General features: G+C 47.7%; 55 protein-coding genes (1 of these 55 running past the window's edge). 31 read left to right on the plus strand and 24 right to left on the minus strand.

What is annotated here, in order from left to right; genetic code table 11:
• The first annotated feature begins 116 nt into the window (after positions 1-116).
• The 6 genes from BMW65_RS21435 to BMW65_RS21460 all read left to right on the plus strand — a co-directional run bounded on the left by BMW65_RS21435 (position 117) and on the right by BMW65_RS21460 (position 5,042).
• Positions 117-506 (plus strand): DoxX family membrane protein, encoded by a 390-nt coding sequence (locus BMW65_RS21435; protein WP_090608990.1) that lies wholly within the window; start codon positions 117-119, stop codon positions 504-506.
• Positions 506-1,672, plus strand: a complete 1,167-nt coding sequence (locus BMW65_RS21440; protein ID WP_090608788.1) for an MFS transporter — start codon at positions 506-508, stop codon at positions 1,670-1,672. Before BMW65_RS21435 ends, BMW65_RS21440 begins: the two co-directional genes overlap by 1 nt.
• A 17-nt stretch (positions 1,673-1,689) precedes the next feature.
• A complete protein-coding gene (locus BMW65_RS21445) occupies positions 1,690-2,706 on the plus strand; it encodes an alpha/beta fold hydrolase (protein ID WP_090608790.1) in 1,017 nt (338 codons plus the stop codon).
• 111 nt (positions 2,707-2,817) lie between these two features.
• On the plus strand, positions 2,818-3,450 hold the full coding sequence (locus BMW65_RS21450; RefSeq protein ID WP_090608792.1) for a nitroreductase family protein: 633 nt from the start codon (positions 2,818-2,820) through the stop codon (positions 3,448-3,450).
• A gap of 35 nt (positions 3,451-3,485) precedes the next feature.
• The gene (locus BMW65_RS21455; protein WP_090608991.1) at positions 3,486-4,196 is read left to right on the plus strand and encodes a DsbA family oxidoreductase; all 711 of its coding nucleotides are present in this window, start codon (positions 3,486-3,488) and stop codon (positions 4,194-4,196) included.
• A gap of 93 nt (positions 4,197-4,289) precedes the next feature.
• The gene (locus BMW65_RS21460) at positions 4,290-5,042 is read left to right on the plus strand and encodes a superoxide dismutase (protein WP_090608794.1); all 753 of its coding nucleotides are present in this window, start codon (positions 4,290-4,292) and stop codon (positions 5,040-5,042) included.
• A 66-nt stretch (positions 5,043-5,108) separates the two neighbouring features.
• On the opposite strand, the gene BMW65_RS21465 is transcribed toward BMW65_RS21460, so the two are convergent.
• On the minus strand, positions 5,109-5,510 hold the full coding sequence (locus BMW65_RS21465; protein WP_090608796.1) for an SRPBCC family protein: 402 nt from the start codon (positions 5,508-5,510) through the stop codon (positions 5,109-5,111).
• 21 nt (positions 5,511-5,531) lie between these two features.
• Positions 5,532-6,179, minus strand: coding sequence for an orotate phosphoribosyltransferase (gene pyrE, locus BMW65_RS21470; RefSeq protein ID WP_090608797.1), 648 nt, complete (start codon positions 6,177-6,179; stop codon positions 5,532-5,534).
• Between the two features lie 43 nt (positions 6,180-6,222).
• Between pyrE and BMW65_RS21475 the strand changes: the two genes are divergently transcribed.
• Positions 6,223-6,783, plus strand: coding sequence for an NUDIX hydrolase (locus BMW65_RS21475; RefSeq protein ID WP_245747713.1), 561 nt, complete (start codon positions 6,223-6,225; stop codon positions 6,781-6,783).
• Positions 6,784-6,785: 2 nt separating this feature from the next.
• On the opposite strand, the gene coaD is transcribed toward BMW65_RS21475, so the two are convergent.
• Genes coaD through BMW65_RS21490 form a run of 3 tightly spaced genes read right to left on the minus strand, consistent with a single transcriptional unit; the run spans position 6,786 to position 8,629 of the window.
• The gene (gene coaD / locus BMW65_RS21480) at positions 6,786-7,256 is read right to left on the minus strand and encodes a pantetheine-phosphate adenylyltransferase (RefSeq protein WP_090608801.1); all 471 of its coding nucleotides are present in this window, start codon (positions 7,254-7,256) and stop codon (positions 6,786-6,788) included.
• A 45-nt stretch (positions 7,257-7,301) separates the two neighbouring features.
• On the minus strand, positions 7,302-7,835 hold the full coding sequence (locus BMW65_RS21485; RefSeq protein WP_090608803.1) for an RsmD family RNA methyltransferase: 534 nt from the start codon (positions 7,833-7,835) through the stop codon (positions 7,302-7,304).
• Entirely contained in the window at positions 7,826-8,629 is an 804-nt protein-coding gene (locus tag BMW65_RS21490; RefSeq protein WP_090608804.1) for a DUF3822 family protein, read from the minus strand. Before BMW65_RS21490 ends, BMW65_RS21485 begins: the two co-directional genes overlap by 10 nt.
• A gap of 70 nt (positions 8,630-8,699) precedes the next feature.
• Here BMW65_RS21490 and BMW65_RS21495 point away from each other — a divergent pair, with 70 nt between their 5' ends.
• From BMW65_RS21495 to BMW65_RS21510, 4 genes are all read left to right on the plus strand, one after another.
• Complete coding sequence (locus tag BMW65_RS21495) at positions 8,700-10,127, plus strand: ATP-dependent DNA helicase (protein ID WP_090608993.1); 1,428 nt, start codon at positions 8,700-8,702, stop codon at positions 10,125-10,127.
• Positions 10,128-10,233: 106 nt separating this feature from the next.
• Positions 10,234-11,598 carry an APC family permease gene (locus BMW65_RS21500; RefSeq protein WP_090608995.1) on the plus strand — a complete coding sequence of 455 codons (1,365 nt, stop codon included), beginning with the start codon at positions 10,234-10,236 and terminating at the stop codon, positions 11,596-11,598.
• Between the two features lie 70 nt (positions 11,599-11,668).
• The gene (locus BMW65_RS21505) at positions 11,669-12,199 is read left to right on the plus strand and encodes an SAM-dependent methyltransferase (RefSeq protein ID WP_245747715.1); all 531 of its coding nucleotides are present in this window, start codon (positions 11,669-11,671) and stop codon (positions 12,197-12,199) included.
• 192 nt (positions 12,200-12,391) lie between these two features.
• Complete coding sequence (locus tag BMW65_RS21510) at positions 12,392-14,881, plus strand: S9 family peptidase (protein ID WP_090608806.1); 2,490 nt, start codon at positions 12,392-12,394, stop codon at positions 14,879-14,881.
• Between the two features lie 63 nt (positions 14,882-14,944).
• Here BMW65_RS21510 and BMW65_RS21515 read toward each other — a convergent pair whose 3' ends face one another.
• A complete protein-coding gene (locus BMW65_RS21515) occupies positions 14,945-16,372 on the minus strand; it encodes an APC family permease (RefSeq protein WP_090608998.1) in 1,428 nt (475 codons plus the stop codon).
• A gap of 164 nt (positions 16,373-16,536) precedes the next feature.
• Between BMW65_RS21515 and BMW65_RS21520 the strand changes: the two genes are divergently transcribed.
• The 3 genes from BMW65_RS21520 to BMW65_RS21530 all read left to right on the plus strand — a co-directional run bounded on the left by BMW65_RS21520 (position 16,537) and on the right by BMW65_RS21530 (position 23,367).
• Positions 16,537-18,777, plus strand: a complete 2,241-nt coding sequence (locus BMW65_RS21520) for a sodium-translocating pyrophosphatase (protein WP_090608807.1) — start codon at positions 16,537-16,539, stop codon at positions 18,775-18,777.
• Between the two features lie 203 nt (positions 18,778-18,980).
• Entirely contained in the window at positions 18,981-20,474 is a 1,494-nt protein-coding gene (locus tag BMW65_RS21525) for an amino acid permease (RefSeq protein ID WP_090608809.1), read from the plus strand.
• A 241-nt stretch (positions 20,475-20,715) separates the two neighbouring features.
• Positions 20,716-23,367, plus strand: coding sequence for a TonB-dependent receptor (locus BMW65_RS21530; protein ID WP_090608810.1), 2,652 nt, complete (start codon positions 20,716-20,718; stop codon positions 23,365-23,367).
• A 55-nt stretch (positions 23,368-23,422) separates the two neighbouring features.
• Here the strand turns inward: BMW65_RS21530 and BMW65_RS21535 are convergent, their stop codons facing one another.
• From BMW65_RS21535 to BMW65_RS21545, 3 genes are read right to left on the minus strand one after another with little or no spacing between them, the layout of a single operon-like run.
• Complete coding sequence (locus tag BMW65_RS21535) at positions 23,423-24,067, minus strand: MgtC/SapB family protein (protein WP_090608812.1); 645 nt, start codon at positions 24,065-24,067, stop codon at positions 23,423-23,425.
• Between the two features lie 14 nt (positions 24,068-24,081).
• On the minus strand, positions 24,082-26,457 hold the full coding sequence (locus BMW65_RS21540; RefSeq protein WP_090608813.1) for an endonuclease MutS2: 2,376 nt from the start codon (positions 26,455-26,457) through the stop codon (positions 24,082-24,084).
• A gap of 2 nt (positions 26,458-26,459) precedes the next feature.
• Positions 26,460-27,125: a DUF4296 domain-containing protein gene (locus BMW65_RS21545; RefSeq protein ID WP_090608815.1), complete on the minus strand. Its 666-nt coding sequence runs from the start codon at positions 27,123-27,125 to the stop codon at positions 26,460-26,462.
• A 100-nt stretch (positions 27,126-27,225) separates the two neighbouring features.
• On the opposite strand from BMW65_RS21545, the gene BMW65_RS21550 reads away from it, so the two are divergent.
• The 5 genes from BMW65_RS21550 to BMW65_RS21570 are packed head-to-tail and all read left to right on the plus strand — an operon-like array spanning position 27,226 to position 31,098.
• On the plus strand, positions 27,226-27,891 hold the full coding sequence (locus BMW65_RS21550; protein ID WP_090608816.1) for a YggS family pyridoxal phosphate-dependent enzyme: 666 nt from the start codon (positions 27,226-27,228) through the stop codon (positions 27,889-27,891).
• A 3-nt stretch (positions 27,892-27,894) separates the two neighbouring features.
• Positions 27,895-28,404, plus strand: a complete 510-nt coding sequence (locus BMW65_RS21555) for a GNAT family N-acetyltransferase (protein WP_090608818.1) — start codon at positions 27,895-27,897, stop codon at positions 28,402-28,404.
• On the plus strand, positions 28,391-29,200 hold the full coding sequence (locus BMW65_RS21560) for a DUF3298 and DUF4163 domain-containing protein (RefSeq protein WP_090608819.1): 810 nt from the start codon (positions 28,391-28,393) through the stop codon (positions 29,198-29,200). The genes BMW65_RS21555 and BMW65_RS21560 overlap by 14 nt, the downstream gene beginning before the upstream one ends.
• 6 nt (positions 29,201-29,206) lie before the next feature.
• The gene (locus tag BMW65_RS21565; protein ID WP_090608821.1) at positions 29,207-30,472 is read left to right on the plus strand and encodes an aspartate kinase; all 1,266 of its coding nucleotides are present in this window, start codon (positions 29,207-29,209) and stop codon (positions 30,470-30,472) included.
• A gap of 17 nt (positions 30,473-30,489) precedes the next feature.
• A complete protein-coding gene (locus BMW65_RS21570) occupies positions 30,490-31,098 on the plus strand; it encodes a peroxiredoxin family protein (protein WP_090608823.1) in 609 nt (202 codons plus the stop codon).
• Here the strand turns inward: BMW65_RS21570 and BMW65_RS21575 are convergent.
• Together BMW65_RS21575 and BMW65_RS21580 are read right to left on the minus strand one after the other, a co-directional pair.
• Positions 31,095-31,952 (minus strand): universal stress protein, encoded by an 858-nt coding sequence (locus BMW65_RS21575; protein WP_090608824.1) that lies wholly within the window; start codon positions 31,950-31,952, stop codon positions 31,095-31,097. The two genes, BMW65_RS21570 and BMW65_RS21575, sit on opposite strands and share 4 nt — an antisense overlap.
• Positions 31,953-32,038: 86 nt before the next feature.
• Positions 32,039-32,218, minus strand: coding sequence for a hypothetical protein (locus tag BMW65_RS21580; RefSeq protein WP_090608826.1), 180 nt, complete (start codon positions 32,216-32,218; stop codon positions 32,039-32,041).
• An 84-nt stretch (positions 32,219-32,302) separates the two neighbouring features.
• Between BMW65_RS21580 and gap the strand changes: the two genes are divergently transcribed.
• The gene (gene gap / locus BMW65_RS21585) at positions 32,303-33,307 is read left to right on the plus strand and encodes a type I glyceraldehyde-3-phosphate dehydrogenase (protein WP_090608827.1); all 1,005 of its coding nucleotides are present in this window, start codon (positions 32,303-32,305) and stop codon (positions 33,305-33,307) included.
• The gene (locus tag BMW65_RS21590; protein WP_090608829.1) at positions 33,300-33,737 is read left to right on the plus strand and encodes a GNAT family N-acetyltransferase; all 438 of its coding nucleotides are present in this window, start codon (positions 33,300-33,302) and stop codon (positions 33,735-33,737) included. The genes gap and BMW65_RS21590 overlap by 8 nt, the downstream gene beginning before the upstream one ends.
• A 78-nt stretch (positions 33,738-33,815) precedes the next feature.
• Here the strand turns inward: BMW65_RS21590 and rplT are convergent, their stop codons facing one another.
• The 5 genes from rplT to BMW65_RS21615 form a co-directional block, all read right to left on the minus strand.
• Positions 33,816-34,160 (minus strand): 50S ribosomal protein L20, encoded by a 345-nt coding sequence (rplT, locus tag BMW65_RS21595; protein WP_090608830.1) that lies wholly within the window; start codon positions 34,158-34,160, stop codon positions 33,816-33,818.
• A gap of 114 nt (positions 34,161-34,274) precedes the next feature.
• On the minus strand, positions 34,275-34,475 hold the full coding sequence (gene rpmI, locus BMW65_RS21600; protein WP_090608832.1) for a 50S ribosomal protein L35: 201 nt from the start codon (positions 34,473-34,475) through the stop codon (positions 34,275-34,277).
• A gap of 34 nt (positions 34,476-34,509) precedes the next feature.
• On the minus strand, positions 34,510-35,079 hold the full coding sequence (gene infC, locus BMW65_RS21605) for a translation initiation factor IF-3 (protein ID WP_090608834.1): 570 nt from the start codon (positions 35,077-35,079) through the stop codon (positions 34,510-34,512).
• Positions 35,080-35,092: 13 nt separating this feature from the next.
• The gene (gene thrS, locus BMW65_RS21610) at positions 35,093-37,018 is read right to left on the minus strand and encodes a threonine--tRNA ligase (RefSeq protein ID WP_090608835.1); all 1,926 of its coding nucleotides are present in this window, start codon (positions 37,016-37,018) and stop codon (positions 35,093-35,095) included.
• A 111-nt stretch (positions 37,019-37,129) separates the two neighbouring features.
• Positions 37,130-38,374, minus strand: a complete 1,245-nt coding sequence (locus tag BMW65_RS21615; protein WP_090608838.1) for an LVIVD repeat-containing protein — start codon at positions 38,372-38,374, stop codon at positions 37,130-37,132.
• A gap of 135 nt (positions 38,375-38,509) precedes the next feature.
• Between BMW65_RS21615 and BMW65_RS21620 the strand changes: the two genes are divergently transcribed.
• The 3 genes from BMW65_RS21620 (at position 38,510) to BMW65_RS21630 (ending at position 40,967) form a co-directional block, all read left to right on the plus strand.
• Positions 38,510-39,133 (plus strand): 7-carboxy-7-deazaguanine synthase QueE, encoded by a 624-nt coding sequence (locus BMW65_RS21620; RefSeq protein WP_090608840.1) that lies wholly within the window; start codon positions 38,510-38,512, stop codon positions 39,131-39,133.
• A 145-nt stretch (positions 39,134-39,278) separates the two neighbouring features.
• Entirely contained in the window at positions 39,279-39,662 is a 384-nt protein-coding gene (locus BMW65_RS21625; protein WP_090608842.1) for a DUF1573 domain-containing protein, read from the plus strand.
• A gap of 108 nt (positions 39,663-39,770) precedes the next feature.
• Positions 39,771-40,967: a pyridoxal phosphate-dependent aminotransferase gene (locus BMW65_RS21630; protein WP_090608845.1), complete on the plus strand. Its 1,197-nt coding sequence runs from the start codon at positions 39,771-39,773 to the stop codon at positions 40,965-40,967.
• A 29-nt stretch (positions 40,968-40,996) separates the two neighbouring features.
• Here BMW65_RS21630 and cmk read toward each other — a convergent pair whose 3' ends face one another.
• The 5 genes from cmk to yihA all read right to left on the minus strand — a co-directional run bounded on the left by cmk (position 40,997) and on the right by yihA (position 46,019).
• Positions 40,997-41,659: a (d)CMP kinase gene (cmk, locus tag BMW65_RS21635; protein WP_090608847.1), complete on the minus strand. Its 663-nt coding sequence runs from the start codon at positions 41,657-41,659 to the stop codon at positions 40,997-40,999.
• A gap of 4 nt (positions 41,660-41,663) precedes the next feature.
• On the minus strand, positions 41,664-42,077 hold the full coding sequence (locus BMW65_RS21640; RefSeq protein WP_090608848.1) for a hypothetical protein: 414 nt from the start codon (positions 42,075-42,077) through the stop codon (positions 41,664-41,666).
• Between the two features lie 12 nt (positions 42,078-42,089).
• Positions 42,090-44,414, minus strand: a complete 2,325-nt coding sequence (gene topA / locus BMW65_RS21645; protein ID WP_090608850.1) for a type I DNA topoisomerase — start codon at positions 44,412-44,414, stop codon at positions 42,090-42,092.
• Positions 44,415-44,543: 129 nt separating this feature from the next.
• Complete coding sequence (locus BMW65_RS21650; protein ID WP_090608852.1) at positions 44,544-45,392, minus strand: UbiA-like polyprenyltransferase; 849 nt, start codon at positions 45,390-45,392, stop codon at positions 44,544-44,546.
• Positions 45,393-45,401: 9 nt separating this feature from the next.
• A complete protein-coding gene (gene yihA / locus BMW65_RS21655) occupies positions 45,402-46,019 on the minus strand; it encodes a ribosome biogenesis GTP-binding protein YihA/YsxC (protein WP_090608854.1) in 618 nt (205 codons plus the stop codon).
• Positions 46,020-46,152: 133 nt separating this feature from the next.
• Here yihA and BMW65_RS21660 point away from each other — a divergent pair, with 133 nt between their 5' ends.
• The 5 genes from BMW65_RS21660 to BMW65_RS21680 are packed head-to-tail and all read left to right on the plus strand — an operon-like array spanning position 46,153 to position 50,086.
• Positions 46,153-47,163, plus strand: a complete 1,011-nt coding sequence (locus tag BMW65_RS21660; protein WP_090608856.1) for an isoaspartyl peptidase/L-asparaginase family protein — start codon at positions 46,153-46,155, stop codon at positions 47,161-47,163.
• Entirely contained in the window at positions 47,160-47,783 is a 624-nt protein-coding gene (locus tag BMW65_RS21665; protein ID WP_090608858.1) for a C40 family peptidase, read from the plus strand. The genes BMW65_RS21660 and BMW65_RS21665 overlap by 4 nt, the downstream gene beginning before the upstream one ends.
• Positions 47,784-47,840: 57 nt before the next feature.
• Complete coding sequence (locus BMW65_RS21670) at positions 47,841-48,335, plus strand: TlpA disulfide reductase family protein (protein WP_090608860.1); 495 nt, start codon at positions 47,841-47,843, stop codon at positions 48,333-48,335.
• 3 nt (positions 48,336-48,338) lie between these two features.
• Positions 48,339-48,953: a thioredoxin family protein gene (locus tag BMW65_RS21675; protein ID WP_090608862.1), complete on the plus strand. Its 615-nt coding sequence runs from the start codon at positions 48,339-48,341 to the stop codon at positions 48,951-48,953.
• Entirely contained in the window at positions 48,935-50,086 is a 1,152-nt protein-coding gene (locus tag BMW65_RS21680) for a P1 family peptidase (protein WP_090608863.1), read from the plus strand. Before BMW65_RS21675 ends, BMW65_RS21680 begins: the two co-directional genes overlap by 19 nt.
• A 9-nt stretch (positions 50,087-50,095) precedes the next feature.
• Here the strand turns inward: BMW65_RS21680 and BMW65_RS21685 are convergent, their stop codons facing one another.
• The 3 genes from BMW65_RS21685 to BMW65_RS21695 all read right to left on the minus strand — a co-directional run bounded on the left by BMW65_RS21685 (position 50,096) and on the right by BMW65_RS21695 (position 55,343).
• Positions 50,096-50,947: an aminotransferase class IV gene (locus tag BMW65_RS21685; RefSeq protein ID WP_177181252.1), complete on the minus strand. Its 852-nt coding sequence runs from the start codon at positions 50,945-50,947 to the stop codon at positions 50,096-50,098.
• A gap of 13 nt (positions 50,948-50,960) precedes the next feature.
• Positions 50,961-54,188, minus strand: a complete 3,228-nt coding sequence (locus BMW65_RS21690; protein ID WP_090608866.1) for a S41 family peptidase — start codon at positions 54,186-54,188, stop codon at positions 50,961-50,963.
• 96 nt (positions 54,189-54,284) lie between these two features.
• Positions 54,285-55,343, minus strand: a complete 1,059-nt coding sequence (locus tag BMW65_RS21695; protein ID WP_177181253.1) for a sensor histidine kinase — start codon at positions 55,341-55,343, stop codon at positions 54,285-54,287.
• 450 nt (positions 55,344-55,793) lie between these two features.
• Here BMW65_RS21695 and BMW65_RS21700 point away from each other — a divergent pair, with 450 nt between their 5' ends.
• Together BMW65_RS21700 and BMW65_RS21705 are read left to right on the plus strand one after the other, a co-directional pair.
• Positions 55,794-57,125 carry a cytochrome ubiquinol oxidase subunit I gene (locus BMW65_RS21700; RefSeq protein WP_090608870.1) on the plus strand — a complete coding sequence of 444 codons (1,332 nt, stop codon included), beginning with the start codon at positions 55,794-55,796 and terminating at the stop codon, positions 57,123-57,125.
• Positions 57,126-57,133: 8 nt separating this feature from the next.
• A protein-coding gene (locus BMW65_RS21705; RefSeq protein ID WP_090608872.1) for a cytochrome d ubiquinol oxidase subunit II crosses the window boundary here: on the plus strand, positions 57,134-57,671 show its 5' portion. 473 nt of this gene lie beyond the right edge of the window; only the first 538 of its 1,011 coding nucleotides appear in the window; the start codon lies at positions 57,134-57,136; its stop codon lies beyond the right edge, outside the window.

A 57,671-nucleotide genomic window follows, 5' to 3' on the forward strand; every position in this document is an offset into this window, starting at 1 on the left:
TATTCTTTAGTTCATTATAAAGATAATAAGGAGGGACGATGTGGCCGCCATTTTTATTGAACGCGATTATAATTCCCGATTTTTATGTAAGTTTGTTTGACTTAAAAAAACAAAACATGAACCCTACCTTGGTTGCCCTATTCATTCGGTTGCCCATCGCCATGTCATTCTTGGGCCATGGGCTCGTCCGTCTGCCAAAGTTGCAAGCGTTCGCTACAGGCACGGCCGAGCAATTTGCTGACACCCTGCTACCTCAGGGATTTGTGCTGGGCTTTGGCTACGTATTGGTCGTTGTGGAATTCCTTACCGGGATTTGGCTCATCAGCGGCCGGTGGTTCAACGAAGCGTTGATTGCAGGGCTTGCCATTATGACCATCTTGATTTTCGGAAGTGCACTGATTGAAAACTGGACTGCCGTATCGGTTCAGCTCATACACAGCAGCTACCTGGCCGGGCTGTTGATTTGGCAGCTTCATAAGGCATCGGAAAAGGGAGCGATCCGTTAATGGCGGGACTAAGCAAGCGTACGCTGTGGTTGATAACTGTCGGTGCGGGCCTGGTGATAGCCAACAACTACTACAATCAACCCCTGCTTGCGCTGATCGCACGTGATTTCCAGGTTTCAGAAGCACAGGCCGGGAGTGTCGCCATGGTTACCCAAGTGGGGTATGCGGCTGGCCTGTTTTTCTTGGTGCCGCTGGCGGATATGTTTCACCGGAGGCGGCTCATCTTGGCTATTTTTCCATTTATCGTAACCTCGCTGCTGCTGGCCACATTCAGCTATTCGCTATTGGGATTGGTCATAGCCAGCTTCTTTATTGGCCTTACGTGCGTTGTCCCCCAGCTTTTTGTGCCATTGGCCGCCACCTTATCCGCGCCGGCAGAAAAAAGCAAATCCATTGGGATGGTCATGAGTGGCCTGCTCATCGGGATCCTGGCCTCGCGCGTTATCAGTGGCTTCGTTGGCGCGCAATTGGGCTGGCGGTATATGTTTTTCATTGGCGCTATAATTATGTTCATCTTCTGGATATTGGTCATGAAGAATTTGCCCGACGTAAAGCCTTCGTTTACGGGTAGCTACGGCGCGTTGATGCGTTCATTGGTTCATTATTTCAAGGCGGATGCCGCATTAAGACTGGCTTCATGGCGCGGGGCCTGTAGCTTCGCCATATTTACAACCTTCTGGACCACGCTCGTCTTCCACCTCGAAGCACCGCCATTCCATGCGGGCAGTGATGTTGCAGGAGCTTTCGGCATATTGGGCATCGCGGGAGCACTTGCGCCTGCGATGCTTGGTAAAATAATTGATCGGATAGACCGCAATAAGTTGGTCGTTTGGCTATCGGCCATCGCGCTGTTTTCATGGTGGCTTATTGGGGTACCCGGGGCAACGGGGTATGCTGCGCTTATCATTGGTGTACTGCTCATTGATATGGCCATACAGGGCATTCACCTGACCAATCAATCGATCATCTTTGCCAAACATCCGGAGGCTACTAACCGGGTGAATACCGTATACATGACGAGCTATTTCGTAGGGGGGGCATTGGGCACGTTCGTTGCATCCATCGCGTGGGAACATTTCCAATGGCTGGGTGTTACCTTAGTAGGCGTCGGTTTCGCACTGCTCATGCTGGCAGGCCACCTGCTTTTTTTTCGCCACGCAACATGATGATAAAATCAATAGTTATGCATTACAATAAGATGTTGATAATCCTGCCTTGTGTGGTGGGACTGGCACTCCTGTTTGCCTGTCCGTCAAAAGCACAAGACAATTTGCCGATAGGCACGAACCTCGAAACCATCGAATACCCCTATACGGTGGAATATATAACCTTGCAAATCCAAGGTGAAACCTTGAAGATGGCCTACATGGATGCCGTCCCGGAAGCGCCAAACGGCGAAGCGGTGCTGCTGCTCCATGGCAAAAACTTCAACGGGGCATATTGGGAACGGACAGCAAACGATCTTACCCAACTGGGCTACCGGGTAGTAATGCCCGATCAAATCGGGTTTGGCAAATCTTCCAAGCCCAACCGTATCCAATATACGTTTCAACTGCTGGCGATGAACACCAAAAAACTGTTGGATAGCCTGGGCATAGGCAACGTGCACGTACTGGGACATTCCATGGGCGGAATGCTCGCTACGCGGTTTGCCTTGATGTATCCCGATCAAACACAATCATTGATACTGGAAAATCCCATCGGATTGGAAGACTGGAAAACCGTGGTGCCCTACCAGACCGTGGACGACTGGTACCAGAGCGAACTGGTACAGACATACGATAAGATTAAAAACTACCAGCTCACCTTTTATTACGATAATAAATGGAAAGCGGAATACGACCGCTGGGTACATATGCTGGCTGGGTGGACCAATGACATCGACTATCCACGTATCGCTTGGAATTCGGCATTGCTGTACGACATGATTTTTACGCAACCGGTAGTCTATGAATTCAGCAATATTAAAGCCCCTACCCTCCTGCTTATCGGGCAGCGCGACCGCACGGCGCTGGGCAAGGCCAATGCTCCCAAGGCGGTACAGGAAACGTTGGGCAATTACCCCCTTTTGGGTAAAAAAGCCGCCGCTGCCATCCCCGGTGCCCAACTCGTGGAAATCGAAGGCATCGGGCACCTACCGCATATCGAAGCCTACGAACGGTTTATCGAACCGTTGAGGCAGTTTCTAACAGCGCATTAACGTCATCCCAATGTATATTTTCAGGTGCGATCCCTTTTGATGTTTGAACATTCATTACCTTTGCATTACGAAATTTTGTTTTAATACTATTTTAATTTCAGCACATTAATCATGCAATTATTAGATGCGTTAAGCTGGCGTTATGCCACGAAAAAAATGAACGGTCAGCCTGTTGCACAGGAGAACGTAGATAAGATATTACAAGCCGCGTACCTCGCTCCTACGTCATCCGGGCTGCAACCCTTTAAAATCATCGAAATTACCAATAAAGCGTTGCGGGAAAAAATTCAACCCATAGCTTTTGGGCAAAGCCAAATCGTGGATGGATCCCACCTGCTGGTCTTCGCAGCGTGGGATAATTATACGGCAGAACGGATTGATAACATTTTCAGCCATACAGCCGCCGAGCGCGGACTGCCCGCCAGCACGTTTGATGACTATAAAGCCCGATTGAAGAATTTGTATTTAAGCAGGCCTGCTGACGTCAATTTTGAACATGCCGCACGGCAAGCTTACATTGCATTCGGCTTGGCTATTGCCGCTGCCGCTGAGCTCCATGTAGATGCCACGCCCATGGAAGGTTTTGACAATGCTGCGCTGGATGAGCTACTGCAATTGCCTGAGCAAGGGCTTAAAAGTGTAACTATCCTGCCATTGGGCTACCGGGATTCGGAAAACGATTGGCTGGTCAACCAAAAGAAGGTACGTACGCCCAAGGAAGAATTATTCTTACAAATTGCGTAATATTCCTGTACACGATTAGAAACAACATTATGCAGATGAAGATTGAAGTATGGTCAGATATTGTTTGCCCGTTTTGCTACATCGGCAAGCATCACTTTGAAACGGCGTTGCAGCAGTTTGGTGAGCCGCAAGCCGTGGAAGTAGAGTGGAAGAGCTTCCAACTTGACCCCGATTTGCCTAAGGGCACCGCTTATGCAGACACCTACCAATACCTTGCTGAGCGAAAGGGACTAAGCATTGCGCAGGCAAGGGAAATGACAGGCGGGGTAGCGGCTTCGGGAAAGCGGGCCGGCGTTGAATTGAATTTTGACAGCGCCATTGTGGCCAATACATGGGATGCGCACCGCTTGCTGCACCTGGCCCAAGCAGCAAACCTGGGTAATGCATTGAAGGAAACCTTATTCCATGCGCATTTTACCGAAGGTAAAAACATCGGTGACCGCGAAACATTGATCGCACTCGGTAAAACGGCTGGATTGGAAGAAGCCGCTATCATCGCGATGTTGGACAGTGATCAATACGGCTACGAAGTGGCGCAGGACATCCAAGAGGCACGTAATATCGGTATCCGGGGTGTGCCTTTCTTTGTGTTGAACCGTAAATATGCCGTATCCGGTGCCCAACCCCCCGAGGTATTTTTGCAGACCTTAGAAAAAGCGTATGCGGAATGGCGCAAGGAAAATCCTAAAATACCCTTTGATTTGACCGAAGGCCCCACCTGCAGTCCGGATGGAAATTGCGATTGATTTTATTGTTACATTTGAATAAATCCGTGGGATTTAAAAACAAATTTTTACCTTTGGTTGTATATAAGCTGTAAATCAAATCTCTTAACCGTTATGGCAATTACCAACAGAAGGAATTTTTTACGTACAACAATTGGCTTGACCGTTGCTTCCACCGCATTGGGTACGAGCCCGTTAAATGCTTTGGTGGGATGCAGTTCACCAAATTCATCCGGTGATTCATCTGCTGAATCGGGTGATGCACTGGAATTTACACAGGAACCTTTAGGCTATGAATACAACGCTTTGGAACCCTATATCGATGCGCGTACGATGGAAATCCATTATACGAAACATCATGCAACGTATATCACTAACGTGAATGAAGCGATCAAAGCGGAATCGGTAACCTACTCCACACCGGAAGACCTCTTTGCAAACATTGCATCGCTTTCCGCAAAGGTACGCAACAATGGCGGCGGTGCTTGGAACCATACTTTTTTCTGGAAATCACTGCGTGCGCCCGTAGATGGCAATGCACCAACGGGTGCCTTGCTGGATGCCATCAACGGTGCTTTCGGATCGTTTGATCAATTCAAGGAACAGTTTGCTACGGCGGGAACCGGGCGGTTTGGATCCGGATGGGCGTGGCTGGTGAGTGATAACGGTACGCTGAAAATAGGTTCTACACCGAATCAGGATAATCCGTTGATGGGTGATGCCGAGTTTAAAGGCAAACCCTTATTGGGGCTTGACGTATGGGAGCATGCCTATTACCTGCACTATCAGAACCGTAGGCCTGAATACATCACTAATTGGTGGAATGTGGTCAATTGGGATTTTGTAGCGGAGCAATTGGCCAGCTAATACTGCTCGTTTTTTTATGGTATAAAAGGAAGCCCCTGCGTTCAAATGCCGGGGCTTTTTATTTTGTCATGCACTCAACACGTTCTTGAGATTGCCTACCTGCTCGTCTACCAACTTCTGCAAGGGTTTGGTGGCTACCATCTTCATCATCATATTGAGGTCTGCCTCAATAACCAGCTTGGCCAGGGTACGGTTGTCGGCCATTGGCGTTACCAACCAGCGTAGCGTCACTGCAAATGGTGCCTTTTCAGCAGGCACAAAAACCACTTCATCATCCGCTTTACGGCTGTCTACCCTGATGGCCAGTCTGGTCATGTTTTGGATAGTAAACTGGGCCTCATCGCGTGTGGATGACCAATTGTACACCATTTCGGGCATCAATTGCTCATGGTTATTGCAGTCTGCCAGAAAAGCGTATACTTCGGCAACCGGTTTGTCAATGGTGATTTGATTCTGGATAGTGGTCATGGCCCTGTTGTGCAGCTTATTTCATTCGTTTGGTGACCATTCACCCGGATTCTTCCGCCATTGCGCAAGTATCTCGATGTCGTTATTCAAAATGTAATTGTGCTTAGCGGCAACTTCAATAAGGGTATCATAATTACATAAACTCACGGTTCTGCATCGCGCATTTGCGAAATTCTTTTCCGCTTCGTCAAACCCGTAAGTGAATATGGATACCAAGCCGACAACGTTGCATTCGGCTTCACGCAGGGCTTGCACCGCTTTTAGGCTGCTCTTGCCCGTGGAGATCAAATCTTCGATAACCACTACACGCTGACCGCCAACGACCTCGCCTTCAATCAGGTTTTGCCGGCCATGATCTTTGGAATCACTGCGTACGTAAGTAAAAGGCAACCCCAAATCCTGTGCAACCAGCACCCCTTGCGGGATACCCGCAGTAGCCACACCGGAAATCATTTCCACCGATCCAAACTCTTCCTGTATCAGCTCAGCGAGTTTCTGCCGTATGTAGGTACGGATAGGTGGGTGAGACAAAGCTACACGGTTATCGCAATAAATCGGCGACTTCCAACCCGACGCCCATGTAAAAGGTTTTTTGGGTTGTAATTTAATTGCTTTAATTTGCAACAATGATTCGGCAACTTTTTGTGCAACCTCATTCATATTATTCATGGCGCAAATCTATAAAATTTATATGAACCAATCGGCCCTCGTTTTGGCAGATTTTATACCCGGTGATATCCCCCATTTCCAATCAATTGATCATCAAGATTTTGACTTTGAAAAACTTTTCAAAGAGTCGAGGCAAAATAAGCTTTTTATTACATATTTCATACTAATAAAAAATACAAAAGAGTTTTTTAGTCTCATTAAAAAAAGAATCAAAGTAATTAAAGCTTCAGGCGGATTAGTGAAAAATGGCGAAGGCGATTATCTTTTTATCCATCGGCTTGGAAAATGGGATTTGCCAAAAGGAAAAGTCGATGAAGCAGAGTCCATGAAGCAGGCTGCCGTACGGGAAGTGGAAGAAGAATGCGGTATCAAAGTAGATTATCTTGGGCCAAAAATCCTGACCACTTACCATGCCTATCTGCTAAAAGGAGAGTTGGTGCTTAAAAAGACGAATTGGTACGAAATGGGTGTAAACAAAGTACCTCGGCTGAAACCGCAGATTGAGGAAGACATCACGGCAGCCATATGGCTGGAAAAAGATAAATTCAGTAAAATCAGGCAGAATACGTATCCGCTTATCGAGGATATTTTGAATACGATTTAAGTCTAAGGCACTATTGCCTTCACCACGGCCTCGGGCACCAAGGTGCTGACGTCGCCGCCATTGATAATAATCTCACGGATAATGGTGGAGGAAATGTGGGACAGCCCGCTGCTGCTCACTAAAAATACGGTTTCGATATCGGGGGCGAGCACGGCATTGTTTAGTGCGATGGCTTTTTCAAACTCAAAATCCCCGGCACTGCGCATACCGCGAAGAATATATTGTGCGCCTACTTCCCGGCAAAAATCTACCGTAAGCCCCTCAAACTGTGCGGCAACCACGGCACCTTGCTGTGTGGAAAATACTTCCTGAATAATGGCCAGCCGCTCGTCGTGATTGAAATAACCTTTCTTGGTGCTGTTCCTTCCAATTGCGACATAAATCTTGTCAAAAAGCCGCTGGCCTCTTGCCACGATATCCACATGTGCATTCGTTATGGGATCAAACGACCCGGGGAAAACCGCTATTTTCATGGCTTTTCTTTCAAAAGTATAACATTCGTATCACAACGGCAAGCGTTAAACCTGATAAAACGAAAACGAGGAATAACCGTATTTGCGGGTTTCCACCAAGTGCACTTGGGCTTCAATTTTCCGGGCGGTGGCATGCTCTAAAACGAGCCATCCACCCGGCTTCAGCATCCCCGCAGCAAATATCCGACTGGGAAGTTGCGGAAGTTGCGGAAGCTCGTATGGCGGATCGATGAACACCAAATCAAACTGATCCTTGCAGGTCGGTATAAACTTCAATACATCGGCCTTCAACGCTTTGATGGCGGTTAGATTTAGTTTCTGGGCAGTCGTATTGATATACTGGACACATTTGAAATGGATATCAACAGCCATTACAGAAGCTGCGCCGCGGGAAGCTAATTCAAATGCGATATTCCCGGTGCCCGAAAACAAATCCAGTGCAGCTATGCCATCGAAATCTATCCGGTTTTCCAGCACATTGAACAGGGCTTCTTTGGCCATGTCTGTGGTAGGCCGTACAGGCAAGATAGACGGTGGATTCAGCCGTAGTCCGCCGTGGCTCCCTCCGATTATCCGCATAGGTGAAGCCCTAAAAGCGTAAGGTACTGATGCTGTTCCAATTGCAACGTTTGAGGAATGGCAATTCCCGTAAGCTGCCCGCAATCCGCAAACACTACTTGATCGCTATATTTCGCTACCCGTCGATGAAACTCGCCGTCGGCTGCAATATTACCGGACAAGCAGCATAGGGGACGTTTGTCTATTAAACCACCATTTGTCAATATAGCCAGCAAATAATAATTAAAATCATCCGGGTTGAAAACCTCGAAATCATTACCATAAACAAACCTGCCGGAATCAAGGATAGCGATACTGACGGAAGAAGCTTGCTTGTTGATGATCACCAACGGACCTGGTGCTTGCATGGTATAGCCAGCCATGGCTACCAATAATGGCTGGACAAGTGGATAAATGCTTAGATTTGGGAAACGTGTGGTAAAACGTTCCAAACCCATTCGGCCGACTTGATGGAGAAGCGTTATACCAAGTGCAGGTAGGTCTGACACCGAAGTAGCCGTAAGTCCATCGTCAGGCAAGTAGCGGCGATAAGTCTGAAGCAGGCTTTCATCGAACACTTCGGCTGGGACAAATGAGTAAGCGCCGTCGGCGATAGCCAGCTTTACCGCTCCAAAATCGAGTTCCAGGATATCCAATACATCCTGCCTGGCATCGGCCGGATCGTAAGCAGTAATGAAGCTCAAATGCCGATCGTTGTCCAACACAGCAAGAGCGTGTTCATCGCGGCTTATCCTTGCCAATAAGGTATAATCGCCGGCACGGTGCCGGTCAAAATCTTCGGAAGTATATGTCATCGCCGTTCGTTTATCGTGACAAACATACTTAGATAAATCATTTTGAACAAACTTTTGGGTACCTTTGGCGGTGCAGATTGCTGAATTGATTTCCAGCCGTTTCCCCTTACAGCCTACCGGGCAGCAGTACGAAGCGTTCAAAAGGCTGGCCTCCTTTTTGGGACAAGCCAGCGATGACACCTGTTTTGTCCTTAGGGGCTATGCGGGTACGGGCAAGACCACCATCATCAGTACATTGGTGAATGTGCTCCCTGCACTGCATATGCGTGCCGTGCTGCTGGCCCCTACTGGCCGGGCCGCGAAGGTGATGAGCAGCTATTCCGGCAAAAAGGCGTCTACGATACACAAAAAGATTTACCGCAAAAAAGTGGCCTTGTCTCCCGACATGGCTTTCGGTTTGGCAAACAACCCACATACGGATACGCTCTTTATCGTGGATGAAGCGTCGATGATATCCAATGAGCGGTTTTCCTTCAATGGCAAAAGCCTATTGGAAGATCTGGTAGCATATGTCCATGCTGGTGAAAACTGCCGACTGATGTTCGTCGGGGACACGGCCCAGCTTCCACCCGTTGGCTTACTGCAAAGTCCGGCATTGGATGCGCAATGGCTCGCCGGAGCTTTCGGCATGCGGGTCTTGGCATACGAACTCACCGAAGTCGTACGGCAGGAAAAACATTCAGGTATCCTCTACAATGCAACGGCTATACGTCAGCAAATCCAATCTGCTGATGGCCAGGAGCCAACCATAGCATTTCCGCACATCCGGGTAAGCGGATACACCGATATCTACCGTATGACTGGTGAACGGCTCCTGGACGGGCTGCACTATGCTTATGATAAATATGGACTGGAAAACACCATGGTCATTTGCCGATCCAATAAAAGTGCTAACCTGTACAACCAACATATACGCAACCGCATACTGTTTAGGGACGAAGAGCTTACGGGCGGCGACTACATCATGGTGGTACGCAACAATTATTATTGGCTTTCGGCTGATTCCAACCGAACGGGCTTCATCGCCAACGGCGACATGGCGCAGGTACGCCGGGTAAGGAACGTCCATGAACAGCATGGTTTCCGTTTTGCAGACATAAGTTTGGCGTTTATCGACACCGACGAAATCGAACCCGTCGATTGCAGGGTCATGCTGGATACATTGCACACGGATTCACCCAGCCTGCCGCCGGAGGATCAACAGCGCCTATTCGATGCCGTCATGACTGACTATGCAGACATTCCCGATAAAAAGGAGCGAATGGCGGCCCTGAAGGCCGATCCTTATTACAATGCCCTGCAAATTAAATTCGCGATGGCGATCACGTGCCATAAGGCCCAGGGCGGGCAATGGCAAGCCGTATTTGTAGACCAGGGCTACCTGACTGATGAACGGCTTGACGTGGAATTCCTGCGGTGGCTATATACGGCGTGTACGCGTGCCACCAAGGAATTGTTTATGGTGAATTTTCACGAACGTTTTTTTAGTGGCCGATAACCACCCATTGCAGCCGAACCTTCACAAAAATATTACAAGCCATTGTAAACAAAGCCGGTATCCATTTGTAGTTAAACCGTACACCAATCGTAACAACCGTCGTCATATGAAAGAGGAAAGCATTGGCCATGAAACATCAACATTCCAATATTCAGAACCCTCCGAAAACAAAAATCCCCGGCCTTTAATCCGGATTGTTGATGCAATTGCTATTGTAGTCGGTATCGTGGTCGGTGCCGGGATTTTCCGCACACCGTCAATCGTTGCCGCCAATACAGGCAGCCCGGAATTGTTCCTCGCGGTTTGGTTACTGGGAGGATTGGTTTCGCTTATCGGCGCGCTGTGTTATGCGGAGTTGAGTACTACGTTTCCGAACACAGGGGGTGATTATCATTTCTTGATGCGGGCGTTCGGCAAACGTTTTGCTTTTTTGTTTGCCTGGGCCAGGCTAAGTATTATCCAAACAGGATCCATCGCGTTGCTTGCTTATATCATTGGTGATTATCTTTCTCAGCTCTACTCAATTGGTACTTACTCATCGGCATTTTTCGCGGCAGTGGTGGTGATAACCCTCACCGCCATCAATATGCTGGGGGTGCGTTTTGGTACGGGCACGCAGAAACTATTGTTCGCTTTTGAATTTATTGGTACGTTATGCGTGGTTGTCGTGGGTTTTTTCATCAACCCCGCCCCTAGTGCGCTGTCGACATTGCCACTTGCTTCATTGGACAATCCTTCGGCAATCGGTCTTGCCATGGTATTCGTGCTCCTTACATTCGGCGGATGGAATGAGGCGGGATACATTTCTGCCGAATTGAAAGCAGGAAGCCGGAAAATGGTTCCGGTGCTGGTCGTCAGTATTTTAATCACCACGGTGCTTTATTTGTTGGTCAATTGGGCTTTTCTACATGCGCTCGGCATTGAGCGGATAGCTGCATCTGAAGCTGTAGGCATCGATCTCATGCGCGTAACGCTGGGTGAACCGGGGGTATTCCTTATTGGTATATTGGTGGTGATGGCTACCCTTACCTCAATCAATGCCACCATTTTTACCGGTGCGCGCACCAATTATGCGCTTGGCCGGGATTTTACTGTGTTTGCCCGGTTGGGCAAGTGGAACCTTAAAACGTCATCGCCGATAAATGCCCTGCTACTACAGGGGATCATTGCCTTGGCACTGATCATACTGGGTGCGTTCACTCGAGATGGTTTTCAGTCAATGGTGGATTTCACCGCGCCGGTATTCTGGTTTTTTTTCCTTGCTACAGGTATTGCCTTATTCGTTTTGCGGACGAAAGAAGCTGGTATTGCCCGTCCATTTAGGGTACCGTTGTATCCGGTGACCCCACTGATATTCTGTGGATCGTGCGCTTATTTGTTGTATTCCAGCTTGGCATATACCGGTATCGGTGCCTTGGTCGGTGTAGCTGTACTATCGCTGGGCACACTATTTTTCTTCGTGGTTCGGTGATTGCCAATGGAAAGGAATATGTTTGATAGCCTGTTTATTAATTAATTTAAGTATAACACTAAAAATGAACATGATGAGCACATTAAAAAATTGGTTGGTTGTCTTGTTTGTTGCTGCATGCACAGGTGTGTATGCCCAACAACCGGATCTGGATGTACCGTATGTACCTACGAAACAAGAGACTGTGGAAGAGATGTTGAAACTAGCCGGTGTCAAACCTGGTGATGTGGTGTATGATTTGGGATGTGGTGACGGGCGGATAGTTATTACGGCGGCTCAGAAGTTTGGTGCCACAGGGGTTGGTGTCGATCTCAATCCGCAACGCATTAAAGAGGCGAATGCAAATGCACAGGCTGCAGGTGTTGCAGACAAAGTCAGGTTTGTAGAAGGGAACCTGTTTGAATTTGATTTCAGCCAAGCAAATGTCGTGACGATGTACCTGCTTCCGTCTGTCAATCTGAAGCTAAGGCCAAAACTGCAAAAAGAACTCAAGCCCGGAAGCCGTATTGTATCGCACGATTTTGACATGGGTGATTGGCAAGCGGAGAAAACGATAGAAGTGGGCAATGACACCATTTACCTATGGACAATAGGTAACTGAGCCTTAAAAATCATTACACGACGCGGATTGGACGATTCTTGTTTTGTCTGATCCGTGTCCTTTTTTTAATTTTTCAGTAATGTTGTTCGATGTTTCTGTATTAACGTGAATATTACAATCCTAAATCTAAAGATATCAATCAAAAACTGATAATTTGCACCCGCAAATAATATCATATTTTCCTTAAACGTTATGTATAAAAAATACAACTTGATTTTTTTCATGTTTCTGGTAGTAAACATGGGAATTGCACAGGACAACCTTGAACAAACAAAGGCAAACTACCAACTTGCCGCCCGGTTTTCTCCGGAAAAACTCAGACGCTTGATTTTTTCCACCTCAGTAAATCCCAATTGGTTGAAAAATACTAACCGGTTCTGGTATGTTTATGAGACACCAGCAGGCAAAAACTGGTACATCGTGGATCCGGCTGCCCGGAAGAAAGATTTTCTTTTTGACAACGCACAGCTCGCAGCGCAGCTGACGCGCATTGTCAAGGATCCTTTTGACGCGCAACACATGGACATCCGCGACCTGAAATTTACCAATGATGAACGCCGCATCCGTTTCGAGATAAACAGTACCAAAGATACCTTAAAAACCAAAGAAGAACGTGAGAAAAGCACCAACAAAACGGATTCTCTGAAAAAAAAGGTGTTTTATTTGGAATATGACCTTCAGACCCGTCAACTGGTAGAACTGGCTGATTCCCTGAAGCCCAAACCACATCTCGCCTGGGCATCCTTCTCTCCGGACACAGGTACCGTCATTTTCGCCAAAAATTACAACCTGTACTGGATGGATAGGGAAAATTATGAGAAAGCCCGGAAAGACGAGAAAGACAGCACCATTGTCGAACACCAATTTACTACGGATGGTATACAGTATTACGCATGGGGCGGGGATGATCGCAGTATCACTACCGGCGATGAAAAGAAAGATGAAGATGAGAAAAATCAACGCAAGCGCGCTGGCATCACTTGGTCGCCTGACGGACGCCATTTCATCGTGATGCGCAAGGACAGCCGGAACATCAACCCGCTTTGGGTGATCAACAACGTGGGTGGTAAAAGGCCTACATTGGAAACCTATAAATACCAGATGCCGGGCGAGACCGACAGTACGGAGCAGGAACTGCACATCTTTGACTTCGCTACCAAACAGCCACGCCGTATCAATGTCGCGGCATTCAAGAACCAAACACTTGACGTATACACGAAGCCACAGCCCCGCAATAGCCGGCCGGACGATATCCGCATCAATACCTGGGCGGGAACTAACGAACGGTTTTTCTTCTCGCGGAGCAGCCGCGATCTCAAACGTGTCGACTTAGGCACCGTAGCCGTTGACGGAGCCGTAAAAGTGCTGGTGGAAGAACGTTCAAACACTTACTTGGATGTGCTGCAACCCGAATTGATTAATGACGGCCAGGAATTTGTCTTTTGGTCGGAACGCGATGGCTGGGGGCATTTCTACCTGTATGATGGCGAAGGTAAGCTCAAAAACCAAATCACATCCGGAGAATTTTACTGTTCGGAAATTGTTGGATTGGATGAAAAGACACGCACGCTGTATTTTGCAGCCAATGGCCGTGAAGCGAATGAAGATCCATACTATCAGCATTTGTATAGCATCAGCCTAAGTGGCGCGGGAATGAAACTGCTCAACCCCGGCGATTTTGACCATCAATCCAATATGGATGAAAACAGCCAGTTTTTTGTAGACAATTATTCTCGGGTGAATACAGCTCCCGTGTCGGCTTTGTATAACAGCGCCGGACAGGAAATCCTCGCATTGGAAACGACTGATTTATCACAGTTGTTTGCTGCCGGATACAAATTTCCCGAACCCTTCAAGGTAAAGGCGGATGATGGCATCACCGATTTGTATGGGGTCATGTATAAACCATTTGACTTCGACTCCACCAAGACCTATCCCATTATTGAATACGTGTATCCCGGTCCACAGACCGAATCAGTAAACAAGGCTTTCGGCCGCAGCATGGACCGTATCGATCGCCTGGCTCAATTTGGCTTTGTGGTCATTACCGTGGGTAACCGTGGCGGGCATCCAGCTCGATCAAACTGGTACCATACCTATGGATATGGCAATTTGCGCGATTATGGGCTGGCCGACAAAAAAGCTGCTGCTGAGCAATTGGCCGACCGCCATCCATTCATCGACGTCAACCGGGTAGGCATCACCGGGCACTCCGGCGGCGGCTTTATGTCTACAGCGGCCATGCTGGTGTATCCGGACTTTTTCAAAGTGGCCGTGTCTGGTGCGGGCAACCACGAAAACAACATTTACAACCGGTGGTGGAGCGAACGGCACCACGGCGTAACTGAACGGGTATCGGCAAAGGGCGACACAACATTCTCCTATGCCATTGAGAAAAACCCCGAGCTGGCCAAGAACCTCAAGGGACGCTTGTTGCTGGCCACAGGAGATATTGACAATAACGTGCACCCCGCTAATACCATCCGCATGGCCGAGGCACTCATCAAAGCGAACAAACGTTTTGACTTCGTGCTAATGCCTGGCCAGCGCCACGGCTTTGGCGACATGACGGAATATTTTTTCTGGAAGATGGGGGATTATTTCAGCAGGTACCTGCTGGGTAACTACCAGGATGAGGTGGATATCACGGAAATGAATAAGGAAGCCGCTCGACGGCGATAAACGGCATGACAAAAGGACGGGGTGTTATGCGGTTACGCATAACACCCCGTCTTTTTTAGTGAATTAATCCAAAGCTTTCTCTCGGCGGTTCCACATAAAGAATACCGGAATGCCTAACAGCACGATAATTAATCCCGGCCAGGTGAAAGTAGGCTGGTAAATCAGCAATCCCACACATATCGTGAAGGCTGCCAGCACATATAGCGCTGGTAAAATAGGATAGCCAAAAGCTTTATAGGGCCGCTCCGCATCGGGCAGTTTCCGCCGCAAAATGAATATCCCGATAATGGTGAGTGCATAAAAAATCAACACCACGAAAATTACGTAGTTGAGCAGGTCGCCATACCGGCCAGTAAGGCAAAGAACCGAGGTCCAGATGCATTGTGCCCAAAGTCCCCAACCGGGCACTTCAAATTTATTCAGTTCACCGGCCTGTTTGAAAAACAACCCATCCTGTGCCATGGTATAATATACCCGTGCACCGGCCAAAATCAATCCGTTGTTGCAGCCGAAGGTGGAAATCATAATCATCACGGCAATGACAAGCGTGCCCACTTGGCCAAAAATGGCCTGTGCGGCCACCACAGCCACACGGTCTGCGGGGGCATAGGCAATCTCTTCCATGGAGAGGGTAGCCAAATACATGAGATTGGCCGATACATAAATGATGGTCACAATCAGTGTCCCCAGGAAAAGGCTCAGCCCGATATTGCGTTTTGGATTACGGATCTCGCCCGCAATGAAGGTCACATTATTCCAAGCATCACTGGAAAACAGGGAACCTACCATGGCCGATACAATACCCGCAAAAAGCGCTGCCCCGCCTATGGACATGGCTGTGCCGCTATTGATGTCCCAGCGAACCGTGTCCCATGCCGTAGACCAGTTGGCATTCCATACTTCGGTATTGAATGCGGCCAGCAACCCGGCGACGATCAACCCACCCAATGAAACAAGTTTTACAATGGTGAATACGGTCTGGATGATCTTCCCGTTTTTCACCCCGCGCGAGTTGACCCATGTGAGGATGACAATGGTCGCAATGGCAACCAACTGAGCCGCATTGATGCGTACGATACCCAGATCCCATAATATATTCTCATCACTGAGCGCGGGGAAAATATAGGCCGCAAATTTGGCAAACGCGACGCCTACAGCGGCAATGGTGCCCGCCTGGATGACCATAAACAACGACCATCCGTAGAGAAATGCGATAAGACGGTTATAGGCTTCCCGAAGGTATACATATTGCCCCCCCGCTTTTGGGAACATGGCCGACAGCTCGCCATAACTAACGGCAGCTATGACGGTAACAATTCCCGTGAGCACCCAGATAAAAATAAGCCAGCCTGCACTTCCTACATTCCGTACAATATCCGAGCTTACAATAAAAATTCCAGAGCCAATCATCGATCCGGCTACCAACATCGTCGCGTCGAGCAGTCCCAGCTCACGCTTCATGTCATCCTGTTGTTCAGGTGTTGTGTTCATTAGGTTATTATCCATAAAGATTAGTGGATTCGAAAGTAGGCAAATATTTATTAATTCATGCAAATAAATTTGATTATTACAATAAGCATCTTATTTTTGGCGACTCTTTGTTGAAACCTATTTAACAATGAAACGTTTTGTAAACAATTGAATCGGTTATAATAATGGAATTTTTACAAGCAAATCTGATTTATCTAATTCCTGTATTGGGGTTGATAGGCATCGTCGTGATGATCGTCAAATCTGCCTGGGTGACCAAGCAAGATGCCGGAGATGACAACATGCGTTCTTTAGCCGGCCATATCGCTGAAGGCGCAATGGCTTTTCTGAAAGCCGAATGGAAAGTGCTTTCCTATTTTGTGGTGATTGCTGCCATTTTGTTGGCTTGGTCAGGCACGTTGGTAGAAACTTCCAGCTGGGTCATTGCGGTATCCTTCGTCATTGGCGCTGTGACATCAGCGTTTGCCGGGTATATCGGCATGAACATCGCTACAAAGGCCAATGTGCGTACCACGCAAGCGGCCCGGGGAGGACTCGCCAAAGCGCTCAAGGTATCGTTCACTGGTGGTACGGTAATGGGCCTTGGCGTGGCAGGATTAGCGGTGTTGGGTATGGGTGTCCTGTTTATCGTCTTTTATCAGATTTATGTAGTAAGTACCGGTGCCAGCGTCAATGGGATTGAAATGGAAAAAGCCTTGGAGGTACTAGCCGGTTTCTCCCTGGGCGCCGAATCCATCGCATTGTTTGCGCGTGTAGGTGGTGGCATTTATACCAAAGCGGCTGACGTTGGCGCAGATTTAGTGGGCAAAGTCGAGGCGGGTATTCCCGAGGATGATGTGCGCAATCCAGCTACCATCGCAGACAATGTGGGCGATAATGTGGGCGACGTGGCTGGTATGGGTGCTGACCTGTTTGGCTCTTATGTAGCCACCATATTGGCAACAATGGTATTAGGGCGGGAAATTGTATCCGTTGACAATTTCAATGGCATTGCCCCAATATTATTACCCATCCTTATCGCAGGCTTGGGAGTGATTTTTTCTATCATTGGTGCCACGTTGGTCAAGGTGAATGACGACCAAGGCAATGTACAGCAGGCATTAAATCTTGGCAACTGGTCTTCCATCCTACTTACAGCCCTGGCATCTTATTTTGTGGTAGGTTGGTTACTGCCTGACAATTTGGAATTACGTGGGGTCTCTTTCACTTCATTGGATGTATTCTTTGCCATTGTTGTAGGCCTCATTGTAGGTGCTTTGATGAGCATTATTACCGAATACTACACAGCCATGGGCAAACGCCCGGTTAGTTCCATTGTCAAACAATCGTCTACCGGACATGCGACCAACATCATCGGTGGCATCTCCATAGGCATGGAATCCACTGCGATACCGACCATTATCCTTGCTGCGGGTATCATTACCTCCTATGGTTTTGCTGGCTTATACGGCGTAGCCATTGCGGCCGCTGGTATGATGGCCACCACAGCCATGCAACTGGCCATTGATGCTTTTGGTCCCATTGCAGACAATGCCGGTGGCATTGCCGAAATGAGTGGACTACCGAAAGAAGTACGCGCACGCACGGATAAATTGGATGCCGTGGGCAATACAACCGCCGCCACGGGAAAAGGGTTTGCCATCGCTTCGGCAGCGTTGACAGCGCTGGCCCTCTTTGCCGCCTTCGTCGGTATTGCAGGTATTGACTCCATAGACTTGTATAAAGCACCCGTATTGGGTGCGCTTTTCATTGGGGCCATGATTCCGTTTATCTTCTCCTCCCTGGCTATCGCTGCCGTAGGCCGTGCAGCCATGGCGATGGTGGAGGAAGTAAGGCGGCAATTCCGGGAGATACCCGGTATTATGGAACACAAAGCGAAACCTGAATATGACAAATGTGTTGCCATATCCACAAAAGCATCCATCCGCGAAATGATATTCCCCGGTGCAATTGCTTTGATTGTCCCGATACTGGTGGGCTTTGGCTTCAAGGGCGTATTCGAAAGCACTTCCTCTGCCGAAATCCTTGGTGGCCTATTGGCTGGAGTCACGGTATCCGGTGTATTGCTGGGGATGTTCCAGAATAATGCCGGTGGTGCCTGGGATAATGCCAAGAAATCATTTGAAGCGGGCGTGGAAATCAACGGCAAAACAGAATACAAGGGCTCCGATGCGCATAAGGCATCGGTAACCGGCGATACCGTGGGCGATCCATTTAAAGATACGTCCGGCCCATCCATGAATATCTTGATCAAGCTGATGTCTATCGTATCCTTGATTATTGCACCCCACATCAGTGTGAATAACGGGGGCAGCCATGCCGGAATCGACGTGAAAAAACAAACTGAGGTGCCCGCACAAATTGCACAAGCGGAAGACGGACTTTTATACACAAATACCTATTAATGATGTATACGATGTGACAAAAACTCAAATAAAAAGGGATTTGTAAAAAAACGAATCCCTTTTTCGCATAAAAGCACACCCATTATCAACAAAATCATTACATATGGACTGTAAATAAAAAAAACCATTCATTTGAAAATAAAAATTTGTAGGTTTGGCCCTTAACTAACTGGGATGACCTGAATTGTTAAAAGAAAAATTGTATGTTATTTAAAAAATCGATTCCTACGTTAATTGCCGAAGCAGCAGAAAGCGGTGAAGGCACACTCAAACGGACATTATCAAGTGGTGGTTTAATAGCATTGGGTGTTGGTGCCATCATCGGCGCTGGTCTTTTCTCCCTTACCGGGATAGCTGCTGCAGAAAATGCAGGGCCAGCCGTGACGCTATCATTCATGGTTGCTGCTATCGGCTGTGCATTTGCAGGGCTTTGCTATGCAGAATTTGCGGCCATGATCCCCGTAGCAGGAAGTGCTTATACGTATTCCTACGCCACTTTAGGCGAATTTGTTGCCTGGATAATCGGGTGGGATCTTGTGCTGGAGTACGCGTTAGGAGCCGCTACTGTAGCGTCCAGTTGGTCGCAATATTTCAATCAGCTCTTACTCGTATTTGAGATACATTTGCCAGAGAGTTTGCTCCACGGTCCTTGGGAAGGTGGTATCGTCAACATTCCGGCCATCGTCATCGTCTGTCTGCTATCGCTCCTATTGATCAGGGGCACCCAAGAGTCGTCACTGGTCAATAACATTCTCGTGGTAGTGAAAGTAGCGGTTGTGTTAGTTTTCATTGCATTGGGTTGGAGTTTCATCAACCCGCTCAACCACGATCCGTTCATCCCGGTAAATGAGGGTGAAGAACTGGTGAAATCCGGTCAGTTGGGATTCTTTGAATTTTTCAAGAGTGACTATTTTGGCCACTTCGGCATCAGTGGCATCATGCGTGGTGCTGGTGTGGTATTCTTTGCGTTCATCGGGTTCGATGCGGTAAGCACAGCGGCACAGGAAGCCAAAAACCCTCAAAAGGGTATGCCAATAGGCATTATCGGCTCATTGTTGATTTGCACGTTGTTGTACGTACTCTTCTCATACGTGATGACGGGATTGGAAAACTACACGAAATATGCAGGGGACGCAAAGCCCGTTGCCACTGCTTTTGCACAAACGGGATACACCTTTTTGAATACGGCTTTGATCATTGCCATTCTCACTGGTTATACTTCGGTGATCTTGGTGATGCTGCTCGGCCAAAGCCGCGTGTTCTACACGATGAGCAAAGACGGCTTACTGCCCGCTTTCTTTTCTGACTTGTCGAAAAATCAAACCCCTTGGAAAACCAATGTGGTTTTTATGATTTTCGTGAGTATTTTCGCGGGCTTCGTTCCGGTTTCAGACTTGGGGCACATGGTGAGCATCGGCACCTTATTTGCCTTCGTATTGGTATGTATCGGGATCATGGTCTTGCGGAAGACCGATCCGAATATCCCACGGCCATTCCGCACACCGTTGGTGCCGCTGGTACCCATACTTGGCATTGTGGTCTGTATCGCGATGATGGCTTCACTTCCTATCGAAAGCTGGGAACGCCTGGCCATCTGGATGGCAGTTGGTATCGTTATTTATTTTGCCTATGGCAAACAACACAGCAAAATCAGAGCTGAGGTAGAAAAAGGGAAATCATCGGGCCCCACCCTATAACACGCATATAATTTGCTAGGAAAAAGCGTCGCTCAAAGAGTGACGCTTTTTTTGATCATAAAAAAATGTTATATAATTATTTATTAACATTTATTTTACATCAAATCGGTTATCTTTGCTTTGTAATTAATCATTCAGGTTATGAATGTATTGTTTTTCGTCGCACACAAATCATTATTCATTCATTTTTCAGCGAAAAACATCACATTCTGCACACAAATTCCCACTAATTTTTTTAAGTATGACAAAAAAGACTACTAAATGGACAACTTTAGTTGCTATCCTGCTATTGTTTAGCAATTATTCTTGGGCACAGCGCGTACTTACAGGAAAAGTAACTGATGGTGCCGATCCCATTGTCGGGGCGACTGTATCGATAAGAGGAGTCGCCGGAGGCACCTCTACCAATGAAGCAGGTGATTTCAGCATTTCTACAGACCATGAATCCGGTGAATTGGTGATTCGTATTATTGGTTTCTCAACGCGAACAATTCCTTTTTCCACGCAATCTAATTTAGGGACGATAGTATTATCGCTTTCTGATTCCGAAACATTGGATGAGGTCGTAGTCATCGGGCGCGGGATTATCGACATTGCGGAAGGACGGAAAACACCCATTGCGGTTTCAACGGTGAACCGTGCTGAAATCCAGGACAGGGGCATAGGCAACGTCGAATTTCCGGAGATCATGAAAAATACGCCTTCGGTGTTTGTGACCAACCAAGCCGGTGGTTTCGGCGATGGCCAGAATTTCCTACGGGGATTCGACCAGTCCAACACGGCTTACCTGTTGAATGGCCAGCCGATAAACGGCATGGAAGACGGCAACATGTATTGGTCAAACTGGAGTTCGATTGCGGATGTGGCCAATGCTGTACAGGTGCAAAGGGGCTTGGGATCATCCAAGTTAGCCATTTCATCTGTGGGTGGCACAGTCAACATCGTAACCAAGGCTACAGATTTAAACAAAGGGGGATCTGTGCGTTTCCTAACTGCCAACAATGGCTTCTTCAAAGGAACGGTGAGCTACAATACCGGGCTCCAAAACAAGTGGGGCTTTTCTTTCATGCTTGACTATTGGAGAGCCGACGCGAAATATGCCGTAGGTACACAGGGCGAGGGACAGAGTTATTTCTTATCCGTGGGTTATAAGCCCAATGATCGGCATGTTTTCAATTTCATGATCTTTGGCGCGCCGCAACAGCATGGCCAGAATTACTCGAAGCGGATGGAAACAACTTATTGGGCGGAAGGCTCAAGCGGCGGCATCGGCGGACAAGTAAATACACCAGGATATGACCTGACCGGCATCCGAGGTAATCACAACTATGGCCATTACAATGGAGAAGGATTATCATTGATTACCAACTTTTATCACAAACCGGTAGCCAACCTGAACTGGGATTTTGATATCAATGAGCAATCCTCGCTTTCTACCGTTCTATATGCCTCCATTGGTCGCGGGGGCGGCACAGGCATACTCGGCAACGGTGTCAACCGTTTGAACAGTATTTATGGCGATGCTTATGGTGCCAATGGCCAGATTCTTTGGGACAACATTGCGGCCTACAATGAGAGTATTCCGAATGGTGTAGGGGGCGGTTTCAACGGTTCTATGCTTCGCGCATCCATGAACAACCATTTCTGGTATGGGCTGGTCAGTAACTTCAACCACGAAACCGACTTTGGTTTGACGCTGAATGTGGGGGCGGATTTGCGTTTTTATCATGGTGACCATTTTCGCCAGGTCATTAACAAATTGGGGCTAAACAGCTGGAACGAAACCAATACCGCTCGTGGCGAACATGCGATAACCGAAACCTATAAAATCAATCCTTGGGCCACATTATTTAATTTTGCCCCCGAAGATCAGCGCGTTGGTTATGACGATTCTGAAGATATCAATTACCAAGGTGCATTTGGTCAGGCCGAATACACCGTCGGTGGTTTCACGGTATTTGCACAGGGCTCAATATCCAACCAATCGTATATCAAATACAATCGTTGGAACTATACGGGTGGCGAAGCGCAGTCGGACACCGAAAACAAGTTGGGTTATAATATCAAAGGCGGCGCCTCTTACAATTTCGAAGGTGGGCACACTGTTTTCGCTAATACAGGCTTTTATTCACGTCAGCCGTTTTTGGACAATATCTTTATCCAAAACACGGTCGACTTCTACGAACCGTCAGTGGACAATGAGGAAATTTTTGGCCTGGAAGCAGGCTACCGCTTTGCTATTCCAAACTTTACCGTCAACCTGAACGGGTATTACACATCATGGGCCAACCGGTTCTTGGCGAATGATGGCGAATTTAGCGCAGACCAGATCCAGGGAACGTACCTGCTTACAAACATCACGCAGTTGCACAAAGGTTTGGAGCTCGATTTTCAGACCTACATTACACCGAAGTGGATGCTGCGCGGATACGGATCGATAGGCGATTGGCAATATGACGGCGACTCCCCTTTCCAGTTCCGTGAAGAAGAAAGCTCTCAGGTCATCGGCACCGGCGAAATCGCACTGTCCGGCGTAAAAGTGGGTAATGCCCCGCAAACTTCCTTCGGATTGGGAACCAAGTACAACATCTTGCCGGATTTGTATGTCGACGTTGATTTCAACTTCTACGATAACCTATATGGACAGGTAGATCCGGAAAATGTGGTTGATGCGGCACTCGAAGGCGAAGTATACGAACCTGAAAAACTGAATTCTTTTGGCGTCGTTGATGCAGGCCTTACCTATAACTTCAACATTGGCGTGCAACGGCTAAAATTCCGGGGCAATGTCTATAACGTATTTGACAAGGAGTATATTGGCCGACAGGATGGATTCGGTTACTTCTATGGCCTTGGTACCACCTGGAATGCCTCGCTTACCTATAGCTTCTAATCGGCTAATGCGGTAATTCATAAAAAAGCTGTTTCATTGGTGTGAAACAGCTTTTTTATGAATTGTAATAAAACTCCTCGATATAAGCGAGGTTCATCATCTCATTATTGAACTGTTGCAACGTCTTACGGTCGGTCGTCAACTCAAATACCACCGACAACCTGCGGGATCGCTTGCTAATCGTTTTGCGTGCATATTTGATATGATGCTTGTCCAACTGGCGTTTAAGTTCTTCCAGGTTGTTGATGTCCATGTCTTGGAAGACAACGAAGAGGGTGCGGGTCAGAAATAGCCGTTCCATGGCATTTTCCACCTTGTTAAATACGGACAAGATAATGACCGTAATGACGGCAAGCGAAAGGGCGAGCCCATAATATCCAATTCCTGCTGCCATGCCTATTCCCGCAACCATCCAAATCACTGCTGCCGTCGTAAGCCCCATCACAGAGAACTTGTCCTTAAAGATCACACCGGCACCGATGAAGCCAATGCCGGTAATGATGTTGGCCGCAATCCGATCGTCGCTGCCTATTCCATAGCTTGACGCGATGGTGAAAGCTGTCGCGCCCAAACAAATCAACACAATGGTACGGAAACCGGCGGACTTGTTTCTATATTCGCGCTCCAAGCCGACCAAGCTCCCGCAAAAGACGGAAACGCCGATGGAAACCAAATCGTTATTTTCGGGCAAAAAATCCATGCTCTCTCTAACCGTTAATCCAGATAGGCGTAAGTGATCCCTTCACCCCCTCTATCCGGATGTTCGTCTTCCATCCGGGTGACCTCGCCATATTTGCGCAGATAATCCCGGATAAATTTCCGCAAAATGCCGTCTCCCTTGCCATGTACTATTTTCAAGTTTGGAAAGCCCATCATTATTGCTTTATCCAGGTATTTTTCAATTTCATAAAGTGCTGCTTCTGTGCGCATACCCCGTACATCCACCTCGGGCCGAAAGCTCGCTACATCATCAGCAATTTTGGCGTGGTGGGCTTGGCGGGTTCGGGTCTGCAAGTGTTTTTTATCAATGCGGACGACATTCGCCCGCTTTTGTACGGTGCGCAACTCTCCCATCGCCAATACCACATTGTTTTTTGCCATGCTGATTACCTGCGCCTCATTTTCGGTACCCACTATTTTCACCCAATCTCCCACCTTGATAGCAACCGTCTCGACGGGATTTTGTTTAACTTTAGTCTCCGTTTTGGTTTCTTCGGCATGTTTATTCAACTCCTGATCCAATCGCTGGCGCAGCGCTTTTGTTTTCGCCTTCTCCGCCTGGCTTTCCCGAATGTCTGATATCGTATTTTCGACCAGCTTATTGGCATTGCGAATAATTTCCCGGGCATCCTCCCGGGCTTTGTTGATGATGGTCCGTTTGTTTTCCTCTAGGTAGGTCTGTAGCTGTTCGTTTTCTGCTTTTAGCCTTTCGAGCTGTTTTTCTTTTTGGGCAATAGCTACCTTAGCCTCGTATACATCCTTTTTGTCGCGTTCCAAATCCACCAATAAGGTATCCACACGCTTTTGCTGGACGCCTATTTTTTGTTTGGCAGCTTGCAGAATAGTTTCGTTTAACCCGATTTTCTGCGCAATTTCGAATGCGTACGAGCTGCCCGGTTTGCCGGTTTGCAAGATATACAATGGCCGCATGGCCACATTGTCGAAGAGCATAGATGCATTTTCGATTCCAGCTGTATTGCTCGCAAAAACTTTTAGGTTGGAATAGTGGGTAGTCACCACTCCCCTTACTTTCTTTCGGTTGAGCACTTCCAGTACCGCCTCGGCAATCGGCCCACCAAACAGTGGATCGGTACCTGTACCAAATTCATCGATGAGTATCAGGGTCTTGGCGTCCGCATGTTCGGTGAAGTATTTCATTTTTGACAGGTGGGCACTATAGGTGCTCAGGTCACTTTCAATGGATTGATCATCGCCGATATCGGCAAATAACTGCTTAAACAGGCCCACTTTGGAAGTAGCGTCGGCTGGGATAAGCAATCCCGACTGCACCATCAATTGCAGTAGCCCGATGGTCTTCATACATACAGATTTGCCCCCGGCATTTGGCCCCGAAACGACAATCACGCGCTGCTGCTCGTCGATGTGTACATTAAGGGGAACAACGGCTTGCTGGGTATTCCGAAATGTAAGCAACAGCAATGGGTGCTTTGCATTGACTAATGAAATCGACGTGTCTTTGCTCAATTCGGGCATGCGCCCGTCGACATCAATCGCAAATAGTGCTTTTGCACGGACGAAGTCGACTTTGCTCAACAAGCTCTGATAGCTTATCAGCAACGGAACGTGGGGCCGCAATTCGTCGGTCAATTCGATTAGTATCCGGACGATCTCACGCCGTTTATCAAACTCAAGGTCACGTACCCTATTGTTGAGGTGAAATACTTCTTCCGGTTCAATATAAGCTGTCTGGCCCGTAGCCGATTCGTCGTGTATCCAACCTTTTATTTTACGTTTATTTTCGGCCAGTATCGGGATGCATAAGCGGCCATCACGGATGGTCAAATTGCCGTCTGCCGTCCACCCACTCTGCTGTGCGGTCCTAAACACCAGATCGATACGTTTCCGTGCCTCCTGTTCCGCTTTGGCAATGCTGGATATGATCTCAGCGAGCGCTGGTGAAGCAGTAGGTTTGACCTTGCCTTTTGCATCAACGACCCGTTCAATCGCCGTGACGATGTTCTTTTCTATAGGCAAGTGTTCAAATAGGGCCTCCAGATTGGGATATTGGCCACTTCGCTCATTGAAATACCGAATAATAGCAAATACCGTCTTCAGGGATAGCAATATCGTGAAAAACTCATCCTCCGACAGGAACGTGCCGACTATCCGGGCCTTTTCCGCCAATGGCCGGATGGGATACAGGTGATCCACCGGCAATGGAGCATCATTGACAAGCAGTTCCTTGAACTCATATGCCTGCCTGAGGAACTTATCAACTTGGTCAAACCGGGTCTGCGGTTGTATTTTATCCACCATTTCCATCCCCGGTTCACTTAGGCACTTCGACTTGATTAATGCTTTTATATCCGCAAAACCAAGCTTTTCGATGGCGTTGTCTGGGTAAATCATATTTATTTTATCTTTTCCATTGGCCGCAAAACCGGAGGATTTTCTACCGCTTTAACCGGTGGCTGGCTGGGTTTCAAAGGCCTTTTAGCCGGGGGTGACGGATGTTGGCCTTCGCTGATCAGGCTGCGTAATCGCGTAGATTCCAGCAGCCTGTCGTGCAGCAACTCATGGGTTACCGGCTCAGGCGATCCGTAAATACTGTCCGGCGCATGAAGGAACAACAAATAACGCCTACGTTTAAAATCCAACGAATCGCGTGTAATCCGCTGCAAACTATCCAGCCTTCTTGCATTGCTGACCGAATCTGCCTTTCGCTGCACGGTATATCTTTCTTCCACGGCCTTTTGCTCGGCGAGGTTCATCGCTTCCAGCCTTTTTTCGACTGCTATGTAGAGATCGTTCAAGATATATGGCCGTGTTGAATAAAATTCGACACTTCGCCTAAACGCGATTGAATCAATGCCGTACCTATCGAAAACCGCGGCATAATACGCATTACGGTAAGCACGTGCCGAGTCTATTGGCATTGATGTCAGTTGCCCGTCTACCAAATGTACATCCAATAGGACATCGGGCATCTTTTTCTGTGGGATTATTCCATCCGGTATCTTTTCCCCACAGGAGATGCACAACACTAAAATCGTAATTCCGGTAAGCAGCCGTTGCATTCTTTTTATTCTATCCCTTCGCCCTCCTATTGGTGGATACCCGCGGGTTTTGTAGTTTTGTGCAAACTTAGCTAAAATTTATAAAAACAGGGCTGGATCTATGGATATTGCTGACCAGGTAAAAACGATTGAAGAAGGACTCAGACGGCTGGATGTGAAACTCATCGCCGTTTCAAAAACTAAGCCCGCGGAGGAAATTCTGGAGGCCTACCACGCCGGACAACGGGCTTTTGGCGAAAATGTGGTGCAAGAACTTTTGGGGAAATATGAAATACTTCCCAAAGACATCGACTGGCACCTGATTGGCCATCTCCAAAGCAACAAGGTGAAATACATTGCTCCTTTCATTACGTTGATTCATTCGGTGGACAGCTTGAAACTATTGAAAGAAATCGATAAGCAGGCAAAAAAACACAACCGAGTCATTGACTGCCTTTTACAGGTGCATATAGCGACAGAGGATACCAAATTTGGACTCGACCATGTGGAGGTCATTGAGCTCCTACGATCTGCGGAATTTATGGAATTAACGCATGTCCGTATTAGGGGACTGATGGGCATTGCCACGAACACACCCAATCAAAAGGAGGTCAAAGAAGAATTTCGAGAATTAAAAGCGTTATTTGATGGCATAAAAGCGAGCTTTTTTAAAGATGAGGCCTCTTTTGACACGCTTTCTATGGGCATGTCGGCCGATTACAACATTGCCATTGAGCAAGGCAGCACAATGGTACGCCTGGGGAGTACAATTTTTGGGGGACGGTAAACCATGAAAACCATCATACGCAAGGCCGTGGCGGCTGACTGTCCACAACTTTTGGAGCTCGTCCGTGAATTGGCTGCATACGAAAAGGCTCCCGAGGCGGTGACCGTAAGCTTGGAAGAATTTGTAGACGCAGGCTTTGGCAATGCCCCAGTATGGGAGGCTTTCGTGGCCGAGGCGGGCGGACGACTAGTGGGCATGTCGCTTTTTTATATCCGCTATTCTACGTGGAAGGGACGACGACTCTATCTGGAAGACATCATTGTCACCGAAAAAATGCGCGGCAAAGGCATTGGCAAATTATTGTTTGATGAGACTTGGAAATTATGTGAGGAACGGCAGTATAAGGGTATGGTATGGCAAGTATTGGAATGGAATGAACCCGCCATTAATTTCTACAAAAAATATGGTGCGTCTTTTGATAGTGAATGGGTAAATGTGTCATTGGATAGCCTGAGAGCCGAAGCCGGTAATCATCAAGTGAGGGTAAATCAACATAGCAATGAAGCGAAGTAACATATCTATCTTTTATATCGTTGTGGCCACCTTGTTGGGTGCCTGCCAATCCAACACGGAGACACAGGAATCAACAGGCAATAAGGTTGCTTTAGACACTTTGGAATACAACGATGAGGATTATGTCCGATACAGCGACAATCTAGTCAAGACCAGCGAAACAACGGATACGACATATTTCGCTGTCTCGTATCCCAAGTTCCAAGATACGGTCGTCAACCGCTTTGTATTGTCGGCCTTATTAGGAAGCGACACGGCTACCGTAGCAGGTGCCGCCCAAACCTTTATCAAAGAATTTGATGATTTCCACCAATCTGATCCATTCCCCCGTATATGGACTTCTGAATCGCATGCAAAGGTATACCGGATTACACCATCTTATTTGGAGCTTGTCATTGATGCCTCCACGTATACTGGTGGCGCTCATGGCAATTATGCGACGGTATTTGTACATTACGATTTGACTGACCAATCGGTATTGGTATTGGACGACATCGTGGCAAGGGCTTTCCGAAATGAATTGACCGCGATTGCCGAGCGTTATTTCAGGGAGCAGGAAAACCTCGCGGTTGACCAGTCGCTCGACGATCAATACTTCTTTGATCAGGGACGTTTCAGCATTCCCGACAATTTTGCCTTGGAGCGCGATAGTATGCTATTTCTCTATAACATCTACGAAATTAAGCCCTATGTGGAAGGCCAAACGGAGCTGCGCGTCCCGTATTCCGAAATCGAACGGCTTTTGACCGACCGCGCAAAGCGGATCATCGGCGAGTTAACCATGCAAAATCTTTAGCCTTACATGCAAGTATTTAAATTTGGAGGTGCATCTGTCAAAGATGCGGAGGGTGTGATAAACCTTGGCCATATTGTAGCTACACATCGAGCAAACAAGTTGCTTATCGTGGTATCGGCCATGGGCAAAACCACCAACCTGCTGGAGCAACTCACCCTAAGTTACTTTGAGCAACGGGAAAATACATTTGACCTGTTGGAACAAGCGAAACAGTACCATGGCAATATCATTCGAGCACTGTTCGATGACATCCATCATCCCGTATTCAACGAGGTTTCCAACCGTTTTGTAGAGATTGAATGGATATTGGAAGAAGCCCCGGCAGATCCCTATGACTACCTCTATGACCAAATCGTTTCTGTGGGTGAGCTCGTTTCGACGACCATTGTAAGCCACTACCTAAATCATATTAGCCTGCCAAACACCTGGGTAGATGCCCGTGATTATATTGCTACCGACAATACGCACCGGGAAGGAAAAGTGGACTGGCAAATCACTGAAGCACGTGTTCAGCGGGACCTTCAACCATTGTTGGACAATCAGTTGGTTGTGACGCAGGGCTTTATCGGCTCTACTTCGGAGAATTTTACAACCACACTCGGGCGTGAAGGTTCGGACTATTCAGCCGCTATCTTCGCAGCATGTCTCAACGCGGAAAGCGTAACGATTTGGAAAGACGTGCCTGGCGTACTGAATGCCGATCCCAAATGGTTTGATAAGACGGAACTAATTGCCGAATTATCCTATCTGGATGCCATTGAGTTGACCTATTACGGTGCTACGGTCATCCATCCGAAAACAATCAAGCCCTTGCAAAATAAAAACATCCCACTTTATGTAAAGTCCTTTGTTGACATCGAAGATAGCGGGACACAGATACGCGACACCAAGGGAGCACTACCCATACCGTCGTTTATTTTCAAGGTCAACCAAGTATTGATTTCCATCCTCCCTAAAGACTTTTCATTCATCGTCGAAGATAATTTAAGTGACATTTTCAGGCGGTTCCACCAGCATAAAATCAAGGTGAACATGATGCACAACAGTGCTGTAAGCTTCTCGGTAAGCGTGGATGACACCGGGGATAATGTAAATATGCTGTTGCACGATCTCAAGACGCGGTATGAGGTGCAGCACCAAAATGGGCTGGAACTCATTACGATTCGCCATTATAACCAACAAACAGTTGATCGGGTGCTGGTAGACAAGGCCATCATTATGGAGCTCAAAGATAGTTATACCTGCCAGCTATTAGTGCGGAAACTCAGATAATCATTACCTTTGCAGTTATGACAATGAAAACGACGAATATCATGATAACATTTACCGGCATGCTCTTGCTGCTGTCCATGGCCTCCTGTGAGAACAGCGCCAAATCAACCCAAGCACAGGAACCCCATGCATCCTCGCTTGCTTCAACGCCATCGGTGGGTGAAGAGCCGACGGCGGCGGCCCCGCAACCAGCTGCCTCACAACCGGCACAGACGATACCCGATTTTGCCTTTTATATTCTCCGTAGCGGCATCCGCTTTACCAAACAGGATCTGGCAAAAAAGGGAAATATTGTGTTTATCCTCTTTGACCCGACCTGTAGCCATTGCCAGCACGAAGCAAACCATATCGGTCAACATTATGACGAAGTGAAAGATGCCAATTTTTACTTTGTATCCATGAATGATCCAGCATTAATGAGCACCTTTTTGGAAACGCATGCCAAACCCTTAGTGGGCAAAGCCAATGTCGAACTGCTGTATGATCGCAATGCGGATTTTATCAATAAATTCCATATCCCTTCGCAATATCCAGCTGTATACGTATATGGCAATAATGGCCAGCTGAAAGATCATTGGGATGGTGAACGTGATATCGATAAAGTCGTTGCCTCCATCCGGAACTAAGCGCCGGGCTTTTCCTTTTTGCTGGCAAGTGTCAGCGGGATAGAGAGCAGTACCACGGACAAACCGGACGCCATGATGCGTGTCTTACTCCGGTGTATGAGGGAGCCCCAAAAACCGTATTTATTGGGCAGCATGATAAGTATATCGGCGTTAATGTCAATCAATTCATCTTGTATCGCTTTGATTACGGCATTCGATTCCACATCCTTGTAGTAGTAGGTCACACCCTCCAATCCTTCACCGAAGGTGTTTATCGTTTGATCGTCGATACCTTGTTCTTGGATTTTCTGGATCTGGTTGTTCACGTGAAAAATTTCCACCGAAGCCTTCGCCCCTAATGCCAATGCTTTGACCTCATCCAAAACCACACGATTGATACCCTGCAGGTTGTCGCAAGCGAAAAGTATCCGATCAATGCCGTGAAATTTAGCCCCGTAAGGAATCGCCAATACCGGAAATTTAAACTGGTGAATCAATGCTGTCGTTGTGTTGCCAAGCAAATCTTGCTCCAAGGATTTTGCAGCCATCCCCATCACCAATAAACTGGCATCGTAAACGGTAAACAGGTGTTCAATCTCTTCCCCCATGTCGCCCATCACGCTAAGGTGGCTAGAAACGGGAATGGAATACGTATCGCCCAATGCTGCAGCACGGGTAGCCAACCGTTCTTTGGTACGGGTAGCCGATTCATCAAATGCCTGTGGTGAAAGGCGTGCATTGGAAACGTGTATGGAAGGCACGTATAGGTTAAAAAGCACAATCTTACCTCCTATTTGCTGAACCAACGCGGCCGCATAATCGACAGCATTTTCTGCTTCTTTGGAAAAGTCAGTAGCTACAATAATCGTTCTCATATGTCAAATTGGAATTTCAGTAAAGGTAATTCCATTTGCCCTAAAAACGAAGATCCAGTGTCATTCCATTGTTAATTTATATGCCGCTATGTTTTGGAATTGTGCTTGGTAGGCGGCTGCTCGCTATAGGTCTTCTTTAATGCCGGATTCGCCAAGTTGGCTTCCTTGCTTGTATAACGGTTATCTTCAGGACGTTTGACGATTTGCTTGTCCTTTTTTTGATCCTGTTTTGAATCTTGTGGTTCAAATTCTTCATGCTTTCCCATATGCAGAAAACACACCAGCACGATGATTTGTTTTAATGGGATTGATTCCTTATTATTTATGTAACTTTGGCCTCGCTTAATGATATGATAACCATTGCCATCAACGGGTTTGGCCGTATTGGTCGGAATACACTCCGGAATATTTTGTTTCGGAACATAACCAATCTACATATTACTGCCATCAATGATCTGGCAGACACCGCCACATTGGCCCATCTTTTTAAATATGATTCCGTGCACGGGCCGTATCCCGGATCAGTGGAGGCTACATCCAATCAATTGATAATAGATGGCCATGCTATTCCTGTCTTCAGGGAGCCTTCCCCTGAAAATCTTCCATGGCAATCGCAGGAAATCGATATAGTCATCGAATCTACTGGCCGATTCACATCCCTGGAAAAAGCAACCCAACACCTTACTGCCGGTGCAAAACAGGTGATCATCTCCGCGCCCTCACCCGATAAGGCGATCCCGACCGTGGTGCTGGGTGTAAACGATGCCGATATAGACCTGCGTGCCCCTATCCTCTCCAACGCCTCATGCACGACAAACAATGTAGCTCCTTTGGTTAAAGTGCTCGACGAAAATTGGGGGATAATTGATGGTTACATCACCACCGTGCATAGCATGACGAGCGACCAAAACCTGCATGATGGGCCCCATCGCGACTTACGGAGAGCCCGGGCAGCCGTGGCTTCCATCATTCCCACGACTACGGGTGCTGCAAAAGCCATTACCAATGTATTCCCGCATCTTGAAAATAGATTGGGCGGTGCCGGTATTCGTGTCCCGGTTTTGAATGGGTCTCTGACCGATTTTACCTGCACATTGAAACACCAAGCCACTGTTGATGAAATCAACAGGGCATTCAGACAAGCGGCAGCTACCGAACTGAAAGGTATACTTCAATACACCGTGGATCCGATCGTATCCGTAGACATCCTCAGCAGTCCATATTCTTGTATCTTTGACGCGCAACTGACGTCTGTAGTCGGTGGACTCGTCAAAGTGGTCGGCTGGTACGATAATGAATATGGCTATTCCAATCGCTTAGTTGACTTATTACTCAAAATCGCTACCCATGATTAAGTTTATTGATACGGAAGATACCCTTCCGCTACGCAGTTTGGTACTGCGGAATGGTGCACCGCTTGCTAATTGCCATTTCCAGGGTGACGATAGCGAGACCACATTTCATATGGGCTATGTAGCCAATGACCAGGACACCGTGTGTATCCTGACCTGCCAGCTCGAACCCTTGGAAGACTATCAAGGGGTAGGCTACCGCTTGCGCGGCATGGCCACACACCCTGACTGGCAGGGTAAACGAATTGGCAGCCAATTGCTGAACGCCGCCATCAATCATCTGGCAGTTGATTTAACGGCCGATTACCTTTGGTGCAACGCCCGTAGGGTCGCGTATGATTTCTACCGGCACCTCGGGTTTGACATGATTTCAGAAGAATTTGAAATACCCGGCATCGGGCCGCACAAGGTCATGTACTTGGGACTGGGGTAACCACTGGGGAATAAACAAAAAAAGGAAGCCTTCTCGGCCTCCCTTTTTCCTAACAAAATCGATATCGGGTCAAAAACTCTATTTCACTGTATCTATTACCGCCTTGAATGCCTCCGGATTGTTCATGGCCAAATCGGCCAATACCTTACGGTTCAATCCGATGCTTTTGGCATTCAGTTTACCGATCAACTGGGAATACGAGATTCCATGCTGACGCGCTCCGGCGTTGATACGTTGTATCCATAAAGCCCTAAATTCCCTCTTTTTGGTCTTACGGTCGCGATAAGCATACTGCAAGCCTTTTTCTACTGTGTTTTTCGCAACGGTATATACCTTGCTGCGCCCTCCATAATAGCCCTTGGCTAATTTGAGGATCTTTTTGCGTCGTCTTCTTGACGCTACTGCGTTAACCGAACGTGGCATAATCTTCTTGATTTTTGGTAGCAGGCGCCGTGTTTTTCAACGAACTTACGACCCGGTACCCGGTTATTAAAAATGTTAATTTCTACTTTCGACTTAAGGCTTTCGACTTAAGACTTATTTACCGATGGCGAGCATACGTTTTACGTTGCCCATATCGGATTCAGACACTAAACCGGTCTGAGTCAGATTGCGTTTACGCTTGGTGCTTTTTTTCGTCAAGATGTGACTTTTAAAAGCGTGCTTCCGCGCAATCTTACCTGTTCCAGTAAGCTTAAAGCGTTTCTTAGCACTGGAATTGGTTTTCACTTTTGGCATGATTCACTAATTTTTATATCGATTTGTTAGTTTTCTATTTTTTTCCCGCGGCCTTTGGCGCTACAGTGAGGAACATCCGCTTGCCTTCTAATTTAGGGAGCAGCTCCACCTTACCATACTCTTCAAGGGCTTGAGCAAAACGCAACAGCAAAATTTCACCTTGCTCTTTATACACAATAGCACGTCCTTTGAAATGAACATATGCCCTTACCTTTTCCCCGGCCTCCAAAAACTTGATAGCATGTTTGAGTTTAAACTCAAAGTCATGGTCATTGGTATTTGGCCCGAAGCGGATCTCCTTGATAACGGTTTGTTTGGCGTTTGCCTTAATCTCCTTCTGCTTCTTCTTCTGTTCGTAAATGAACTTGCTGTAATCAATGATTTTACAAACCGGAGGGTTAGCATTCGGCGAGATTTCCACTAAATCCAGTTCTAATTCATCAGCGAGCTCCAATGCCTTACGGGTGGGAAATATCCCCTGCTCCACATTGTCTCCTACTAATCGTACCTCGGGTACCCTAATGTTCTCATTGATACGGTGCTCCGGCTCCTTCTTCTTGAATGGAGGTCTCGGGCCTCTGAATCCTGGTCTATTTAATGCCAAATGTCTAAAATAATTAAACGGTTATCTCTTTTATTAACTGCTCACCAAACGCCTCCACACTCATCGCACCCAAATCACCTTGGCCGTGTTTCCGAACAGAAATCGTGCCGTTTTCCGCTTCTTTTTCACCAACGATAAGCATGTATGGGATTTTCTTCAACTCTGCGTCCCTGATTTTCCGACCCACCTTCTCATCTCGCAGGTCAATCAAGCCGCGAATATCGGAATTATTGAGCGATTCTAAAAGTTTTTTTGCATATTCTTCGTATTTTTCCGATACCGGAAGAATGATGAATTGCTCGGGTGCCAGCCATAGTGGGAACTGGCCTGCACAGTGTTCGATCAATACAGCAACAAAGCGTTCCAATGATCCGAATGGTGCACGGTGAATCATCACGGGGCGATGCTTGTTATTATCGCTGCCCGTATATTCCAGTTCGAAGCGCTCCGGCAAATTATAGTCTACCTGAATCGTGCCCAACTGCCACTTACGGCCCAGGGCGTCCTTGACCATAAAATCCAACTTGGGCCCGTAAAACGCGGCTTCACCGTATTCTATCACGGTTTTCAATTCCTTTTCTTCGGCGGCTTCGATGATGTCTCGTTCAGCACGATTCCAGTTATCCTCGGAACCAATGTACTTACTCTTGTTTTCGGGATCGCGCAGCGAGATTTGAGCCGTATAGTCTTCAAAGCCCAACGCAACGAATACATAGAGTACCAAATCGATGACTTTTTTAAACTCATCCTTCACCTGATCCGGACGGCAAAATAAGTGGGCATCGTCCTGTGTAAATCCCCTTACACGGGTGAGTCCATGCAGTTCGCCACTCTGTTCATAGCGGTATACCGTGCCAAATTCGGCATAGCGGATGGGTAAGTCTTTATATGAACGGGGCTTTGTTTTATATATCTCGCAATGGTGCGGACAGTTCATGGGCTTCAGCAGAAACTCTTCGCCTTCCTGCGGTGTATGGATGGGCTGGAATGAGTCCGCGCCGTATTTTTCATAATGCCCGGAAGTGACATACAAACTTTTGTGCCCAATATGGGGAGTCGCTACAGGCTCGTATCCGGCTTTGAGTTGCGCCCGCTGCATGAAATCAATCAGCTTTTGCCGCAATCGGGCCCCTTTAGGCAGCCATAAGGGTAGCCCCAACCCTACTTTTTCCGAAAAGGCAAACAGATCCAAATCACGCCCCAACTTGCGGTGGTCGCGCTTCTTGGCCTCCTCGATCATATGCAGGTAATCAGCCAATTCGCTGGCCTTGGGAAAGGTGACCCCATAAATGCGTGTAAGCTGTTTACGAGTCTCGTCGCCCCGCCAGTATGCCCCAGCCACATTGGTCAATTTCACTGCTTTAATAACACCTGTATTGGGAATATGTGGCCCGCGGCAAAGATCTGTGAAGTTCCCTTGGGTGTAAAAGGTAATACTTCCATCGGGCAGATCCTTAATCAAATCCAGCTTGTACTCATCGCCTTTCGCTGTGAAGTAAGCTTCGGCTTCGGCCTTGCTTACTGGCTTACGCACATATTCGGCCTTTGTACGGGCAAGTTCGACCATCTTATCCTCAATCTGCTTGAAGTCATCCGAGGAAAACTCCCGGTCGCCAAAATCCACATCATAATAGAACCCCGTCTCGATCGCCGGCCCGATACCGAATTTGATACCCGGATAGAGCGCTTCCAACGCTTCGGCCATCAAGTGCGCCGAAGAGTGCCAAAAGGTAGCTTTGCCTTGGTTATCGTTCCACGTGAGCAGGCGTACCGTTGCGTCTTGTTCAATAGGCCGCGAAGCATCCCATACTTCGCCATTTACCACGGCAGCTAATACGTTACGGGCTAAGCCCTCTGAAATGGATTGTGCGATTTCCATCGCTGTGGTTCCTTGCACATATTGCCGCACCGAACCATCGGGAAGGGTAATGTTAATCATTTACAACTATGATTTTGTGTTAATTAAAAATAGCGTTACAAATCACAATACAAGGTGTGACTTCTTTTCGGACACAAAGGTAAGAGGAAATGTGAAATATGCACACTATTTTTAATCTTTCACGCTGATTTGGCTAAGCAATTGGAGCCTGTTTGGACGGCTATAATCATATTGCGAAATACCCTTCTCACCCGTTACAATTAAGGACTTCGGTCCGGGGATAACGTCGAACGCATCGATAGTTCGAAGATGCTGCATCTGTCGTTTATCCACATTCATCACGTCGGCAATGCTGTAGCTTTTCAGTCCAAATTTTCCTTCACATACATAAAGATAATTTTCTGAAAGACCTAACCCGTGTGGATTTTGCATGCCATAAGACTTAAGCAGCTTGGGACTGTAGGGATCGCTGATGTCAATCACTTCCAGCAAATCCACTCCTTGTTGGCAGAAATTCCCACTGCGTAATGTGACAAACGCGTGATTTTCGTTTACCACCACTGGGTCACACGCAGTAAAATGCGAGTAAACAGACATGGGTTCCGGAGCAGCAGGATTAGAGGCGTCGTAAATATGCATCCCCGTCGTGGAACCGATAAACAACTTGTTTTCAAAAGGGAAGATGGTCTCTATCCCCCAACCCAGGGCAATATCTTGAACAAAGTGCGGGTCATCCGGATCTTGCACGTTGAACAACCGCAAGCTCTGCTGGTCTACCGCATAAAGGTGGCCGCCCAGCAACGTAAACCGGGCCATTGATCCGCCTTGTCCGTAACTGCCTCCCGGCGATAGGGTTACGCCGGAGCTGAATGCGTCATTGACCATCCATCCACCCAAGGGGCGTGGCGGCGTGGTGCTGGTCACCAAACTGTCCTTGTAAGTCATAATTTTGCTGCTATCCCCATAAACATACAGGTGTGGAAATACGTCTTCCAAGCGTTTCGATAGCGTTACGTTGGCCGGATCGCTGATGTCAAAGACCAACAGGTCTACATAGCTGTCGGCATAGAGCATGTGGCTATTGACAGCCATATCGATGTTGCCCGGAATCGCAATGAAATTCAGCATACGGGGCATTTTGGGTTGCCTATTGTCGATGATATGGACGCCCTTCTGCGGCTCATTTATCAGCAGGTAATCACCGTACACATAAATTTTGCCTGCCGCGGATAGTTTCCTTGGCGCTTGCGGCCCCACGGTTATCTCCCGCACAGCACTCACGTTCAGGTATACCGGCACCTGAACCCTATAGTTGTATAGTGGTTCCTGGGGATTGCTGCACGTTGTAACTAACAGTATAACAATTGGTAAACGCCATACCGGCCAACCAAAAACGGAGCGACGCATCGGATTCATGGTAATTTTTTTAGGTTAAAAACAAAAATTAGCTTTCTTTTCACTTTGTGAAACGAGATAAACGGTACATACGCTACAGCTGACAACAATTGGTTTTCACAATTTTCCGTACCTTTGCATCTTCGTAAAAATGATATGGCACATCAGGTACCAGACGACGGCACACGGCTTCCATTGATGGAAGAGTTCTACACTATCCAGGGCGAGGGGTACCACACGGGCAAAGCAGCTTACTTTATTCGCTTGGGCGGATGTGACGTGGGCTGCCATTGGTGCGACGTAAAGGAAAGCTGGGATGCCGAGCTCCATCCCCTCACCGCTGCAGACACCATCGTCGAACACGCCAAGCAGTATCCGTCTAAGACGGTAGTTGTCACCGGTGGGGAGCCGCTGCTTTATAACCTGGATTACCTTACCAAGGGATTGCAACTGGCCGGCATTAAGACCTTTATTGAAACATCTGGTGCTTACCCACTAAGCGGCCATTGGGATTGGGTATGTCTTTCACCGAAAAAATTCAAGTCACCCCTGCCCGACGTCATTGCTGCTGCAGGCGAATTGAAAGTCATTGTATTCAATAAGAGTGATTTTGCCTGGGCAGAAAAACACGCTGCGCTCGTCCCCCCAACTTGTCGCCTTTACTTGCAGCCCGAATGGTCCAAAGCGCAGGAAATGACACCGTTGATTGTGGAATACGTAAAACAAAACCCCAAATGGGAGATATCCCTTCAAACCCACAAATACCTTAATATTCCGTAATACGGAGTGATCGACTCTTATCGCGCGGTAATACCCCTTTACATGCGATGAGGATTTTGGAACATTTTTTGACCGTATCATTCCAAATCAGTAAATTTGTATAGCAATTGAAACATTTACTAAATCGAAATAAAAAAGAGAAACAATGAAAAAAATAACTACAATATGTGCCCTATTGGTTGCTTTTGTTTGCACAACAGCCTTAGGCCAGCAAAACAGCAAGGCAGAATTCAAATTCGAAAAGGAAACGCATGACTTTGGCAAAATACCACAAAATGAACCGGTTTCGTATGAATTTTCGTTTACCAACGTAGGTACTGAGCCTATTATCATCAGTGAAGTAAGGCCATCGTGCGGCTGTTCCGTCGCTGAATTTACGAAGACACCCGTTAAACCCGGTGAGACAGGTACAATCAAGGTCACCTACGATGCCAAGGTAAAGCAGCCGTTTACCAAAAATTTCACCGTTCGGTCGAATACCAAAACGCCCGTGAAAACGCTTTACATTAAGGGCGAAGTAACCGGCTAATTGACAGTATTTTGCAATTAACTCCAAAAGCCGCTATCCAATTAGCGGTTTTTTTGTGCGGTTTAAGTCAAATCCTATGCTTAATATTGCAGCAAAATAATACGTTGTATGCCTTCAATATCCGTAAAGGGCCGGGAGATGCCGGCCTCCCCTATCCGCAAGCTTACGCCTTATGCAGACAAAGCCAAGCAGGAGGGCAAGCATATTTACCATTTAAATATCGGGCAGCCTGATATTGAAACGCCGCAAATCATGCTTGATGCGATAAAAAATATTGATTTCAAGGTATGGGCGTACACGCCATCGGAAGGCACCGTTTCTTATCGCACCAAGCTAAGCAGCTATTATAACAAGCTGGGCTATGGCATCTCGCCTACCGATATTTTGGTGACCAACGGCGGATCCGAAGCCATTACCATCGCCATGCAGGCATGCATCGGCCCAGGTGAGGAAATTATCATTCCCGAGCCTTTTTATGCCAACTATAATGGGTTTGCCCATTCAGCTGGCATTGAGATAAAGCCTATCCTGTCCTATATTGAGAATGGGTTTGCGCTGCCACCGATTTCCGCATTTGAGGCATTGATCACCGAAAAGACCCGGGCTATTGCCATCTGCAATCCCAACAACCCCACAGGCTACCTCTATTCCCGCAAAGAATTGGAGGCCCTACGCGATCTTTGCCTGAAATACGATCTGTTTCTGCTGTCCGATGAGGCCTACCGTGAATTTTGCTATGATGGCAATGAATTCCTATCGCCCATGCACCTGCCCGGGCTCGAACAGCATGTGGTTGTGCTGGACACCGTATCCAAAAGGTATAGCGCCTGCGGCGCAAGATTGGGCTGTATGATCACCAAAAACGAGGAACTCTGGCGTACTGCCCTGAAATACGCGCAGGCGAGGCTAAGCCCCCCGGCTGTGGCCCAGCTTGCGGCAGAGGCTGCCGTAGATACCCCGCAAAGTTATTTTGATGCTGTAAAAGAAGAATATACTGCCAGAAGGAATACATTGGTTGCCGGCCTTAATGAAATTCCCGGGGTCTATTGTCCCAATCCCGGTGGCGCATTTTATGTGGTGGCTCAGCTACCTGTAGATGACGCCGATGACTTTTGCCAATGGATGTTGGAACATTTCGCCTATGAAAACCAAACGGTGATGATGGCGCCGGCAAGCGGCTTCTACAGTACACCGGATGCGGGAAAAAACGAGGTTAGAATTGCCTACGTATTGAATATAAACGACTTGAAGAATGCATTGGTATGCCTTGAACGGGGGCTTGCCGCTTATCCCGGCAGGGTGTAGCCGTCCGCTAGCATCGGTGAGCGGTTTTCCTACAGCCTGTCAAGTACGAATTGCAGCTGCTCCTCTTCGTTGAGATTGGTATTGTCCAATATAATGGCATCGTCAGCCCGCACTAATGGACTTTCTTCACGGGTGGTATCAATGTAATCGCGATGGGCTAAATTTTCAAACACCTCCTCAAGGGTAATGTCTTCGCCTTTGTTTTTCAATTCGAGATAGCGACGTTCGGCCCGCACCTTGGGATCAGCCGTCATAAAGATTTTCAAATCGGCATCCGGAAAAACGGTAGTGCCGATATCACGGCCGTCCATTACGATATTTTGATTGCTTCCCATACGTTGCTGCTGGTCTACCATTGCCAGCCGTACGGCCCTGATAGCACTTACCTCGCTGACATAGTCCGAAATGTACATCTGCCTGATTTCTTCCGATACATCTTCTTCATTCAGCAAAATCCGTGTCTGACCGGCATCCGTGTGGAAGTCGATATGGATAGCAGACAAGGCATCGGCTATTTTCGCTTGATCAGCTATCGGAACAACGTTTCGGATAAAATAAAGGGTCACTGCGCGATACATTGCACCGCTGTCTATATAAAGGTAATGAAGTTTTTTAGCAAGCGCTTTGGCCAACGTGCTCTTCCCGCAGGAAGAATAGCCGTCTATAGCAATAACTTTATTCGTTTTGGCCATTTAATCAATTGTTTCCTCCAATCAATACCCCCGGTTTGTTCAATACCGGAATTTTGATCAAGTTTTCGTCAATAATGCTTTCGGGAAGAAAAATATACTTCTTATCGTAGATAGTCCCATCGATATAGTAGCTGAGCCAATATTCATTGGTCAATCCGAATACCTGTTCATCTATCGCTTCAATCTTGGCATAGTCATGCGGGTCAATATCACCAATGAAATGCCGGAGTATGGTCGTCCGTACCTCCTTTTCATCCTTAACGCCATAACCTTTTGAACTCACCATTACATTTTTGATAGGCAAGTCCTTTTCATTGATAAGGTATACATTCCATACCTTTCCCGATGGCGAATCGCTTTCCAGTACCACCGCGATGGAAATATCCTGGACAATATTTTCGGGCAAATCTTTTTTCATCTCTTTGGCTCCCTATCGCCTTCCCCGCTTCTTTGGCTTTTTATCATCAGCTTCTGCCCACTGCAGTATTTCCGTATAGGTAATCGCTTGAATATCTGCACCCTTAGGTATTTTAATATTTTGTTTTCCAAAACGGATGAACGGTCCCCAACGGCCGTTTTCGATACGAGCTTCGGGATTTTCGTCAAACACTTTGATGATTTTTTCGCTATCCTTCTTCCGTTTTTCCTGAATGATTTGGACAGCCGATTCCGTAGTCACACTATGGGGATCCACGTCCTTGGGCAACGAATAGAATGCATTATCATGGCGGATATACGGGCCAAATCGGCCAATGGCTACGGTCATCTCCTTTCCTTCAAACTCGCCCACTTTTTTGGGCAATTTAAACAGGTCAAGCGCTTCTTCAAAGGTAATGGTCTCAATCATCTGTCCCGGGCGTAGACTTGCAAAACGGGGTTTTTCCTCGTCATCCGCCGTACCGATTTGCACCATGGGGCCAAACCGGCCAATACGCACGCTCACACGTTTGCCTGTCTCCGGATCCGCTCCCAATTCTCGTTCATTGGTCGCCCGATCCGCGGTCTTGATGGTGGTTTCTACTTCACTGTGGAACGGCCCATAAAAGCTGTGCAGCATGTCGGTCCATTCTTTCATACCTTGGGCTATTTCGTCAAATTCTTTTTCCACTCTTGCAGTGAAATTAAAATCAACGATTCCTTTAAAATGTTCCACAAGGAAGTCATTGACAACTACGCCAATATCGGTAGGAAATAGCTTAGCCTTTTCAGCGCCCGTGATTTCGGTTTTCGCCAGCGTCGAAAGTTTGCCTTCCACGAGCTCCAATACCCGATAGTCCCGTGATTTGCCATCCCGGTCTTCCTTCACGACATAGCCCCTGTTTTGGATGGTCGAGATCGTAGGCGCATAGGTAGATGGGCGGCCGATTCCAAGTTCTTCCAATTTCTTGACGAGACTTGCCTCTGTATACCGTGCAGGCGGCCGGGAGAAACGTTCAGTGGCCGTCAAGCGCTGCAATTGCACCTGTTGGCCTCTTTGCAGTGGGGGCAATAAGGTGTTGTCACCATCCCCGTCCAAATTAGGCTCCTGGTCTTCGTCGGTCGACTCGAAATAAACCTTGAGGAACCCGTCGAAGCGCATAATTTCCCCATTGGCCACCAATTCTTCCGGCCGTGTCGAAATCCCAATCTTTGCCGTAGTTTTCTCAAATTCCGCTTCGCTCATCTGCGAGGCGATGGCTCGCTTCCATATGAGTTCATAGAGCCGTTTCTCAGCATTGTCACCATCAATGGTATGCCGCTCGAAGTAGGTCGGTCTGATGGCTTCGTGGGCCTCTTGCGCACCCGCCGATTTTGTGCGGTACTGCCTACGCTTATGGTATTTTTCTCCATATGACGCCTTGATTTCCTGTTCGGCACCTTGCAGTGCCGTGTCGCTCAGGTTCACCGAGTCGGTACGCATGTACGTAATACGCCCAGCTTCGTAAAGCCGCTGTGCCACCGTCATTGTGCGCGCCACGGAGAAGCCCAGTTTACGGCTGGCTTCCTGTTGCAGCGTTGAAGTTGTAAAAGGTGCGGAAGGGTTGCGTTTAGCAGGCTTGGTTTCCAGGCTGTTTACTGCAAAAGTTGCTTCAGCACAATCAGAAAGGAACCGCTCCGCTTCACCCATAGTAGTAAACCGCTGCGGCAGCTCTGCCTTAAACAGTTCCTTAGGATTGCCGGTATGGAAGATGGCGACGACCTTGAAGGCTGCCTCCGCCTGAAACCGATTGATTTCCCGCTCCCTATCTACAATCAACCGAACGGCAACAGATTGAACCCGCCCTGCTGAAAGCGCTGGTTTTACCTTTTTCCACAGTACAGGAGAAAGTTCAAAGCCTACCAGCCTATCAAGTACCCGCCTCGCCTGCTGTGCATTCACCAAATTAAAATCAATCCCCCGCGGTGTTTCGATGGCCTTGAGGATCGCTGGTTTGGTGATTTCATGGAAAACTATCCGCTTGGTCTTGTCGTTCTGAAGACCCAAGGTCTCGTATAAATGCCATGATATGGCCTCGCCCTCACGGTCCTCGTCGGACGCGAGCCATACGGTCTCTGCTTCTTTAGCTAATTTTTTTAATTCGCTGACAACAGCCTTTTTATCGGCCGGTACTTCATATTTTTGTTTAAAATTATCTGCCGTATCTATTGCATCGTCGGTCTTTACCAGATCACGGATATGGCCATAACTGGATTTGACCAGGAAATCTTTGCCTAAATATTCCTCTATTGTTTTTGCTTTCGCCGGTGACTCTACAATCAGTAAGTTTTTCGCCATTGATTTTTTCAGATTTCTGCAAATAAAGGGATTTATTCAGGGAATGACAAAACGTTTTTTTTAAAAGTCGTCAGTCGGGAGCCCAAAGTCCGAAGCCGGAAGTTGGCAATTCATCCTCGGGCTCCTACTTCAAAACACCATGTCCAACAAGAAAAAACAGGCGAATACCACGGAGGCAATGCCATTGGTAGTCATGAACGCCCGATCCACCCTGCTCAAATCTGCGGGGCTCACAATCCGATGCTGGTAGATAAGCAGCCCGCAATAGAAAACTATACCGAGCAGGTAGAACCAGCTTAATGACATGAAAAACATCGGCAGTATCACAAAGAGCGCCGAAAGCACATGGCACGCCTCAGACACCCGCAAAGCTCTTCGTTTTCCCAGCCAAGCGGGAATGGAATTCAACTGATGCTGGCGATCAAACTCCTCGTCCTGCAACGCATAAATAATATCAAATCCACCCACCCAAAACAATACCGCCAACGAATAAAAAACAGGTATGACGTCGAATACGCCTGTTACCACCAAATATGCGCCAAGCGGGGCCAGGCCGAGCCCCAATCCCAGTACCAGATGGCAGAGGGGCGTAAACCGCTTCATGTAACTGTAGCCCAGTACCACAGCCAAAGCTACTGGTGCGAGATAAAAACATACCCGGTTGATAAACCAAGTAGCCGTGATAAACAGCAAGCAATTGGCGATGGTAAACACCAGCGCTTGCTGGGGGCTTACCCGCCCTGCGGGGATATCACGCATGGCGGTACGCGGGTTTGCCGCGTCGATGTCACGGTCAAGGTAGCGGTTGAATGCCATGGCTGCATTACGTGCGAAAACCATACAAGCCAACATCAGCAGCAGCTTAATCCAATCAAAAGGATGTGCCGTGGTATTAATGGCAAGAAAAAAGCCGATGATAGCAAACGGAAGCGCGAAAACGCTATGTGCAAAGAGTACAAGTGAGAAATATTTCTTCATAACGTATTGTCAACGATTCACGGCAATGAGCTGGAAATTACGGTTAATGTCATCGATAACATCCAACAGCTGCTCACAACCCAGCTGGGTTTCAGCGGACGTAAGAAAATATTGCGGCACTTCCTCAAACCACTGCTGCAGTGCCCGGTGAAATTTAGCAATAGTACCATCGGATTTGGCCTGTGATTGCTTGTCGGCTTTAGTAAACACCAGCATAAATGGCACCCCTTTTTCGCCAAGCCAATAGCAAAAGTCCAAGTCGATACGCTGTGGATCATGACGACTGTCTATCAATACAAACACGCATTGCAGGTTCTCTCGCTGCAAGAGGTAGCGGCGAATAAACTTTTCCCACGCCGCACGGCTACCTTTGGAAGCCTTTGCAAAACCATAGCCCGGCAAATCCACCAAATACCAGGCGTCATTGATTAAAAAGTGATTGATCAGTTGGGTTTTGCCCGGCGTCTGCGAAGTTTTGGCCAGGTGACGATGCCCCGTAAGCGCGTTGATAAGCGAAGACTTGCCCACATTGGAACGGCCGATAAAGGCATATTCCGGCATTTCCGGTGCCGGCAATTTATCGATACGCGTATTGCTACAAACAAACGTTGCCGTTTTGATGACCATGTTGCAAAGGTAAAACAATTGATGGGTTTTGCTGAAAGAATCACCCAGAAAACGGCCTGATGCTGTTTAAGCAGACCATTTTCGCCAAATACACAGGAATTGCTTAAATTAGGCCCGTAATTAAACTTACCTGATGAAATATTTATACGTTTTGTTGCTTATGTTAACCAATTCCATGGTTTTCAGTCAAACGCGTTATGTCATGGTTATCCATGGCGGAGCAGGCACCATTTTGAAGGAGAACATGACGCCCGACCAAGAAAGCGCATTCCGCGAAGCGCTGACGCAAGCTTTGCAAGCGGGATATACCCAGTTACAAGCGGGTAAAAGCAGTCTTGATGCCGTGGAAGCCGCCATTTTAGTCATGGAGGATAACCCGTTGTTCAATGCCGGCAAAGGGGCGGTATTTACGCATGAAGGCAAGAATGAATTGGATGCAGCCGTAATGTGGGGACCTACACGCGCCGCCGGAGCAATAGCCGGCGTGACGACCATCCGCAATCCAATCAAGGCGGCACGTGCGGTGATGGAGCAGTCTGAGCACGTCATGCTCACGGGTAAAGGCGCCGAAGCATTTGCTTCTTCAAAAGGTCTTGAAATCGTAGATCCAAGTTATTTCTGGACAGAAAACCGCTGGAAAGCCTTAGAACGCGCCTTAAAACAGGATTCGCTCAAAACACAGCTCGACCACGATGGGAATAAACAATCGACGAACCCGGCGCTTACCAATGATTATAAATATGGCACGGTAGGTGCCGTGGCACTTGACAGGGATGGACACCTCGCTGCTGGCACCTCTACGGGGGGAATGACCAATAAGCAATACGGCCGCATAGGCGACGCACCCATCATTGGTGCCGGCACCTATGCCAATGAGCGCGTGGCTATCTCCTGCACAGGCTGGGGTGAGTTTTTCATCAGGGGTATAGCCGCTTATGATGTCGCCGCCCAAATGGAATACAGTAATACGCCTGTGGCCCAAGCCGCATTGGCTGTTATTGAAAAAATCGGCAGCATGGGCGGCGATGGCGGAATGATTGCCCTGGACGATAGGGGCAATATGGCCATGCCCTTCAACACGGCGGGTATGTACCGTGGTGCCATTACGGAATCGGGAGAAATCGAAATTGCCATTTATAAATGACTAATTCACTGATACATCCCAAGGCGTACATCGCGCTCTGTCTATCCTTAAGTGTTTTTCTGCTCAGCGGGTGTCTCACCCGAAAAAATGCACTTCCACCCGACAAGGCCACGGTATCAACGCGGAGCAAGAAAGCACCCTCTCGAAACACTATCCTTACGGACGCATCGTCCGCACCAAGGGATGTACGCGCGACAGGCCGCGGGTTGATTGATGGTTATGCACAGGTATTGGGTGTACGCCCCCAGGATTTGCAAAACGTCACATTATATACCTATATAGACGATTGGATGGGCATTCCCCATCGCTCGGGCGGGGTCGATCGCCGCGGATTGGATTGCTCAGCGTTCGTAGGTATGGTCATGCGCGATGTCTATGGCAAGTCGGTACCCCGCGTATCAAAAGAAATGGCCGAGCACATCAAACGCAAATACGAACGGCAACTCCAGGAGGGCGACCTTGTCTTTTTCTCCTTTGGCCGTAGGGATATCGACCACGTGGGCATCTACCTGCATAATAATAAGTTTGTGCATGTATCGACCACCAAAGGGGTTATCATCAGCGATCTCCATGATTCGTGGTATTACAAATATTTTAAACGGGCAGGAAGCGTACGATAAGTAAATATTACGTTACTAATCTACCATTTTGGTAGTTATTTCGTTAATTTTACGTCTATGAAACGGGCGTGGATAGCGATGGTAGTTGTTGTGTTTTCGGCAAACTTGGCCGTGGCCCAAGAGCGAGTGTCCTTGATAACGTTGGATGGGTTAGAAAAACGGTTATTTAATGGTGGCGACACTACATTTGTGGTCAACTTTTGGGCTACGTGGTGTGCACCTTGCGTGGCGGAGATGCCTCACTTCGAAAAATTGCAGCAACACTATCAATCAAAACCTTTGCGCGTGCTCTTTGTTAGCTTGGATGCCAGGAAATACCAGGATGCTGTGCTGAATTTCGTCAATGCAAAGGGGCTGAAAAACGAAGTACTGATACTGGACGAAAGGGACGAGCAGTATTTCATTCCCCAAATCAGTGCGGAATGGTCGGGAGCCATACCTGCCACGCTGTTTGTCAATACAGGCAAAGGTGTGCGGATTTTCAAAGAACAAGAGTTTGATTACCAGCAATTAGAACGTAATTATTTATCCATTGTTCAACAAAATCAGTGAGTCATGAGAGCAATCATTGTTTTATTGATGGTATTGTCCGTTGTGATTTCGGCCAATACCCCTGTATCCAACGAAGGATACCAAATAGGCGATGTCGTGGAAGACTTCAGCCTCAAAAACGTGGATGGTGCCAATGTATCCCTGGCCGATTATGCCGACGCAAAAGGGTTTATCCTTATTTTCACGTGCAATACATGTCCGGTCGCCAAGGGATATGAAGATCGCATTATTGCGTTAGATAAAAAATACAAAGCACAGGGTTATCCCGTTATTGCCATCAACCCCAATGATGCCGGTGTGGAACCCCGGGAATCTTTTGAGCAGATGCAACAACGCGCCAAGGAAAAGGAATTTACATTCCCCTATCTTCTTGACCCCGATCACGTCATCACCAAGCGCTTTGCCGCTACGCACACACCACATACCTTCTTGCTGCAAAAGACAAACCAAGGCAATGTCTTGCAATACATCGGGGCCATCGACGACGATAGCCGGGGTGGCAACCCTGAAACAAAATTTGTAGAGGATGCCATCGCTTCCTTGAACACGGGGAATACACCGAACCCCAATGTGACCAAAGCTGTTGGCTGTACCATTAAATGGAAGAAAAGCTCGTGATAAGACCTTTTCATTTCACCCTATGCATATACTTACTTAGCAGCCTATCTGTATCAACGCTCCGAGGGCAAACGAAAAGCCCGAGGGATTGGGGGATACAGATAGGCGTTTTGCCTATTGGCAAGTCCAACTCCATCACGGACGTATCTGGTGTGAAGGTTGGACATGTCACGTTACATGCAGGTGATTCCGTGCGAACGGGCGTGACAGCCATACTTCCGCATGGAGGCAACATTTTCCAGCAAAAAGTGCCGGCAGCTGTATTTGCAGGAAACGGTTTCGGCAAACTTGCCGGCAGCACGCAGCTCACCGAGTTGGGCAACTTGGAATCCCCCATCATCTTGACCAATACCCTGAGCGTACCCATAGCCATGGACGCGGTAATTGACTACGTATTGGCATTGCCTGGCAACGAGAATGTCCAATCGGTCAATGCGGTCGTCGGTGAAACCAACGATGGCTACCTTAATGATATACGCGGGCGCCACGTAAAAAAAGAAGATGTGTTGGCCGCCATACGTCAGGCCAGTGAAGACAGGCCGTCGGAAGGTAGCGTGGGCGCGGGCACAGGCACGGTGTGTTTTGGCTTCAAGGGTGGCATCGGTACCGCTTCACGCCAATTGCCGGGTAGTCTCGGCGGCTATACCGTTGGCGTGCTGGTACAGACCAATTTTGGCGGTGTGTTGCAAATCAATGGCCTGCCGGTAGGCAAGCAATTGGGAACGTTTGAATTTAGTGATCGGCTGCTCAACAATGTGGATGGCTCCTGCATGATTATTGTTGCCACGGACGCCCCTTTGGATAGCCGCAACCTTGAGCGCCTGGCTAAACGAGCATTCATGGGCTTGGCCAAAACCGGAGGTATTGCCTCCAATGGTAGCGGTGACTATGTCATCTCATTTTCCAGCGCCCCCCAAGTCCGTATACCATTTCGTTCGGACGCCACGCTCCAATCTGTATCGTTGGTTCCCAACGACCTCATGTCTCCCCTATTCATGGCTGCCATCGAAGCGACCGAGGAAGCGATAATTAGCTCCCTCTTCGCCGCAATCACTACGGTAGGGAAGGCTGGGCGAAAAGTAGAAGCGATCCCCATCGAAAAGATACTTCCCCTCTTGCCCGCCAAAGACTGACCGACCTGTCTACAACGTATTGATGCGTTTGATAAATGCGTCTTGTATGAGCCGGGTAACCGGACCGACACCCCCATTTCCGATATCTAACCGCTCACCGTCAATAAAAAAAGAGCCTATCGCCGTCACCTGTGTCGTCGTACCGGCCAGAAAGGCTTCTTCGACACGCTGCAAATCCGCGACGGCGACCGCCTCTTCCTTGGCTATTATGCCCAGCTCATCCGTGATGGAAAGCACGATATCCCGCGTTACGCCGGGAAGGATGTATGGGCCATTAGGGTGTGTATATACCGTTCCATCCCGCACAAATAGAACCGACGTATGCGAACCTTCCGTAATCCACCCATGCCGATGGAAGACATTTTCGGCCATATCCGCTTGATGCGCTGCTTGGTTAGCCAGCACATTGCCCATCAGGGAAATGGATTTAATGTTGCAGCGATGCCACCTTAAATCTTCCGAAAGGAGCACGGGAACGATCTTTTGCTCAAACCCTTCAAAACGGAATGGGTAGGCATAAAGTAGTGCAGTGAGTTCTATATCAGCCGGAAAGCGATGCATGCGTGGGGCCACGCCACGTGTCACCTGCATATAGATTGCGCCATCTTCAAAATCGGATCGCATTATCGCTTCCACTATCCGTCCCCGTAGCACATCCACATCGTAGCCAATACCCACCGATGTAAGTCCCTGCTGGAGCCGTTGCACATGTTTTTCAAGGGTAAAAAGCTTGCGACGGTAAAATGGAATCACTTCATAGATGCCGTCGCCCAGCATGAAACCCCTGTCGAATACAGACACCGTGGCTTGCGCGGCAGGCAGCCACTGTCCGTTCAAAAACACTTCGTTTGGATAATTCATTTTTTCTACCACATTATTCCACATCTTTCAGCAATTCCTCAATAGCTTTTTCCAATTGCTGATCCGTGCCTTTGGCAATCACATCCGGCAGGTTTTTCACTTCGAACATGGGTTTCGTTTCATTATTTTCAAGCCATTCACCGGCTTTGTTCTTCGCGCTGATGGGCACAGCCCCCCAACGAACCCCATCCGGCAATACTTCCCAGCCAGCGAAGCTACACGTACCCGGTACGGGCATGCCCACGGTCTTGCCGATTTTCAGGTCGGTATACCCGCACGAAAAACAATGCCCATCGCTGTAATTTGCCTCATTGAACATTGCCAGCGTAGGTTTCGTCCACCGGAAAGTAGGCTCATATCCCACTGAACGATCGGCAGTGGCATAGTCCAGAAATTGTTCGCCGGTGAAGAACATCGCCAAGTCGGCAACCAAATCGCCACCCCCATTAAAACGCGTATCGACGATTACCCCTTTGCGATCGGCATATTTGCCCATCATTTCTTCGTAGATATTGCGGTACTGCCCATCGTTCATTCCAGAGATGTGCACGTACCCCAACTGGCCGCCGCTCAGGCTATCCACTTCTGCCTGATTCTGTTTTACCCATCGGCGATAGAGCAGTTGGTTTTCCTCGGCCAACGATACCGGCTTAACGGTTAGCCGTTGGCGTTTATTGGTAGCCGGATCAATCACCTCAATCAAGGTAAATTTGCCCACCTTACGATTCAAGTAGCGCGCTATATCCCGATTAGGCATTAGGGTATCCCCATCAATCTGCTCGATGATCATCCCTGCTTTGATGTCCAGGCTGGCCTTATCGAGTGGGCCACCCTTAATGACTTCCGCAATGCGTATGCCATGTCCACGATGATCATAATCCACGAAAATACCAAGCGAAGCCGTCTCATCCCCATTCTCCATGCTACCGCTGTAACGAGCTCCTGCATGCGAAACGTTCAATTCGCCCAACAGTTCGGAGAGCATTTCCGCAAATTCATAGCTATTGCCGATATGGGGAAGATATTCCGCATACTCCCCTTTCAGGCCGTCCCAATCCGCACCATGCATTTCCGGCGTATAAAACATTTTTTTGGTACGTAGCCATACGTGCTCAAACATATACTGCCGCTCGGCAGCAGCATCGTACAGCATCTCGCCTGCCACATTGATTTGTTCGCGTTTGTTATTATCGGGTGTAATTTTGGTAATACGTCCGCCGCTCAGCAAATAGAGATTTTTCATTTCTTTATCCCACAGGAGGCTTCCCCCGGAGGCATTGAGCGCTATCTCCAGTTTGGTTTCTTTGGTGCGCAAATCCGTGCTCCACAAGTTGGCATCTTTTTCGAAGCGGGCTAGGTAATAAAGTTTTTCGCCATCTTTTGAAAGTACCGCATCGTTGAGGGACGAAGAATGGATAGTCAGCCTTGATTTTCGGTCATGCAATCCCTCCCAGTCAATGGCCAGTGGATCCGTGGGTTTAGCCGTCTTGGTGGTATCCTTTGTGTCATCCTTTTTCTCATCGTCTTTTTTGTTGGCTTTTTCCAGTTCCTTCAACAGGTTGAAATCATCTTTATCAAGGTTAAACCGATCCCAATCCGCTTTTGTGAAAAATAAGGTATATACGTCCATTTGGGTAGAACCACTTGTTGCATGGCTTTTCAATCCATCACGGTTGCTAAACCACAGCAACTGCTTGCCACCATTGACCCATTTGGGCGACCGATCGCTATATCCACTCTGTGTGAGGTTTACCATTGGGCGTTTCCCCTCAACATCCAGCAGCACGACTTCACTATTTGCCATAGTAGGACGATACATGGCCATCAACCATTTGCTGTCCGGGCTCCAGGTGAAGTACTGGTCGCCATCCTGCATATGAAACAGTTGCTCCGGCGTCAGCAATGTAAGCGTATCTTTCGTATCCAAATTAAGTACCCTGAGCGTTCTTCTGTCTTCGATAAAAGCCAGTCGCTTGCCATCCGGCGATAATTCGGGCTGGTAATTGTCATGCACATTGCTCACCAAGGGTGTTTCTTCCAGCAATGTGGATGCGAAGAAGAACGGTTCTTCGGATCTGGCCTTTTTCGTTTGGAAGATCTGCCACCGGCCATTGCGTTCGCTGGCATAGACCAGTGATTTGCCGTCCGGTGCAAACTTGATAAACCGCTCCTGCTCAGGCGTATTGGTTACCCGTTTGGTCAGTTTGCCATCCACGGATGAAACAAAAACTTCTCCCCGCGCGATAAAAGCAACTTCTTTTCCATCCGGTGAAATATCCATCTCCCGCACGCCACCATTGACCGCGACGTAGCTATCATTATTTGCACGGTCTTGCGTGTATAATGTCACCGCCACTTTACGTGGCTCCTCCCCTTCCCTGAATGTGTACAATTCGCCATCATACGAAAAGCTCATCAGTCCGTTATCGGCAATTGACAGCGAGCGCACAGGATACGTCGAAAGTTGGGTCACCTGCATGTGCTGGGCTGGGTTGCCTATTGATAGCTTATGAACGTTGAACGTACCGCTCTCTTCCGAAAGGTAATAGATACTTTCACCATTTGCTGCATATACGGGGTTTCGGTCTTCACCGTAAAACGAAGTGATTTTAGTATGCTTACCGGTAGTGGCATCATAGCTCCAAATATCACGGGCTATGGCCGATTGGTGGTGTTTGCGCCATTCATTCTCTCCACCCTTTTTATCGTGGTATATCCATGTTTTGCCGTCTTTGCTGACCTGCACATATTCCGCCGGTGTCGTCAGCAGCAGTTGTATCCGGCCGCCCGCTACCGGTACCGAGTAAAGCTCGGGCTGTGATGCCGTGGGGTACTGGCGGTGACTGGCCAAATCCTGCCTGTTGCCACCAAAAAACACCGAAGATCCATCGGCACTGAACGTATAGGGAAACTCGTCGTTAGAATGGTACGTCAGCCGTGTAGCCTCCCCGCCTTCGGCGGCCATTACAAACACATCGAAATTGCCATACCTATCCGATGCAAAAGCAATCTGCCGGCCGTCCTTGCTCCATACCGGCATGAAGTCATGGGCACTGTGGAAGGTCAGTTGGGTAGCCCTGCCACCCGAAGCGGGCACCCGGTATAAGTCGCCTTTATAAGTAAAAGCAATCGCATTTCCATCCGGTGATATGGCGGGGTACCGTGCCCACTTGGGCGCTACCTGTGCTTGGACTACGGTAGCAAACAGAATACCCAGTACAAATTGTATCAATTGTTTCATAGCTAAAATCAAGTTGCGCATTAAAAATACGGCTACCAATATAGCGGTTTAAAGTTGAATGGCACAAGGATACGGGCCTGTAGCTGGAAAATTACGTCAATTCACCAAAGGCAGCGACAAGCTGAATGTTGTACCCTTCCCTAGTTCGCTTTCAAAGGCTATGTTGCCATTTTGAGCCACGGTATACTCTTTGCATAAAAACAATCCCAAGCCTATCCCCCGCTCATTATTCGTTCCATAGGTCGAGCGCGTTCGCAGCGAAAATAGCTCCACCTGCTGCTCTTTCGACATCCCGATGCCATTATCTTCCACCAGAATCCGGCAACGCTCCCCGCTTCTAACTACCGAAATACGAATGTATCCACCCGACAATGTAAATTTAATCGCATTATTCAGCAAATTGCGGACAATCAGTTGCAACATGTCCCGGTCTACCATTGCCTGCAAGGACTGGTCGAGACAAGTTTCCATGGCAATACCTTTTTGGGCAGCATAAATCTTCTGAATATCAATGACAGGCATCAGTATTTCACTGACATTATTTTGCACCAGCTCTACATGAAGGCCCCGCAATTGGCTTTGGGACCATACCAACATATTGGAAAGCATTTCCTGAGTCCCATGCAACGCATTAGCCAGTCCACGTTCTACCTGTTTTCGTTCATCCGCCGCAAGCCGTTCACTGGCTACCAAACGGACATAACTGTGCAAAGAAGACAACGGGGCTTGCAAATCATGTGAAATAATGGAAAAAAGTTTCAATTTTTCATCATTCAACTGCGCTAATTCAATGGCTTTTTGATCGGATGATTTCTTTTCTTTGTTATATGCTTCCTTCAGGTAAAACAGGCTAAAAAAGCTTACAACAATGCCCGTAGCATACGTAAATGCAATATCCACAAACAGCGCTTTGTCATCTACATAAGAAACCTGTACGGAATTGGGTAAGTGATATTCAATGACAAGCAATCCAATTACGACTAATAAACACAATGATACCCACAGCCAATATAACGATCTCGGTGAAACAATAATGACGAGTATAAAGACCAGTATAAAGGATAAAAGCGAAGCCCCCCGTATCCCCGCACTGTAGAAGTAGTTGACTGCAAATAACAAGATAACCAGTATGGATGACACGACCAAACTGAACATCAATCGCTTCCTGAATCGGGCTGTATAATAAATATAACTCAGGAAGACTGTCAAAATGAAAAAAATTACCGCCGTGACCTTCAATCCAGACAAATAATTGAAGGGAATATTGAACACCATAATAAAAATGGCAATCAGGCAAACGGAATTAAACAATCGATTTTCCAGGGTCAACGTCGTTTCATCACCAATTAAGAAACTTATACATCGCCTAGTATAAATTTTGATTTTTTGAAAGAGCCCGACGGTCATAGCACAAAAGTACATAAAGTACGGAGAAAATTTATTTATTTAATAGATATCCGACCCGTTTAAACAATCAGGGCGCGGCTTAATTTAGAAAGAATACAAATTATTGCTATGGACTATTAACCTTGTAATTACGGGGACAGGGTGTTTATTAAACTGTTAACTTTAAACACTTTTAAAACAACCCAACTTGTATGTGTCATGGATGATTTTATAGCAGCGCGCTCCCAAATGGCCGTATCCCTTGGATTTCATATCATATTTGCGTGCGTTGGTATGGTTATGCCTTTTTTTATGGCGATATCGCACCTTATCTACCTGAAGACAGGCAATATGGTCTACAAGGGATTAACCAAGGCGTGGAGTAAGGGAGTGGCCATTCTATTTGCCACAGGAGCGGTATCAGGTACGATGCTTTCTTTTGAATTGGGATTGCTGTGGCCTACTTTTATGGAACATGCCGGGCCGATATTCGGCATGCCGTTTTCATTGGAGGGCACCGCTTTTTTTATCGAAGCCATTGCACTTGGTTTCTTTCTTTATGGTTGGGATCGATTGAAACCTTGGTTTCATTGGATCACCGGGCTCATTGTCGGATTAAGTGGATTAGCCTCCGGTATATTGGTTGTAGCTGCCAACGCATGGATGAACAGTCCGTCTGGCTTCGATTTCGTCAATGGTGAATACCTCAATATCGATCCCATCCAAGCCATGTTTAATGCGGCATGGTTTTCACAGGCACTGCACATGACCCTTGCTGCCTTCGCAGCCACTGGGTTTGCGGTTTCAGGTATCCACGCTTTCATGATTCTCCAAAAGAAAAATGTGACCTTTCACGCCACCGCTTTCCGCATCACGGCATTATGCGCTTGTATCGCTGCACTCTTGCAGCCGATAAGTGGGGATATATCCGCTAAAGATGTAGCCAAACGCCAACCAGCAAAACTGGCAGCCATGGAAGCCCATTTCGAGACCGAGGCCCATGCTCCTTTTGTCGTCGGCGGCATTCCTGATGAAGGTGAAAAAACGGTAAAATACGCTATCAAGATACCGAAATTATTGAGTTTTCTTGCCCACGGAGACCCGGAGAAACCGGTCATCGGCTTGAATGAGATTCCCCGGAAAGATTGGCCTCCGGTGGTGATCACTCATTACGCCTTCCAGCTTATGATTACTTTGGGCATGTTATTGGCCCTACTGGCCTTTATTTATTTAATAGCCTTGATTAAACGCAGGAAATGGCTGGCAAGCCGGTGGTTGCTTCGACTATTCGTAATCGCCACCCCAATGGGATATATCGCCGTAGAAGCCGGATGGATAGTCACCGAGGTAGGCCGCCAACCCTGGATTATCTATGGCGTGATGCGTACCGCAGATGCTGTCACGCCCATGCCCGGTATTGCTTATTCATTTTATTTATTTACGGCCGTGTTTGTTTCCCTTTCAGCTATTGTTGTCTTTCTACTCCATCGTCAAATGAAGATGGTCGGCAAACTTTACGATGCAACCGATCCCGACTATCAATCCAACTAATCATTGCCATGCTATACGTCGTCATCATATTTCTGTGGGCATCCATCTGTTTGTACCTCTTACTTGGAGGCGCTGATTTTGGGGCCGGTATCGTTGAGTTGACTGTTCGCCGCAAACATAATTTACGGGTACGGAGTATTATGTCGCACGCCATCGGCCCAATTTGGGAAGCCAATCACATGTGGCTGATCATTGCCATTGTCATCCTATTCGTAGGATTTCCTGAAATTTATACCACGATGTCGATCTATATGCACATTCCACTCGTGGCCATGTTATTGGGCATCATGGCCAGGGGCACGGCATTTGTTTTCCGCAGCTATGATGCCGTAGCTGATGAGTGGCAGCGTGTATATACGTATATCTATACTTGGTCAAGTGTGATTACGCCATTTTTCTTAGGCATGATTGCGGCAGCCACCGTAGCCCGTACTATTGATGTAGGAGCCACTGATTTCGTCTCTGCCTATATTGGCAGTTGGGTGAGTTGGTTCGGTGTAGCGATTGGTTTTTTTACGACGAGCATCTGTGGATACCTTGCGGCAA

It is taken from the genome of Parapedobacter koreensis (assembly GCF_900109365.1).
Classification (GTDB): domain Bacteria; phylum Bacteroidota; class Bacteroidia; order Sphingobacteriales; family Sphingobacteriaceae; genus Parapedobacter; species Parapedobacter koreensis.

Coding starts and splice junctions, on each gene's coding strand:
- BMW65_RS21535 (WP_090608812.1), bottom strand. CDS start 24,067: ATGGATTTTTTGCCCGAAAATAACGATTTGGTTTCCATCGGCGTTTCC.
- BMW65_RS21525 (WP_090608809.1), top strand. CDS start 18,981: ATGTTATTTAAAAAATCGATTCCTACGTTAATTGCCGAAGCAGCAGAA.
- rpmI (WP_090608832.1), bottom strand. CDS start 34,475: ATGCCAAAAGTGAAAACCAATTCCAGTGCTAAGAAACGCTTTAAGCTT.
- BMW65_RS21435 (WP_090608990.1), top strand. CDS start 117: ATGAACCCTACCTTGGTTGCCCTATTCATTCGGTTGCCCATCGCCATG.
- BMW65_RS21460 (WP_090608794.1), top strand. CDS start 4,290: ATGGCAATTACCAACAGAAGGAATTTTTTACGTACAACAATTGGCTTG.
- BMW65_RS21565 (WP_090608821.1), top strand. CDS start 29,207: ATGCAAGTATTTAAATTTGGAGGTGCATCTGTCAAAGATGCGGAGGGT.
- BMW65_RS21450 (WP_090608792.1), top strand. CDS start 2,818: ATGCAATTATTAGATGCGTTAAGCTGGCGTTATGCCACGAAAAAAATG.
- BMW65_RS21690 (WP_090608866.1), bottom strand. CDS start 54,188: ATGAAACAATTGATACAATTTGTACTGGGTATTCTGTTTGCTACCGTA.
- BMW65_RS21580 (WP_090608826.1), bottom strand. CDS start 32,218: ATGGGAAAGCATGAAGAATTTGAACCACAAGATTCAAAACAGGATCAA.
- BMW65_RS21540 (WP_090608813.1), bottom strand. CDS start 26,457: ATGATTTACCCAGACAACGCCATCGAAAAGCTTGGTTTTGCGGATATA.
- BMW65_RS21630 (WP_090608845.1), top strand. CDS start 39,771: ATGCCTTCAATATCCGTAAAGGGCCGGGAGATGCCGGCCTCCCCTATC.
- BMW65_RS21490 (WP_090608804.1), bottom strand. CDS start 8,629: ATGACATATACTTCCGAAGATTTTGACCGGCACCGTGCCGGCGATTAT.
- BMW65_RS21640 (WP_090608848.1), bottom strand. CDS start 42,077: ATGAAAAAAGATTTGCCCGAAAATATTGTCCAGGATATTTCCATCGCG.
- BMW65_RS21530 (WP_090608810.1), top strand. CDS start 20,716: ATGACAAAAAAGACTACTAAATGGACAACTTTAGTTGCTATCCTGCTA.
- BMW65_RS21620 (WP_090608840.1), top strand. CDS start 38,510: ATGGCACATCAGGTACCAGACGACGGCACACGGCTTCCATTGATGGAA.
- BMW65_RS21695 (WP_177181253.1), bottom strand. CDS start 55,343: ATGTTCAGTTTGGTCGTGTCATCCATACTGGTTATCTTGTTATTTGCA.
- BMW65_RS21625 (WP_090608842.1), top strand. CDS start 39,279: ATGAAAAAAATAACTACAATATGTGCCCTATTGGTTGCTTTTGTTTGC.
- cmk (WP_090608847.1), bottom strand. CDS start 41,659: ATGGCCAAAACGAATAAAGTTATTGCTATAGACGGCTATTCTTCCTGC.
- BMW65_RS21455 (WP_090608991.1), top strand. CDS start 3,486: ATGAAGATTGAAGTATGGTCAGATATTGTTTGCCCGTTTTGCTACATC.
- BMW65_RS21555 (WP_090608818.1), top strand. CDS start 27,895: ATGAAAACCATCATACGCAAGGCCGTGGCGGCTGACTGTCCACAACTT.
- BMW65_RS21500 (WP_090608995.1), top strand. CDS start 10,234: ATGAAAGAGGAAAGCATTGGCCATGAAACATCAACATTCCAATATTCA.
- BMW65_RS21665 (WP_090608858.1), top strand. CDS start 47,160: ATGACTAATTCACTGATACATCCCAAGGCGTACATCGCGCTCTGTCTA.
- BMW65_RS21615 (WP_090608838.1), bottom strand. CDS start 38,374: ATGAATCCGATGCGTCGCTCCGTTTTTGGTTGGCCGGTATGGCGTTTA.
- BMW65_RS21560 (WP_090608819.1), top strand. CDS start 28,391: ATGAAGCGAAGTAACATATCTATCTTTTATATCGTTGTGGCCACCTTG.
- BMW65_RS21505 (WP_245747715.1), top strand. CDS start 11,669: ATGATGAGCACATTAAAAAATTGGTTGGTTGTCTTGTTTGTTGCTGCA.
- BMW65_RS21445 (WP_090608790.1), top strand. CDS start 1,690: ATGCATTACAATAAGATGTTGATAATCCTGCCTTGTGTGGTGGGACTG.
- BMW65_RS21570 (WP_090608823.1), top strand. CDS start 30,490: ATGACAATGAAAACGACGAATATCATGATAACATTTACCGGCATGCTC.
- rplT (WP_090608830.1), bottom strand. CDS start 34,160: ATGCCACGTTCGGTTAACGCAGTAGCGTCAAGAAGACGACGCAAAAAG.
- BMW65_RS21670 (WP_090608860.1), top strand. CDS start 47,841: ATGAAACGGGCGTGGATAGCGATGGTAGTTGTTGTGTTTTCGGCAAAC.
- BMW65_RS21485 (WP_090608803.1), bottom strand. CDS start 7,835: ATGCGGATAATCGGAGGGAGCCACGGCGGACTACGGCTGAATCCACCG.
- BMW65_RS21685 (WP_177181252.1), bottom strand. CDS start 50,947: ATGAATTATCCAAACGAAGTGTTTTTGAACGGACAGTGGCTGCCTGCC.
- topA (WP_090608850.1), bottom strand. CDS start 44,414: ATGGCGAAAAACTTACTGATTGTAGAGTCACCGGCGAAAGCAAAAACA.
- BMW65_RS21650 (WP_090608852.1), bottom strand. CDS start 45,392: ATGAAGAAATATTTCTCACTTGTACTCTTTGCACATAGCGTTTTCGCG.
- BMW65_RS21545 (WP_090608815.1), bottom strand. CDS start 27,125: ATGCAACGGCTGCTTACCGGAATTACGATTTTAGTGTTGTGCATCTCC.
- thrS (WP_090608835.1), bottom strand. CDS start 37,018: ATGATTAACATTACCCTTCCCGATGGTTCGGTGCGGCAATATGTGCAA.
- BMW65_RS21675 (WP_090608862.1), top strand. CDS start 48,339: ATGAGAGCAATCATTGTTTTATTGATGGTATTGTCCGTTGTGATTTCG.
- pyrE (WP_090608797.1), bottom strand. CDS start 6,179: ATGAATAATATGAATGAGGTTGCACAAAAAGTTGCCGAATCATTGTTG.
- BMW65_RS21520 (WP_090608807.1), top strand. CDS start 16,537: ATGGAATTTTTACAAGCAAATCTGATTTATCTAATTCCTGTATTGGGG.
- BMW65_RS21575 (WP_090608824.1), bottom strand. CDS start 31,952: ATGAGAACGATTATTGTAGCTACTGACTTTTCCAAAGAAGCAGAAAAT.
- BMW65_RS21515 (WP_090608998.1), bottom strand. CDS start 16,372: ATGAACACAACACCTGAACAACAGGATGACATGAAGCGTGAGCTGGGA.
- BMW65_RS21465 (WP_090608796.1), bottom strand. CDS start 5,510: ATGACCACTATCCAGAATCAAATCACCATTGACAAACCGGTTGCCGAA.
- BMW65_RS21590 (WP_090608829.1), top strand. CDS start 33,300: ATGATTAAGTTTATTGATACGGAAGATACCCTTCCGCTACGCAGTTTG.
- coaD (WP_090608801.1), bottom strand. CDS start 7,256: ATGAAAATAGCGGTTTTCCCCGGGTCGTTTGATCCCATAACGAATGCA.
- BMW65_RS21660 (WP_090608856.1), top strand. CDS start 46,153: ATGAAATATTTATACGTTTTGTTGCTTATGTTAACCAATTCCATGGTT.
- yihA (WP_090608854.1), bottom strand. CDS start 46,019: ATGGTCATCAAAACGGCAACGTTTGTTTGTAGCAATACGCGTATCGAT.
- BMW65_RS21440 (WP_090608788.1), top strand. CDS start 506: ATGGCGGGACTAAGCAAGCGTACGCTGTGGTTGATAACTGTCGGTGCG.
- BMW65_RS21700 (WP_090608870.1), top strand. CDS start 55,794: ATGGATGATTTTATAGCAGCGCGCTCCCAAATGGCCGTATCCCTTGGA.
- BMW65_RS21550 (WP_090608816.1), top strand. CDS start 27,226: ATGGATATTGCTGACCAGGTAAAAACGATTGAAGAAGGACTCAGACGG.
- BMW65_RS21680 (WP_090608863.1), top strand. CDS start 48,935: ATGGAAGAAAAGCTCGTGATAAGACCTTTTCATTTCACCCTATGCATA.
- BMW65_RS21510 (WP_090608806.1), top strand. CDS start 12,392: ATGTATAAAAAATACAACTTGATTTTTTTCATGTTTCTGGTAGTAAAC.
- gap (WP_090608827.1), top strand. CDS start 32,303: ATGATAACCATTGCCATCAACGGGTTTGGCCGTATTGGTCGGAATACA.